This window comes from Microbacterium testaceum, from assembly GCF_006539145.1.
GTDB lineage: Bacteria > Actinomycetota > Actinomycetes > Actinomycetales > Microbacteriaceae > Microbacterium > Microbacterium testaceum.
The window spans coordinates 1-56208 of record NZ_BJML01000009.1 but is presented as its reverse complement, the minus strand read 5'-3'; the positions used below and the strand labels follow the sequence as shown (position 1 = coordinate 56208).

At 70.4% G+C, this 56208-nt stretch carries 55 protein-coding genes (1 of these 55 only partly in view); 30 read left to right on the top strand and 25 right to left on the bottom strand.

What is annotated here, in order from left to right:
- The 7 genes from MTE01_RS13175 to MTE01_RS13145 form a co-directional block, all read right to left on the bottom strand.
- Positions 1-166, bottom strand: the start of a protein-coding gene (locus MTE01_RS13175) for a metal ABC transporter permease (RefSeq protein ID WP_141378002.1). It extends 695 nt beyond the left edge of the window; 166 of the gene's 861 nt are visible here — the first part of the coding sequence; the start codon lies at positions 164-166; the stop codon falls past the left edge of the window.
- A complete protein-coding gene (locus tag MTE01_RS13170; protein WP_141378000.1) occupies positions 163-978 on the bottom strand; it encodes a metal ABC transporter ATP-binding protein in 816 nt (271 codons plus the stop codon). Before MTE01_RS13170 ends, MTE01_RS13175 begins: the two co-directional genes overlap by 4 nt.
- Positions 975-1973: a metal ABC transporter solute-binding protein, Zn/Mn family gene (locus MTE01_RS13165; protein WP_141377998.1), complete on the bottom strand. Its 999-nt coding sequence runs from the start codon at positions 1971-1973 to the stop codon at positions 975-977. Before MTE01_RS13165 ends, MTE01_RS13170 begins: the two co-directional genes overlap by 4 nt.
- Before the next feature lie 261 nt (positions 1974-2234).
- Positions 2235-5171 (bottom strand): putative Ig domain-containing protein, encoded by a 2937-nt coding sequence (locus MTE01_RS13160; RefSeq protein WP_170210702.1) that lies wholly within the window; start codon positions 5169-5171, stop codon positions 2235-2237.
- 277 nt (positions 5172-5448) lie between these two features.
- Positions 5449-6108, bottom strand: coding sequence for a methionine ABC transporter permease (locus tag MTE01_RS13155; RefSeq protein ID WP_103207710.1), 660 nt, complete (start codon positions 6106-6108; stop codon positions 5449-5451).
- Positions 6105-7130, bottom strand: a complete 1026-nt coding sequence (locus MTE01_RS13150) for a methionine ABC transporter ATP-binding protein (protein ID WP_103207708.1) — start codon at positions 7128-7130, stop codon at positions 6105-6107. Before MTE01_RS13150 ends, MTE01_RS13155 begins: the two co-directional genes overlap by 4 nt.
- The gene (locus tag MTE01_RS13145; RefSeq protein ID WP_141377994.1) at positions 7127-8026 is read right to left on the bottom strand and encodes a MetQ/NlpA family ABC transporter substrate-binding protein; all 900 of its coding nucleotides are present in this window, start codon (positions 8024-8026) and stop codon (positions 7127-7129) included. The genes MTE01_RS13150 and MTE01_RS13145 overlap by 4 nt, the downstream gene beginning before the upstream one ends.
- A 163-nt stretch (positions 8027-8189) precedes the next feature.
- Between MTE01_RS13145 and MTE01_RS13140 the strand changes: the two genes are divergently transcribed.
- Complete coding sequence (locus MTE01_RS13140) at positions 8190-9629, top strand: MFS transporter (RefSeq protein WP_141377992.1); 1440 nt, start codon at positions 8190-8192, stop codon at positions 9627-9629.
- Positions 9630-9696: 67 nt separating this feature from the next.
- The gene (locus tag MTE01_RS13135) at positions 9697-9873 is read left to right on the top strand and encodes a YegP family protein (protein WP_141377990.1); all 177 of its coding nucleotides are present in this window, start codon (positions 9697-9699) and stop codon (positions 9871-9873) included.
- A gap of 37 nt (positions 9874-9910) precedes the next feature.
- On the opposite strand, the gene MTE01_RS13130 is transcribed toward MTE01_RS13135, so the two are convergent.
- The 4 genes from MTE01_RS13130 to MTE01_RS13115 all read right to left on the bottom strand — a co-directional run bounded on the left by MTE01_RS13130 (position 9911) and on the right by MTE01_RS13115 (position 14615).
- Positions 9911-11239, bottom strand: coding sequence for a dihydrolipoamide acetyltransferase family protein (locus tag MTE01_RS13130; RefSeq protein WP_141377988.1), 1329 nt, complete (start codon positions 11237-11239; stop codon positions 9911-9913).
- A gap of 97 nt (positions 11240-11336) precedes the next feature.
- The gene (locus tag MTE01_RS13125) at positions 11337-12314 is read right to left on the bottom strand and encodes an alpha-ketoacid dehydrogenase subunit beta (RefSeq protein WP_116239587.1); all 978 of its coding nucleotides are present in this window, start codon (positions 12312-12314) and stop codon (positions 11337-11339) included.
- The gene (locus MTE01_RS13120; RefSeq protein ID WP_141377986.1) at positions 12311-13441 is read right to left on the bottom strand and encodes a thiamine pyrophosphate-dependent dehydrogenase E1 component subunit alpha; all 1131 of its coding nucleotides are present in this window, start codon (positions 13439-13441) and stop codon (positions 12311-12313) included. The genes MTE01_RS13125 and MTE01_RS13120 overlap by 4 nt, the downstream gene beginning before the upstream one ends.
- Before the next feature lie 97 nt (positions 13442-13538).
- The gene (locus MTE01_RS13115) at positions 13539-14615 is read right to left on the bottom strand and encodes a histidinol-phosphate transaminase (RefSeq protein WP_141377984.1); all 1077 of its coding nucleotides are present in this window, start codon (positions 14613-14615) and stop codon (positions 13539-13541) included.
- A gap of 133 nt (positions 14616-14748) precedes the next feature.
- Here MTE01_RS13115 and MTE01_RS13110 point away from each other — a divergent pair, with 133 nt between their 5' ends.
- The 5 genes from MTE01_RS13110 to MTE01_RS13090 all read left to right on the top strand — a co-directional run bounded on the left by MTE01_RS13110 (position 14749) and on the right by MTE01_RS13090 (position 22078).
- Positions 14749-15153, top strand: coding sequence for a phage holin family protein (locus MTE01_RS13110; RefSeq protein WP_141377982.1), 405 nt, complete (start codon positions 14749-14751; stop codon positions 15151-15153).
- Positions 15154-15187: 34 nt separating this feature from the next.
- Positions 15188-15694, top strand: coding sequence for a low molecular weight protein-tyrosine-phosphatase (locus MTE01_RS13105; RefSeq protein WP_103207694.1), 507 nt, complete (start codon positions 15188-15190; stop codon positions 15692-15694).
- 27 nt (positions 15695-15721) lie between these two features.
- Entirely contained in the window at positions 15722-17101 is a 1380-nt protein-coding gene (purB, locus tag MTE01_RS13100; protein WP_141377980.1) for an adenylosuccinate lyase, read from the top strand.
- Positions 17102-17460: 359 nt separating this feature from the next.
- Positions 17461-20847, top strand: coding sequence for an OmpL47-type beta-barrel domain-containing protein (locus tag MTE01_RS13095; RefSeq protein ID WP_246078311.1), 3387 nt, complete (start codon positions 17461-17463; stop codon positions 20845-20847).
- A gap of 193 nt (positions 20848-21040) precedes the next feature.
- Positions 21041-22078 carry a zinc-dependent alcohol dehydrogenase family protein gene (locus tag MTE01_RS13090; protein ID WP_103207689.1) on the top strand — a complete coding sequence of 346 codons (1038 nt, stop codon included), beginning with the start codon at positions 21041-21043 and terminating at the stop codon, positions 22076-22078.
- A gap of 11 nt (positions 22079-22089) precedes the next feature.
- Here the strand turns inward: MTE01_RS13090 and MTE01_RS13085 are convergent, their stop codons facing one another.
- From MTE01_RS13085 to MTE01_RS13075, 3 genes are all read right to left on the bottom strand, one after another.
- Positions 22090-22455: an amino acid transporter gene (locus tag MTE01_RS13085; RefSeq protein WP_141377979.1), complete on the bottom strand. Its 366-nt coding sequence runs from the start codon at positions 22453-22455 to the stop codon at positions 22090-22092.
- Positions 22452-23084: an acyl-CoA synthetase gene (locus MTE01_RS13080; RefSeq protein WP_116239593.1), complete on the bottom strand. Its 633-nt coding sequence runs from the start codon at positions 23082-23084 to the stop codon at positions 22452-22454. The genes MTE01_RS13085 and MTE01_RS13080 overlap by 4 nt, the downstream gene beginning before the upstream one ends.
- Before the next feature lie 100 nt (positions 23085-23184).
- On the bottom strand, positions 23185-23817 hold the full coding sequence (locus tag MTE01_RS13075; RefSeq protein ID WP_141377977.1) for a GNAT family N-acetyltransferase: 633 nt from the start codon (positions 23815-23817) through the stop codon (positions 23185-23187).
- Positions 23818-23891: 74 nt separating this feature from the next.
- Here MTE01_RS13075 and MTE01_RS13070 point away from each other — a divergent pair, with 74 nt between their 5' ends.
- Together MTE01_RS13070 and MTE01_RS13065 are read left to right on the top strand one after the other, a co-directional pair.
- Positions 23892-24542, top strand: coding sequence for a TetR/AcrR family transcriptional regulator (locus tag MTE01_RS13070; protein ID WP_170210701.1), 651 nt, complete (start codon positions 23892-23894; stop codon positions 24540-24542).
- 84 nt (positions 24543-24626) lie between these two features.
- Complete coding sequence (locus MTE01_RS13065; protein WP_103207677.1) at positions 24627-24938, top strand: hypothetical protein; 312 nt, start codon at positions 24627-24629, stop codon at positions 24936-24938.
- A 114-nt stretch (positions 24939-25052) separates the two neighbouring features.
- Here MTE01_RS13065 and MTE01_RS13060 read toward each other — a convergent pair whose 3' ends face one another.
- The 3 genes from MTE01_RS13060 to MTE01_RS13050 all read right to left on the bottom strand — a co-directional run bounded on the left by MTE01_RS13060 (position 25053) and on the right by MTE01_RS13050 (position 29518).
- Positions 25053-26114 carry a WxL protein peptidoglycan domain-containing protein gene (locus MTE01_RS13060; RefSeq protein ID WP_103207675.1) on the bottom strand — a complete coding sequence of 354 codons (1062 nt, stop codon included), beginning with the start codon at positions 26112-26114 and terminating at the stop codon, positions 25053-25055.
- 62 nt (positions 26115-26176) lie between these two features.
- Complete coding sequence (locus tag MTE01_RS13055) at positions 26177-28168, bottom strand: purple acid phosphatase family protein (protein ID WP_141377973.1); 1992 nt, start codon at positions 28166-28168, stop codon at positions 26177-26179.
- 132 nt (positions 28169-28300) lie between these two features.
- Positions 28301-29518: a HupE/UreJ family protein gene (locus tag MTE01_RS13050; protein WP_141377971.1), complete on the bottom strand. Its 1218-nt coding sequence runs from the start codon at positions 29516-29518 to the stop codon at positions 28301-28303.
- A 124-nt stretch (positions 29519-29642) separates the two neighbouring features.
- On the opposite strand from MTE01_RS13050, the gene MTE01_RS13045 reads away from it, so the two are divergent.
- A complete protein-coding gene (locus tag MTE01_RS13045) occupies positions 29643-30299 on the top strand; it encodes a type 1 periplasmic-binding domain-containing protein (RefSeq protein WP_170210700.1) in 657 nt (218 codons plus the stop codon).
- Here the strand turns inward: MTE01_RS13045 and MTE01_RS13040 are convergent.
- Positions 30296-30604: an LPXTG cell wall anchor domain-containing protein gene (locus tag MTE01_RS13040; protein ID WP_103207669.1), complete on the bottom strand. Its 309-nt coding sequence runs from the start codon at positions 30602-30604 to the stop codon at positions 30296-30298. The two genes, MTE01_RS13045 and MTE01_RS13040, sit on opposite strands and share 4 nt — an antisense overlap.
- Before the next feature lie 129 nt (positions 30605-30733).
- Here MTE01_RS13040 and MTE01_RS13035 point away from each other — a divergent pair, with 129 nt between their 5' ends.
- From MTE01_RS13035 to MTE01_RS13025, 3 genes are all read left to right on the top strand, one after another.
- A complete protein-coding gene (locus MTE01_RS13035; RefSeq protein WP_141377968.1) occupies positions 30734-31534 on the top strand; it encodes an ABC transporter ATP-binding protein in 801 nt (266 codons plus the stop codon).
- Complete coding sequence (locus MTE01_RS13030) at positions 31531-32859, top strand: FtsX-like permease family protein (RefSeq protein ID WP_141377966.1); 1329 nt, start codon at positions 31531-31533, stop codon at positions 32857-32859. The genes MTE01_RS13035 and MTE01_RS13030 overlap by 4 nt, the downstream gene beginning before the upstream one ends.
- A gap of 334 nt (positions 32860-33193) precedes the next feature.
- Complete coding sequence (locus MTE01_RS13025) at positions 33194-33601, top strand: NUDIX hydrolase (protein ID WP_103207663.1); 408 nt, start codon at positions 33194-33196, stop codon at positions 33599-33601.
- Positions 33602-33763: 162 nt separating this feature from the next.
- Here the strand turns inward: MTE01_RS13025 and MTE01_RS13020 are convergent, their stop codons facing one another.
- From MTE01_RS13020 to MTE01_RS13015, 3 genes are all read right to left on the bottom strand, one after another.
- Complete coding sequence (locus tag MTE01_RS13020; protein WP_174799696.1) at positions 33764-35251, bottom strand: SDR family NAD(P)-dependent oxidoreductase; 1488 nt, start codon at positions 35249-35251, stop codon at positions 33764-33766.
- A 178-nt stretch (positions 35252-35429) separates the two neighbouring features.
- Positions 35430-35576: a hypothetical protein gene (locus tag MTE01_RS17115; RefSeq protein ID WP_170210699.1), complete on the bottom strand. Its 147-nt coding sequence runs from the start codon at positions 35574-35576 to the stop codon at positions 35430-35432.
- A gap of 9 nt (positions 35577-35585) precedes the next feature.
- A complete protein-coding gene (locus tag MTE01_RS13015) occupies positions 35586-36785 on the bottom strand; it encodes an acyltransferase family protein (protein WP_141377963.1) in 1200 nt (399 codons plus the stop codon).
- 221 nt (positions 36786-37006) lie between these two features.
- Here MTE01_RS13015 and MTE01_RS13010 point away from each other — a divergent pair, with 221 nt between their 5' ends.
- The 3 genes from MTE01_RS13010 (at position 37007) to MTE01_RS13000 (ending at position 40252) form a co-directional block, all read left to right on the top strand.
- Complete coding sequence (locus MTE01_RS13010; protein WP_141377962.1) at positions 37007-37396, top strand: hypothetical protein; 390 nt, start codon at positions 37007-37009, stop codon at positions 37394-37396.
- 103 nt (positions 37397-37499) lie between these two features.
- Positions 37500-39335, top strand: coding sequence for an AMP-dependent synthetase/ligase (locus MTE01_RS13005; RefSeq protein ID WP_141377960.1), 1836 nt, complete (start codon positions 37500-37502; stop codon positions 39333-39335).
- Positions 39332-40252: a DUF1295 domain-containing protein gene (locus MTE01_RS13000; RefSeq protein ID WP_103207654.1), complete on the top strand. Its 921-nt coding sequence runs from the start codon at positions 39332-39334 to the stop codon at positions 40250-40252. The genes MTE01_RS13005 and MTE01_RS13000 overlap by 4 nt, the downstream gene beginning before the upstream one ends.
- 12 nt (positions 40253-40264) lie before the next feature.
- Here MTE01_RS13000 and MTE01_RS12995 read toward each other — a convergent pair whose 3' ends face one another.
- The gene (locus MTE01_RS12995) at positions 40265-40927 is read right to left on the bottom strand and encodes an arsenate reductase/protein-tyrosine-phosphatase family protein (protein ID WP_141377958.1); all 663 of its coding nucleotides are present in this window, start codon (positions 40925-40927) and stop codon (positions 40265-40267) included.
- Positions 40928-41065: 138 nt separating this feature from the next.
- Between MTE01_RS12995 and MTE01_RS12990 the strand changes: the two genes are divergently transcribed.
- Complete coding sequence (locus tag MTE01_RS12990) at positions 41066-41329, top strand: DUF6458 family protein (protein ID WP_141377955.1); 264 nt, start codon at positions 41066-41068, stop codon at positions 41327-41329.
- A 53-nt stretch (positions 41330-41382) separates the two neighbouring features.
- Positions 41383-42399 (top strand): serine/threonine-protein kinase, encoded by a 1017-nt coding sequence (locus MTE01_RS12985; RefSeq protein WP_141377953.1) that lies wholly within the window; start codon positions 41383-41385, stop codon positions 42397-42399.
- 7 nt (positions 42400-42406) lie between these two features.
- Here MTE01_RS12985 and MTE01_RS12980 read toward each other — a convergent pair whose 3' ends face one another.
- Positions 42407-43066 (bottom strand): HEAT repeat domain-containing protein, encoded by a 660-nt coding sequence (locus tag MTE01_RS12980; RefSeq protein ID WP_141377951.1) that lies wholly within the window; start codon positions 43064-43066, stop codon positions 42407-42409.
- 95 nt (positions 43067-43161) lie between these two features.
- Here MTE01_RS12980 and MTE01_RS12975 point away from each other — a divergent pair, with 95 nt between their 5' ends.
- Positions 43162-43950 carry a hypothetical protein gene (locus MTE01_RS12975; RefSeq protein ID WP_141377949.1) on the top strand — a complete coding sequence of 263 codons (789 nt, stop codon included), beginning with the start codon at positions 43162-43164 and terminating at the stop codon, positions 43948-43950.
- Between the two features lie 34 nt (positions 43951-43984).
- Here MTE01_RS12975 and MTE01_RS12970 read toward each other — a convergent pair whose 3' ends face one another.
- A complete protein-coding gene (locus MTE01_RS12970) occupies positions 43985-44512 on the bottom strand; it encodes a hypothetical protein (RefSeq protein ID WP_141377947.1) in 528 nt (175 codons plus the stop codon).
- A 48-nt stretch (positions 44513-44560) separates the two neighbouring features.
- Between MTE01_RS12970 and MTE01_RS12965 the strand changes: the two genes are divergently transcribed.
- Both MTE01_RS12965 and MTE01_RS12960 read left to right on the top strand, forming a co-directional pair.
- Positions 44561-44914, top strand: coding sequence for an SdpI family protein (locus tag MTE01_RS12965; protein ID WP_141377945.1), 354 nt, complete (start codon positions 44561-44563; stop codon positions 44912-44914).
- Between the two features lie 236 nt (positions 44915-45150).
- On the top strand, positions 45151-46086 hold the full coding sequence (locus MTE01_RS12960) for a nuclear transport factor 2 family protein (RefSeq protein WP_141377943.1): 936 nt from the start codon (positions 45151-45153) through the stop codon (positions 46084-46086).
- A gap of 67 nt (positions 46087-46153) precedes the next feature.
- Here MTE01_RS12960 and MTE01_RS12955 read toward each other — a convergent pair whose 3' ends face one another.
- Positions 46154-47344: an ROK family transcriptional regulator gene (locus MTE01_RS12955; protein WP_246078310.1), complete on the bottom strand. Its 1191-nt coding sequence runs from the start codon at positions 47342-47344 to the stop codon at positions 46154-46156.
- A 150-nt stretch (positions 47345-47494) separates the two neighbouring features.
- On the opposite strand from MTE01_RS12955, the gene MTE01_RS12950 reads away from it, so the two are divergent.
- From MTE01_RS12950 to MTE01_RS12910, 9 genes are all read left to right on the top strand, one after another.
- Complete coding sequence (locus MTE01_RS12950) at positions 47495-48265, top strand: amino acid ABC transporter ATP-binding protein (protein WP_103207626.1); 771 nt, start codon at positions 47495-47497, stop codon at positions 48263-48265.
- Positions 48266-48326: 61 nt separating this feature from the next.
- Positions 48327-49280 (top strand): glutamate ABC transporter substrate-binding protein, encoded by a 954-nt coding sequence (locus tag MTE01_RS12945; protein WP_235556917.1) that lies wholly within the window; start codon positions 48327-48329, stop codon positions 49278-49280.
- A 79-nt stretch (positions 49281-49359) separates the two neighbouring features.
- Positions 49360-50004 (top strand): amino acid ABC transporter permease, encoded by a 645-nt coding sequence (locus MTE01_RS12940; protein WP_056224894.1) that lies wholly within the window; start codon positions 49360-49362, stop codon positions 50002-50004.
- On the top strand, positions 50001-50867 hold the full coding sequence (locus MTE01_RS12935; RefSeq protein WP_141377941.1) for an amino acid ABC transporter permease: 867 nt from the start codon (positions 50001-50003) through the stop codon (positions 50865-50867). Before MTE01_RS12940 ends, MTE01_RS12935 begins: the two co-directional genes overlap by 4 nt.
- 33 nt (positions 50868-50900) lie before the next feature.
- Positions 50901-51908, top strand: a complete 1008-nt coding sequence (locus MTE01_RS12930; protein WP_103207623.1) for an asparaginase — start codon at positions 50901-50903, stop codon at positions 51906-51908.
- Complete coding sequence (locus MTE01_RS12925) at positions 51905-53665, top strand: copper homeostasis protein CutC (RefSeq protein ID WP_246078309.1); 1761 nt, start codon at positions 51905-51907, stop codon at positions 53663-53665. Before MTE01_RS12930 ends, MTE01_RS12925 begins: the two co-directional genes overlap by 4 nt.
- Positions 53662-54432, top strand: coding sequence for a glucosamine-6-phosphate deaminase (locus MTE01_RS12920; protein WP_103207619.1), 771 nt, complete (start codon positions 53662-53664; stop codon positions 54430-54432). The genes MTE01_RS12925 and MTE01_RS12920 overlap by 4 nt, the downstream gene beginning before the upstream one ends.
- A complete protein-coding gene (nagA, locus tag MTE01_RS12915; RefSeq protein ID WP_141377937.1) occupies positions 54429-55565 on the top strand; it encodes an N-acetylglucosamine-6-phosphate deacetylase in 1137 nt (378 codons plus the stop codon). The genes MTE01_RS12920 and nagA overlap by 4 nt, the downstream gene beginning before the upstream one ends.
- 246 nt (positions 55566-55811) lie before the next feature.
- The coding region (locus MTE01_RS12910; RefSeq protein WP_141377934.1) for a hypothetical protein at positions 55812-56208 on the top strand (397 nt) is incomplete at its 3' end.

Genomic DNA, 56208 nt, shown 5'->3' with positions numbered 1-56208 from the left:
CGTGCACGGCGAAGGCCATGTCGCGTTGCATGACGAAGACGCCGATGAGTCCGCCGACGAGGCCGAGCACGGCTCCCGCGTACACGGAGTTCTGCACGAGCTCGAGGATCGCGCCGTACTGGCTCACCCCGCCGAACAGGGCGTTGCCGACGTCGGACCAGTTCATGCGTCGTCCTCGTCGTGGTGATGGTGGTGGGCTTCGTCGGCATCCGGCGCCCCGACGACGATCAGTTGACCGCCCGCGCGCACGACGTAGACGGGGGCGCCGTAGAGGGCCGAGAGCGTCTCGGTCGTGAGCACCTCGTCGGGTGTGCCGAGGGTGAAGCGGCCGTTGGCGATGTAGAGGATGCGGTCCACGCGCGAGAGCACCGGGTTGATGTCATGCGTGACCAGCAGGACGGCCGCGTCCCGCTCGCGGCGGTGACGGTCGATGAGTCGGACGACGGCCTGCTGGTTGGCCAGGTCGAGACTCGTGAGCGGCTCGTCGCAGAGCAGTAGGGCGGGGTCGTCCGCGAGAGCCTGGCCCACGCGCAGGCGCTGCTGCTCTCCGCCCGAGAGCAGACCCACCGGCCGGTCACCGAAGGCGGTGGCCCCCACCGCCTCGAGCAACTCGTCGATGCGCGCGCGGTCCTTCTTTCGCGACAGCGGCAGGCCGAGCCGGTGCCCGTCCACCCCGAGACCGATGATGTCGCGGCCGCGCAGGGGCGTCTCGCGCGGGAGCGGACGCTGCTGCGGGATGTAGCCGATGCGGCGGTTGCCGGCGCGGCGCACGGGGGCTCCGAGCGCCTCGATCGAGCCGGAGCTCAACCGCTCGAGCCCCAGAATCGCGCGCAGCAGCGTCGTCTTGCCCGAGCCGCTCGGGCCGAGCACGGCGACGAGCTCGCCGGGCTCGACCTCGAGGTCGAGCCCGGCCCACAGCTCACGGCCACCCCTCTCGAGGGCGGCGCCGCGGACGCGCAGCGGTGCGGCCGCGCTCACGCCGCCAGCGCGTCGGACAGCGCCGTGATGTTGCTCTGCATCCACGAGATGTAAGTCTGACCCTCGGGGAGCGTTTCCGTGAACTCGATCACGGGGATGTTCTTGGCCTTCGCCTCGTTCTGCACCTGCGTCACCTCGGCGCCGCCGGTCTGCGGGTTGACGATCATGACGCCGATCTGGCCCGAGTCCAGCAGCTGCAGCGACTCGAGCAGGGTCGCCGGCGGGACGTCCTGGCCCTCTTCGACCGATTCGCTGAACTCGTTGGGCGTCGCGTTGTCGAGGCCCGCCGCCGTGGTCAGGTACACGGGCACCGGCTCGGTCACGAAGATCTTCTTGCCGGAATCCTTCGCCTTGATCGCGTCGAGGGAGTCCTCGAGGCCGGCGATCTGCTGGGTGAAGGCCTCGGCGTTCGCGTTGAAGTCGGCCACGTGCTCGGGGGCGAGCGTTCCGAGCTGCTCGGCGATGGCCTCGGTGAGGTCCTCGACCGTGTGCGGGTCGTACCAGACGTGCTCGTTGAAGCCCTCGATGTGGGCGTGGCCGTCTTCGTCCGAGTGGCCATGGTCGTCGGCACTCTCGCTGGGCGCCGGGCTCGCGTCGTCGGAGTGCTCTTTCGAGCCAGGGTAGTCGTGGTTGTACTCGACCGCGGTGAGCACCGGGGCCGTGGTGCCGCTGGCCTGGATGAGCGACTCCATGAAGGCGTCGTAGCCGGCGCCGTTCTCGATCACGAGGCCGGCGTTCTTGAGCGTCAGTTGGTCCTGCGCGCTCGCCTCGTACTCGTGCGGGTCCTGGCTGGGCGAGGTGATGATCGAGGCGACGTCGACGTAGTCTCCGCCGACCGCCTGAGCGATGGAGCCGTAGACGTCAGTGGATGCCACGACCTTGATCTTTGCGGACGAGTCCGACGACGCGGGGGAGGCGGTGCCTCCGGCGCAACCGGCGAGCGCGAGAACGGAGACGGTCCCGAGAAGGACGGGGGCGAGGAAGCGACGGTTCATACGGAAACCGTATCGCCGTTGATAATCGTTCTCAAAATCAGAGCGTAGCGCATACGAGGTTCTCAGCCTCGCGTCGCGTCGGGGATCGCATCGCGTGATTCTGGGAGCGGCCGCCGCAGACGCCGTCTCCCGCTACCCGTCAGTTCACATAGGTCGGTCGCTCCTCCGCCTCTGGACGCTGACGAGCTCGACATCAACGATGGAGGAGGGGCCAGCCCGCGGGCTGGCCCCTCCTGTCGGGGCCGGTTGCCACAGGGGCTTTTACGGCGTGGGGTCGTTGTTCTTGCGGCGACGTCGGCGGGTGAAAAGGACCACGATGCCCGCGGCGACGAGGATCACCGCGAGGGCGAAGGCGACCGATACTCCCGCCATGCCGGTGACCGCCAGTGCGGCAGCCGGCGAGACCGCGGAGCTGTCTGCTACCGCCGAGGGCGTGGGCGACGGAGAGGTGGCAGGAGCCGGCCTCACGACGAACGTGATCGGATCCGAGGTCACGGTCCCCACAGCGTTCGCCGCAACGATTCGGAACGTGCTCGAGCCCGCGGTCGTGGGCGTGCCGGACAATTCACCCGTCTTCGCGTTCAAGGTGAACCCCGCAGGAAGAGCGTCACCGGTCATCAGGCTGAACGTCGGAGCAGGAGTGCCCGTGGCAGTGAAGGTGTACGAGTACGCCGTCCCCACCGTCGCTGTCGGCGCCGCATCCGCGGTGAACACCGGCGACGCCTGCACGGTGAACGTGATCGGATCCGACGTGTCGGAACCCGCGGCGTTGGTTGCGACCACCCGGAACGTGCTCGTCCCTGCAGTGGTGGGTGTGCCCGAAAGCTCACCGGTCGTCGCGTTCAACGTCAAACCGGCCGGGAGAGCGTCCCCCGTCGCCAGGCTGAAGGTCGGTGCAGGGACACCGGACGCGGCGAACGTGTACGAATACGCCGACCCTTCGACCGCCGCAGGAGGAGTCGCCGCCGTGAACGCCGGGTCATCCTGCACGGTGAATGTGATCAGGTCCGACGTCACCTTGCCTGCAGCGTTCGTCGCGACAAGTTGGAACGTGCTCGTGCCCGCCGTCGTGGGGATACCCGCGAGCTCGCCGGTCGCGGGATGCAACGTGAGGCCCGCGGGGAGAGAATCTCCCGCCTCCAGGCTGTATGTCGGCTCGGGGTAACCCGATGCGCCGAAGAAGTACGAATACTCCGCGCCCGCCACCGCCGCCGGCGGCGTGGCGTCGATGAAGGTCGGCGCCTCTTGGACGATGAATGTGATCGGATCCGATGTCACCTCCCCGGCGGAATTCTCCGCGGTCACCCGGAACGTGGTCGTTCCGGCCGCAGCGGGTGTACCCGAGAGCTCGCCCGTGGTGGCGTCCAACGTCAGTCCAACGGGGAGAGTGTCACCCGCCTCGACGCGGTAGGTCGGTGTCGGGGTGCCGGACGCCGTGAAACTGTACGAGTACGCCTTCCGCACCGCCGCTACGGGCGGCTCAGCCGCGGTGAAGACCGGCGCCTCTTGAACGACAAGCGTGATCGGACCCGATGTCACCTCACCGGCAGAGTTCTCTGCGACCACCCGGAACGTGGTCGATCCGGCCGCAGCGGGTGTACCCGAGAGCTCACCCGTCGTGGCATCCAACGACAACCCGGCAGGGAGAGTGTCACCCGTCGCCACCGAGAACGACGGAGCAGGGAAACCCGACGCAGTGAACGTGTACGAGTACGCCGAGTTCACCTCCGCTGCGGGCGGTGCCGCCGCTGTGAACACCGGCTTTTCACGGACGGTGAAAGAGATCGGATCCGACGTGACCTCACCCACGGAGTTCTTCGCAACGACGCGAAACGTGCTGGTCCTGGCAGTGGTGGGAGTACCCGAGAGTTCACCAGTGGTGGCATCGAGGGTCAGCCCGGCGGGGAGAATGTCATCCGCCGCCACCGCGAAGGTCGGGGCGGGAGTCCCCGACGCGGTGAACGTGTACGAGTACGCCGATCCTGCCGTTGCTGCGGGCGGCGCGGCCGCCGTGAACGCTGGTGCGGCGGTCAACGAAACCCGCGACACCGCATTGTCCGAGTAATCCGCGGTGTAGAAAGCGGACCCGTCCGGGGACACCGCGACGGACTGGGGGTAGCGGCCGACGCCGATGCTGGTCACGGTGGGGGTCGCGCTGGTCGGGTTCGTGATTTGCGTCGACGTGTTGAGGAAGGGATTAGCGGTGTAGACCGTCGTTCCGTCGGGTGAGACCGCCAACGACGTCGCCTGGACGCCGATAGGGATGCTGCTCACGGTCGGGGTCACGGCAGTCAGGTTTGTCATCCGATGCAACGTCGCGGGACTGACGGCGTACAGAGTCGCCCCATCAGGGGATACCGCCACGGCGTCGACGCTCGAGCCGATCGGAATGTGAGCCACCGTCGGGTTCGCCGAAGTCAGGTTTGTTATTCGCGACACCGCGTTATCGCGGCCGTCGGCCGTATAGACAGTGGCTCCGTCGGGGGAAACCACCAGAGACATCACACCTCTACCCACTGCAATGCTGGTGACCGTGGGAGTCGCCGCAGTCAGATTCGTAATGCGCGACACAGTGCTGGTGCGCACGTTGGCGGTGTAGACGGTAGACCCATCGGGGGACACAGCCACCGAATAAGGACTCTCGCCGAGCGCGATGCTCGTCACGGTAGGCGTCGCCGCCGTCAGATTGGTGATCCGTGACACCGTGTTCGCATCGGGATTAGCCGTAAAAACCACATCCCCGCCCGGAGAGACCGCCACCGAGCGGGGCCCCACACCGAGGGGGATGCTCACGACACTCGGAGTCGCCGCCGTCAGGTTCGTAATCCGCGACACCGTCTGGTCATCGAAGTTGGCGGTGTATGCCGCAGCCCCATCTGTGGACACCGCCACCGACAACGGCCCTTTGCCGACCGGGACGCTGGTTACCTGCGCTGCGCTCGCCGTCGTCGGAACAGTCAACACCAGCACCCCCACGAGCACCCCGGCCGCCAACGACCGCCCCCACCTCAATTTCACAGACATCCCGTTCGACCTCTCATCTGAACCCATCGACTGCGGTGACTGAACACGAGTGCACCCACCCCTCACCGCTCCAGCGGAGGCTTCGGGAAACCGCGGAATGGCGTGAGGGTCATCAAACGGTACCAAACGGTGTTGAACGGATTGAAATGGTGTATCGACGTCGGCAAGCCACACGATGGCAGTCGACTTCCTCCCATCGCGCCGTTGCGACGGGAACGTCGTAGCCCCCGACGCGGCTCCCCCACCGCGCCGCACGAGACGATGGGTCTCACAGCGGAGGGCGGGAGAGCCACCGACCGTGACCTCGACCGCCGGACGACGAATACGCGCGCCGAGTCCCGGCATCCCGTGTCGTGTGTCCGCCACGCGCCGCCTCGCCGTGCGGCGACGCGGCGCGTGGTGGGCAATCGACGGGATGCCGCGGCGCGAGCGCCGCGCGAGCCGATCCGCGTCAGCGACGCAGGATGCGGTGCGCGAGCGCGTTGCCGATCAGCTGGCCCGCTTGCACGATGACGACGATGATCGCCACCGTCACCCACGTCGCCTGCTGATTGAACTGCTGGTAGCCGTAGATGATCGCGAAGTTTCCGAGGCCGCCGCCGCCGATGTATCCGGCCATGGCCGACATGTCGACGACCGCGATGAACATGAACGTGTAGCCGAGGATCAGCGGGGCCAGCGCCTCGGGGATGACGACGCCGAACAGCACGCCGATGCGGCGTGCGCCCACGGCCCGAGCGGCCTCGACGGTGCCCGGGTCGACGGCCACGAGGTTCTGTTCGACGACGCGGGCGATCACGACCGTGGCCATGATCGTGATCGGCACGATCGCGGCATCCGTGCCCAGGGTCGTCCCCGTCACCGCGCGCGTGACCGGAGCCACGGCGGTGAGGAAGATGATGAAGGGAATCGGGCGGATGAGGTTGATCACGAGGTTTGCGACGGCGAAGACCACGCGATTCTCGAACAGGTTGCCCGGCCGCGTGGCGTACAGCAGCGCGCCGATGACCAGGCCCGCGACGCCCGAGATGAGCAGCGAGACGGCGACCATGTAGACGGTCTCGCCGATCGACTGGATCAGCACCGGGGTGAGGGTGTCCCACTTGTTCACGAGCGCACCCCCTGCGCGGGGAGGACGACGTCGGTGTGGGCGCGCAGCTCAGTCACGACGGCGTCGAGATCATCCCCGTGCACGCGGTACGTCAGCGTGCCGAGCTGGCGCCCGAGCACGTCGGTCACCCCGCCGTAGACGACGGAATGTCGCACACCGTGGCGATGGAACACGTTCGAGACGTCTTCGCTCGAGAACTCGTTCACCTCGACGCTCACCAGCTCTCCCCCGCCCGCGGCGAGCGCCGCCAGCGCCTCACCCGAGGGCACGCCCTGCGTCACCGCCGCGACGAAGCGCTTGGTGAGCTCGGCGCGCGGGTGAGCGAACACGCGGTAGGTGTCGCCGCTGTCGACGACGCGGCCGCCGTCCATTACGATCACCTGGTCGCACAGCTCGTGCACGATCGAGATCTGGTGCGTGATGACGACGATCGTGATGCCCAGGCGCCGGTTGATCTCGCGCAGCAGGTCGAGCACCTCGGCCGTGGTCTGCGGGTCGAGGGCACTGGTGGCTTCGTCGGCGAGCAGGATGCGAGGGTCCGTGGCGATCGCACGGGCGATGCCGACGCGCTGCTTCTGCCCGCCCGACAGGCGCCGCGGGTACTGCTTCGCCTTATCGCCGATCCCGACGAAGTCGAGCAGCTCGGCGACGCGCTTGTCGCGGTCGGCCTTCTTCCATCCCGCCACCTTGAGCGGGTACGCGACGTTGGCCGCCACGGTCCGCGAGGTGAAGAGATTGAACTGCTGGAAGATCATGCCCACGCGGCGTCGGAGGTCGCGCAGCCTCGCCTCGGTGGCATCCCCCACATTCACTCCGAGCACCTCGACGGTGCCGGACGTGGGCTGCTCGAGACCGTTGAGCAGCCGCACGAGGGTCGACTTGCCGGCACCGGAGTAACCGATCACCCCGACGATCGACCCCTCCTCCACCGTGAGCGACACGTCGTCGACGGCGGTGGTGGAGGTGCGGCGATCGGTGCGGAAGCTCTTGGTGACGCCCCGCAGCTCGATGACCGCGGTCATCCCTTCTGAGCCTTGAGGGCGTCTTCGAGGCTCGTCAGCTCGTCCTGCAGCTGCGCGCCGGTCCACTCGGTCTTGAACTGCAGGTTGCCCTGGTTCAGCTCGGTGACCGCGGCCTCGACCTCGGTGGAGTGGTACGCGGCGACGACCTTGGCCCAGCGCGGGTCGTCCTTCTTGTCGTCGCGCGTGACGAAGGCGTTGATGTACGGGGCGAGCTGCGGGTTGTTCAGGTCTTCCTTGAAGATGATGAGCTCGTCGCCGAGCCCGCCCTTCTGCGCCTGCGTGTTGTTGACGATCGCCGCCTGGGCGCTGCCGTCCTTGAGCGCGGTGACGGTCTGGTTGGTGTCGACGGGCAGCAGCTCGACCTTGGTCGTGACGATGTCGGCCGGCGTCGAGAAGGCGTTGCCGCCGTCCTTGAGCGTGAGCAGACCCGCCGTCTGCAGGTTGAGCAGGCCGCGGGCGAGGTTCGTCGGGTTGTTGGGGATCGCGACCTTCGCCCCCTCGGGCAGGTCTTTCACGTCGGTGTACTTCTCGGAGTACAGCGCGAGCGGGTACACGGCGGTCGCGCCGACCGGCACGAGCGAGCCGTTGTTCTCGACGTTGAACTGCGACAGGTAGATGAGGTGCTGGAAGAGGTTGCCGTCGAGCTCGCCGTCCTGCACGCCCTGGTTGAGCTGAACGCCGTCGTTGATGGTGCGCACCTCGAGGTCGATGCCCTCGTCGGCGAGCTTCTGCTTCAGCACGCTCCAGTGCGTCTCGTTGCCGTCGTCGGCTCCGAGCACGAGGCGGGACTCGTCACCGCCCTGGGCACCGCCGGCGCAGCCGGTGAGCGTCAGCATCAGGGCAGTGGCGGAAGCACTGAGGATCGTGGCCAGGCGTGCGGTGCGTCGAGAGGTCATGAGACCACGTCAGCACGCGGCATCCGGGATCGGAATTCGAGGCGTTACGGCCGGTAACGGGCTGTCACGCGGAGTAATGGATTGGGTGGATGCCGAGGCATCGGCGATGATCGCGCGCCTCATCGACCCGCGGGCTCACAGCGGAGGCGTAGCCTCGACAGTGATGTCACGGGATGAGAACGCGCGTAAAAGATTGTCCCGGAACAGCCCGCAGGGTCTGGTCGTCGCGATCCTGGCCCTCGCGGGCCTGTGCTCGTCGTTCATGTTCACCCTCGTGGTGCCCATCCAGTCGCAGTTGCCGCAGCTGCTGAACGCCTCGCGCGACGACACCGCCTGGGTCGTGACCTCGACGTTGCTGGCCGCGGCCGTCATCACCCCGATCGCCGGCCGCCTGGGCGATATGTACGGAAAGCGCCGCATCGTGCTGGTGCTGCTGGTCGTGATGATGCTCGGTTCGGTGGTCGCCGCACTGTCGACCGGGATCATCGGCATGATCGTCGGTCGCGCCCTGCAGGGGGCGGTCGTCGGCGTGGTGCCGTTGGGCATCTCGATCATGCGCGACGTTCTGCACGAGAACCGCGTCGACAGCGCGATCGCCCTCATGAGCGCGACGCTCGGCGTCGGTGGCGCCCTGGGTCTGCCGATCAGTGCCGTCGTGGCCGAGAACACCGACTGGCACTGGTTGTTCTGGATCGCCGGTGCCCTCGGCGCGCTCGTCTTCGTCCTGATCCTCTGGATCGTCCCCGTCAGCGTGCTCCGCACCGCGGGGCGCTTCGACTACCTCGGCGCCGTCGGCCTCGCGATCGGCCTGATCGGCGTGCTGCTGGCCGTCTCGCGCGGCAACTCGTGGGGCTGGACGTCGCCGCTGACGCTGAGCCTCGCCATCGGCGGTGTCGCCGTGCTGCTGCTGTGGGGCTGGTACGAGTTGCGCGTCGAGAACCCGTTGCTCGACCTTCGGGTCGCGGCCCGCCGCCCTGTGCTGCTCACCAATCTGGCATCCGTCGCGATGGGCTTCGCCCTGTTCACCTCGAACGTCGCGTACCCGCAGATGCTCGAGCTGCCGGTGGCGACCGGCGTCGGCCTCGGCCTGTCGCTGCTCGCCGCGAGCCTCGTCGTCATGCCGTCGGGCCTGGTGATGATGGTGCTCTCGCCGATCTCGGGCACCCTCGCCCGCACGATCGGGCCCCGGGTGCTGCTGGTCGCGGGGTCGATCTCGCTGATCCTCGCCTACGGCTTCAGTCTGATGTTCTCGACCGAGGTGTGGCACTTCGTCGTGGCGAACATCCTCATCGGCTTCGGGATCGGCTTTGGCTACGCGGCCATGCCCATGCTCATCATGCGCGCGGTGCCGCCGAGCGAGACCGGCGCCTCGAACGGCCTGAACGCCCTCGCGCGCTCGCTCGGGACGAGCACGGCGGCCGCGATCGTCGGCGTCGTGCTCGCGACCCTGTCGACCGGCAGCGGCGACACCCGCGTGCCGACCTCGCAGGCGTTCCAGGTGTCGTTCCTGATGGGCATCGGGGCGGCCGCGATCGCCCTGGTGCTGGCGCTGCTGATTCCCACGCGATCGACGCCGATCGAGAAGCGGCCTTCCCTGCCCTGAGCCCTCCGCCCTCTTGTCAGGGAATGCACGCGGGACGATGATGGTCCCGTAGAGCAAAGGAGCTGACATGGCGGGCAAATTCGAGCTGTACAAATCCCCCAACGGCCAATTCCGCTTTCGCCTGAAAGCCGGGAATGGCGAGATCATCGCCGTTTCCGAGGCCTACACGAACAAAGCTGCGGCGACGAACGGCATTCAATCCGTGAAGAACAATGCGGATTCGCCGGTCGTCGATCTGACCTGACGGGGCGTCGCCGGCGGGCCGACAGGACGGTCCCCGCTCAGTCCAGCAGCAGCGCCGGCTCCTCGAGCACGGATGCCACGTCCGCGATGAACCGCGAGATCCCGTCGCCGTCGACCACGCGGTGATCGAACGAGCCCGACACCGTGGTCACCCAGCGGGGGCGCACCTCGCCGTCGACGACCCACGGCTTCTGGCGGATCGCGCCGAGCGCGATGATGCCCGCCTCACCGGGGTTGATGATCGGGGTCCCGGCATCCACTCCGAAGACGCCGATGTTCGTGATCGTGAACGTGCCGCCGGTCTGGTCTGCGGGGCTCGTCTTGCCCTCGCGCGCGGTGAGGGTGAGGGTCTCGAGCGCCTTGGCCAGCTCGCGCGTGTTCATCGACTGCGCGTCCTTGATGTTCGGCACGAGTAGTCCGCGGGGGGTCGCCGCGGCGATGCCGAGGTTCACGTAGTGGCGCACCGAGATCTGCGCGCCGTCCTCGGTGTCGACCCACGCGGCGTTGATCATCGGCGTGCGGCGCAGGGCCCAGATCACGGCGCGCGCCATGATCAGCAGCGGCGAGATCTTCACGTCGGCGAAGTCGGGTGAGGCCTTGAGGCGCTTGACGAGCTCCATCGTGCGCGAGGCGTCGACGTCGACCCAGACCGACACGTGCGGCGCCGAGTACGCGCTCGAGGTCATCGCGTTGGCGGTCGCTTTGCGCACGCCGCGGACGGGGATCGACTCCTCGCGGGCGTCGGAGGCGGGGGCGGATGCCGTGGGCGCGGGCGCCGCGGGAGCGGCCACCGGGATCGTCTCCTCGCGCACCGCGCCCCACGCGGGCGTCTCGATGTTGCGGAAGACGCTCGCCTGCTCGGCGTGCTTCACCACGTCGTCGCGGGTCACCTCACCCGCGGGACCGCTCGGCGTCACGGCCGAGAGATCGACGCCCAGGTCGCGCGCGAGCTTGCGGATCGGGGGCTTCGCGACCACGCCGACAGAGGCCTTCACGGGGCGCTCGGCGGGCTTGCGACGCCGCGACGACACCGCCCCACCCGTGCCGTAACCGACGAGCACCGCTCCGCCGGGGTCGCTGGGCTCGGGGACACTGACCGGGGCCGCGGGCGCTGAGGCGGCGGCATCCGTCGATCCGATCGTGATGATCGGGGCGCCGACCTCCACGGTCGACCCCTCGGATGCCAGCAGCTCGCCGACCGTACCGGAGTAGGGCGACGGCAGCTCGACGAGCGACTTGGCCGTCTCGATCTCGACGATCACGTCGTTGACGGCGACCGTGTCACCGGGCGCGACGCGCCATTGCACGATCTCGGCCTCGGTGAGGCCTTCTCCGACGTCGGGGAGAACGAAGGTCTGCTCGGTCACGGTGTGTCCTTTGCTCGAAAGCCAGCTTGTCACCGGCGGCGCCGCAACGGAATGCAGACGCGGTCGGCGGGTGTCGGCGGGCGCGGGGCGGAAAGGGTCAGTAGGCCAGAGACCGGTCGACGGCCTCGAGGATGCGGTCGGCGTCGGGCAAATACGTGCCCTCGAGCTTCGCGGGCGGGAACGGCACGTCGAAGCCCGACACGCGCAGCACCGGGGCCTCGAGCGCGAAGAACGCCTTCTCCATCACGGTCGCGGCGATCTCGGAGCCGAGCGAGGTGAAGCCCGGAGCCTCCTGCGCGTAGACCATGCGGCCGGTGCGACGCACCGAGTCGAGCAGCGGGCCGTAGTCGACGGGCGACAGGGAGCGCAGGTCGATGACCTCGCAGCTCGTGCCCTCGCTCTCGGCGAGTGCGGCCGCCTGCAGCAGGGTCGTGACCATCGCGCCGTGACCGACGAGCGTCACGTCGGTGCCGCGGCGCACGATGCGGCTCGCGTGCAGCGGCAGAGCGGGCGCATCGAGGTCGACCTCGCCCTTCTGCCAGTACTTCGCCTTCGGCTCGAGGAACACGACCGGGTCGGGCGAGTCGATCGCCTGCTGGATCATCCAGTACGCGTCGTTCGCGTTCGAGGGGCTGACCACGCGCAGACCCGCCGTGTGCGTGAAGTACGCCTCGGGGCTCTCCTGGTGGTGCTCGACGGCGCCGATGTGCCCGCCGTAGGGGATGCGGATGACGACGGGCATGCGCACCGCACCCTCGTGGCGGTTCGTGATCTTCGCCAGCTGCGAGGTGATCTGGTCGAAGGCGGGGAAGACGAATCCGTCGAACTGGATCTCGAGGACGGGCTTGAACCCGCCCATCGCGAGACCGATCGCGGTGCCGACGATGCCCGACTCGGCCAGCGGGGAGTCGATGACGCGACGCGGACCGAAGTCCTTCTGCAGGCCCTCGGTCACGCGGAAGACGCCGCCGAGCGGGCCGATGTCCTCGCCCATGAGCAGGACGCGGTCGTCCGTCTCGAGCGCGCGACGGAGGCCCGCGTTGAGCGCGCGGCTGATCGGAAGGTTCTCGGTCACTTCGCGCCCCCGTCCATCGACGCCTCGTAGTCGTCGAGCCAGCGCTGCTCCTCCTGGATGAGCGCGTGCGCCTCGGAGTAGACGCTCTCGAACATGTGCGCGCGCGGGATCGAACCGAGTTCGTTCGTGCGCACGCGCACGTCGTCGGCGAGGGCGGCACCCTCGGCATCCGCGTCGTCGAAGAACTGCTGCGAGGCGCCGCGCCCCTCGAGGAACGCGCGCATGCGGGCGATCGGGTCGCGCCCGGCCCACGACTTCTCTTCGTCGGAGGTGCGGTACTTCGTGGGGTCGTCGCTCGTGGTGTGCGCGCCCATGCGGTACGTCATCGCCTCGATCGCGCGGGGGCCACCGCCGGCGCGGGCTTCGTCGAGGGCGACCTTCGACACGGCGTAGCTGGCGAGCACGTCGTTTCCGTCGACCTGGAGGCTCGGGATGCCGTACCCCTCACCGCGCTTGTACAGCGGCGAGCGCGACTGCGTCGCGACGGGGACCGAGATGGCCCACTGGTTGTTCTGCAGGAAGAAGACCTCGGGGGTCTGGAAGCTCGCGGCGAAGACCATCGCCTCGTGCACGTCGCCCTGGCTCGAGGCGCCGTCGCCGTAGTAGACGATGACGGCCTCGTCGCGCTCGGGGTCGCCGCTGCCGCTCTTGCCGTCGAACACCAGGCCCATCGCCAGGCCCGTGGCGTGCAGAGTCTGCGCACCGAGCACGAGCGTGTAGATGTGCGTGTTGCCGTTCTTCGGGTCGGTCGGGTCCCACCCGCCGTGGGTGAGTCCGCGCATGAGGCGGATGATGTCGAGCGGGTCGACGCCGCGGATGCGCGTGACCACGTGCTCGCGGTACGAGGGGAAGATGTGGTCCTGCGCGCGGGCCGCGCGGGCCGAGCCGACCTGGGCCGCCTCCTGCCCGAAAGACGGCGGCCACAGAGCCAGTTGTCCCTGACGCTGCAGGTTGGTGGCCTGCACGTCGAAGGCGCGGATCGACACCATGTCGCGGTAGAAGGTCTCGAGGTCGGCGTCGCTGAGGGCGTCGATGAGCGGCAGGTAGCGCTCGGCCGCGGGCGTGGGCGCCAGGGTGCCGTCGGCTGCCAGAACGCGCACGAGAGCGGGATCGTCGAGCGGGGTCATGGTCCCACGCTAACGCGCGACCCATGCGTGAGACCGCATGAGGTGCACAACGGATGCCGCGATCCGACGTGCCTGATCGACAAAGACGCCGCGCGGGTCAGCGCACGGCGGTGGCCGCGGCGACCTCGACCACGCGGTCGAGCGATTCTTCTTCGCCGATCGAGATGCGGATGCCGTCGCCCGGGAACGGGCGCACGATGAGCCCCGCCTCCTCGAAGGCGGCGGCGACCTCGACCGTCCGGTCTCCGGCGGCGAGCCACACGAAGTTGCCCTGCGCGTCGGGGACGTCCCACCCGGCCTCGCGGAGGCGGTGGACCAGGCGGTCGCGACGCTCGGCGATGACCTTCACACGGTGAAGCAGCTCGCTCTCGGCATCCAGGCTCGCGATCGCTGCGGCCTCCCCGGCCGCGGTGACCGAGAGCGGAATCGCGGTGCTGCGCGCGGCGTCCAGCACGCCGGTGTGGCCGATCGCGTAGCCGATCCGCAGACCCGCGAGCCCGTAGGCCTTCGAGAAGGTGCGGAGCACGACCACGTTCGGCCGGTTGAGCACGGCGCGCACGCGACTGCCCTCGACCGAGTCGAGATCGGTGACGAACTCGGCGTAGGCCTCGTCGAGCACGACGAGCACGTCGCGCGGCACGGCGTCGACGAACGCGGCGAACTCGTCGTAGCCGACGGTGGGCCCGGTGGGGTTGTTGGGGCTGCACACGATCACGAGGCGCGTGCGCTCGGTGACGGCGGCGGCCATCGCGGGAAGGTCGTGACGGGAGTCGGCCGTGAGCGGCACCTGCACACTCTTGGCCCCCGCGACCGCGACGAGCGAGGGGTACGCCTCGAACGAGCGCCACGCGTAGACGACCTCGTCGCCGGGGCCCGAGGTCGCGAGCAGCAGCTGCGCGAGCACCGAGACGCTGCCGGCGCCGACGTGCACCTCGTCGGGCGAGACGCCGTACCGCGCGGCGAGACGCTCGCGCAGGCGCGCGGCCGTGGCATCCGGGTATCTATTGAACGCTCCCGCGGCCACGACCGCCTCGAGGACGCCGGGGAGGGGCTCGAAGGGGTTCTCGTTGCTCGAGAGCTTGAAGGCGTCGGGGCTGGCCTGCCGACCCTGGCGGTACGCGGGCAGGGCGGCGATCTCGGGGCGGATACGGGGCAGGACCGGCTCTTCACTCACCCCGCGAGCCTAACCGGGGGCTCGCCGCGCGCGTCAGCCCCTCTTTCCGAATCCCCTCCTTCCCACGGTGGAGAGGACCGCGAGCTCTCCACAAGCCCGTGGTGCTGCACCGACTGCGTGCCACGATGGGGGCATGCGCTTCGTCGTCCGCGTCGCCGTCAACGCCTTCGCCATCTGGATCGTCACCCTGCTGCCCGCCCTGCAGGTGCGGCTCATCCCGTTCGCACCGGGCGAGTGGTTCCAGGTGCTGCTCACGCTCGTGGTGGTGGGGCTGATCTTCGCCCTGGTGAACACGATCATCGGCACCGTGGTGAAGGTCGTCGCGATCCCGCTCTACATCCTCACGCTCGGGCTCATCTCGCTCATCATCAACGGCTTCCTGCTGTGGCTGACGGCGATCATCACCGAGAACTGGGACTGGGGACTGCGCACGGGCGAGTTCTGGCTCACGGTCGTCGCGGCGCTGCTGATCGGCATCATCAACGCCGTGCTCGGCGGCGTGTTCCGGCCGCGCCGCGAAGAACGCGAACGACGCTGATGCGCTGGGGGTGCATCACCGCCATGATGGAGGGATGACGACGACCCCCGACGCGCCGTTCCGCGTCGTGTTCGTATGCAGCGGCAACATCTGCCGCTCACCCATGGCCGACGTGGTGTTCCGCCGCATGATCCACACGTCCGGCCTCGGAGCGCACGTCGCATCGAGTTCGGCCGGCACCGGCGACTGGCACGTCGGTGAACGCGCCGACCACCGCACCCTCGCCGCCCTCGACCGACTGGGCTACGACGGCTCGTCGCACCGTGCCCGGCAGTTCCAGTACACCGACTTCGAACGCAACGACCTCGTGGTCGCCCTCGACCGCAGCCACGAGCGTGTGCTCCGCGGCTGGGCTCGACACGACGACGACGCCGACAAGATCGCGTTGCTGCAGTCCTTCCTTCCGGATGCCGAGACCCTCGACGTCCCCGACCCGTACTACGCCGGGCCCCCGATGTTCGACGAGGTGCTCGGTATGATCGAACGCGCCAGCAGGGCCCTGTTCCGACAGCTCGAGCCCGCCATCCGTTCCGCGGGCTGACCCGTTCGCGCGATCCCCGGGAGACCCGTGTCCTCTCTGCCCCCGCAGCCCCTCAGCCCGCTCGACGGCCGCTACTTCGCCACCGTCGCAGAACTCGGCGACTACCTGTCGGAGGCCGGGCTCAACCGTGCCCGCGTCGAGGTAGAGGTCGAATGGCTGCTCGCCCTGACCGATCGCTCGCTGTTCGGCACCGCACCCGTCTCCGACGATGACCGGGCCCGCCTGCGCGCGCTGTACGAGGAGTTCGGCGCCGACGAAATCGCCTGGCTCAAAGAGAAAGAGGCGGTCACCCGCCACGATGTGAAGGCCGTCGAGTACCTCGTGCGCGACCGCCTCGACGCCCTCGGTCTCACCGCCCTCGCCGAGCTCACGCACTTCGCCTGCACGAGCGAGGACATCAACTCCACCGCCTACGCCCTCACCGTGCAGCGCGCGGTCGAGCGCGTGTGGCTGCCCAAGCTCCGCTCGGTCACGGCCGCCCTCGCCGAGCTCGCGACGCAGCACCGCGACGCAGCCATGCTCTCTCGCACGCACGGCCAGCCCGCCACGCCCACCACCATGGGCAAAGAGATCGGGGTGTTCGCGTGGCGCCTCGAGCGCGTCATCCGCCAGCTGGATGCCGGAGAGTACCTCGCGAAATTCTCGGGAGCCACCGGAACCTGGTCGGCGCACGTCGCCGCCGAGCCCGATGTCGACTGGCCGGCGCTGACGCGCGCGTTCATCGAGTCGCTGGGCCTGGGCTTCAACCCGGTCACCACCCAGATCGAGTCGCACGACTGGCAGGTCGAGCTCTACGACCGGGCGCGCCACGCCGGCGGCATCCTGCACAACCTCGCCACAGACATCTGGACGTACATCTCGCTCGGATACTTCACCCAGATTCCCGTCGCGGGGGCCACCGGGTCGTCGACCATGCCGCACAAGATCAACCCGATCCGGTTCGAGAACGCCGAAGCGAACCTCGAGATCGCGGGCGGGTTGTTCGGCACTCTGGCGTCCACTCTCGTGACGAGCCGCATGCAGCGCGACCTCACCGACTCCACGACGCAGCGCAACATCGGTGTCGCCTTCGGCCACTCGCTGCTCGCGCTCGACAACCTGCAGCGCGGCCTCACCGAGATCTCGCTCGCCGAGGACGTTCTGCTGGCCGACCTCGACACGAACTGGGAGGTTCTCGCCGAGGCGATCCAGACGGTCGTTCGCGCCGAGATCGCCGCCGGCCGTTCGCAGATCACCGACCCCTACGCCCTGCTCAAGGACCTCACGCGCGGACGCCGCGTCGGCGCGCCCGAGCTGGCCGAGTTCGTGCGCGGCCTCGACATCGGCGATGCCGCGAAGGAGCGCCTGCTCGCGCTCACGCCCGCTGCCTACGCCGGGCTGGCGTCGCAGGTGGTCGACGCGCTGTAACGCGTTGCGGGGTCGCGCCCTGCCCTCCCGCCGCGTGTCCAGAGCACCCCGCACCGTCCCCCGCGCCGACGGCGCGTCTGGGACACTCACGCCGTGAGGTGGGCGGGGCGCGCGTTCGCGTGCTCCGCGCCATGCCGCGCTCGTCGCGTCGCGTTGCGTCACCCCCGGCCTGTTGAGTGTCCAAGACACCCGGACGAAATTAGAAAACGTCCGGGTGTTCTGGACACTCGACGGGGTTGCGCGGGCGGCGGACGACCACCCATCCCCGGCCCGTGTCAGAGAAAACTCCCCCTGGACGCCGCGCACCGCCGACCCATAGTGTTGACGTCAACATCCCCCACCGCGACCCTTGGGTCGCCATGCGCCGCACCGTCGCGGCGCAGAACGGAACAGACGCGATGACGCCTCGACGCCCGCTCATCCCCCGCTTGCTGGCCACCGCCATGGCCGCCCTGCTCGCCGGAGCTCTGGCATTCCCCCTCACGGCGAACGCCGCCACCGGCGTTCCGACCGACCCGAACGACGGCGTTCCGCGGGTCGACCCGCCCGTCACGTACACGAACTTCCAGCCGCTCGCCGATCCCGGTCTCGGAGCCGCCGACTACTTCCAGCCGAAGTGGTTCGACACCGACGGCCGGCACATCCAGGCGCACGGCGGCCAGATCGTCACCACCACCGAGAACGGCCAGACCGTCTACTACTGGTACGGCGAAGACCGCACGAACGGCTACTGGAACAGCCCCGGTGTCGCGGTCTACCGATCGACGGATGCCAAGAACTGGACGAACCTCGGAGACGCGCTGCGCAGCATCTCGACGCGCGACGACCTGCTCACGCCCTACTTCGAGGACCTCTACGACACCGTCGACGAGAACGGCCAGCCGCGCACCGAGAAGATCGATGCCCTGGCCTACCACCTCAACTCGACGCAGAACTCGGACTACACCGCGATCTTCGAGCGCCCCAAGGTGCTGCACAACGCCAAGACCGGAAAGTGGGTCATGTGGTGGCACGCCGACGGGCGCACCGAACCCGGCGGCAGCACCTACGCCCGGTCGATGGCCGCGGTGGCCGTGTCGGACTCCCCCGCGGGGCCGTTCCGCATGACGGGCGCCTTCCGCATGCCCAACCGCACGGACTATCAGGCCTGCACTCAGTACGCCGTTCCCGGCCAGGCACGCGACATGACGGTGTTCCAGGACGACGACGGCACGGCCTACATCTCGTACTCGTCGGAGGAGAACTACAGCCTCTACGTCGCGGAGCTCGACGACAGCTACACGAACGTCACCCACACCACCGACCGCGACACCTTGAACGTCCGCCAGTACTCGGAGGACGGACGGTTCCCGTACATCTTCGACGACGGCTCCTCGGCCGCACCCGAGCGCGGCAAGGACTTCCAGATCGTCAAGGAGTGCGGCCATCTCGAGGCCCCTGCGATCTTCGAGCGCGACGGCACGTACAGCGTCGTCACTTCCGGGGCGACCGGCTGGGCGCCCAACCCGCAGACGTACTACACCGCGGGCGACCTCATGGGCACGTGGATCCGTGGCGTCGACAAGGACGACGCGAACGAGACCGTGTCGTACAACGCCATCCCCGATGGGGGCGACGGCCTGCTCTCGATCGGCGACGTGCGCCGCTCGACGTTCGGCTCGCAGACCACCAACGTCTTCGAGCTCGAACCCGGGAAGTTCGTCTACATGGGCGACCGTTGGAACGAGGGCAAGTCCGACTCGACCTACGTGTGGCTCCCGCTCACGGTGGGCGAGAACGGGCGCCTCGAGATGCACAACCCCGCCGCCGAAGACCCCGCCCGCTACGGCACGGGGTGGGACGCCTCGTACTGGGACGACAAGGGCTTCGGCCACGGCACGTGGAAGGCCGTGACCACCGGTCTCCCCGAAACCGTCCGCCGCGGCGCCGCACCGCAGCTGCCGACGAGCGTCCCCGTCGACACGTCCGCCGGCACCGCCCCGGTCGCCGTCACCTGGTCGTCGATCGACACGAGCGTGCTCGGCCCGCAGACGATCACCGGCACCCTCGCCGCCGACGCCGACTTCACCGCCGGCCGCTCGTTCCAGCGCACGATCACCGTGGCCGAACCCGGCATCGCCGACATCGCCCCCGAGGCGACCGTCACCGCGTCGAGCCGCAACGACCTCGTCGCCACCCTCACCGACGGCAATGCCACGGCCAAGGGCTGGGACGACTGGACCGGCAACGGCTATCCGCGCGACAGCTGGCTGCAGTTCGACTGGGGCACCGACCGCACCTTCGACTCCATCGTCGTGCACACCTACAAGGACGGGGCGACCGCGACCTGGCCCTCCCGCATCCAGGTGCAGTACCGCGACGCGACCGGCGCATGGAGAGACACCGCGGTCGAGGCGACCCTCGCTCAGGATGCCAGCACCCCGGCCCCCGTGGCCGTGATCGACGCCAAGACGCTCCCGGCCACCAGCGCTCTGCGCCTGCGGTTGACGAGCCAGGCGAACACCTGGCAGTCGATCGCCGAGGTCGACGTGTGGGGCAACGCCTCGGCGGCGAACGTGTGTCGCGGCGGTGACGCCTCGGTGTCGGCATCCTTCCACCAGACGAAGTGGGCCACGATGCCCGCCTCCAACGCATGCGACGGCCGGGTCGGCACGGCGTGGTCGACCTGGACCGACACCGGCTACCAGGACTCCGCGACCTTCACGATCGAGACCTCCGAGATCCACCGCCTGAACGAGGTGCGCTTCACGAACACCGAAGGCACCATCGCGGGCGTCTCTCTCGAGTACAGGGACGACCACGGGAACGAGTGGAAGCCCCTGCCGCTGACGGGGGACACCCCGACCGTGACGAACGGCAGCGAGACGACGTTGTCGTTCCCGAAGCTCCTCGCCACCGGGCTGCGGCTGACCTTCTCGACGCCCGGGTCGTACCTGAAGATCCCCGAGATCTTCGTGCCCGAGGCGGGCGGCATCGCGCACATCGAGCCGCTCCTGCCGACACAGCCGAATGCCGACGGCTGGTACACCGCCGCTCCCGGACCGATCTCGCTCTCGCACGACAGCAACACCGACGTCGAGGTGCAGTACCGCATCGACGGCGGGGCGTGGCAGACGGGAACGACCTTCGACATCACCGCCGACGGAGACCACCGCGTCGACTACCGCGCGCTGTGGAACGGCGCCGAAGTGCCCGAGGTCGCGGGGTCGCTGCCCGTCCGCATCGACACCGCCGCCCCGACCACCGAGGCCAGGGTTGCGAAACCTTCGACCCTGCTGCGCATGATGCGGCCGGCAGCGGTGTTCCAGGCGCTGGCCCCCGCCGAAGCCACGGTGGTGTTCACGGCGACGGATGCCACCTCCGGCGTCGCCCTGACCGAGTACTCGCTCGACGGAACGACGTGGACCGCCGGTTCGAGCGTCGCGCTGACCGGCGCCGGCGATCACGTCGTGCGGTTCCGCTCCACCGACGTCGCGGGCAACGTCGAGCATGCGCAGTCGGCCACCGTCACCGTCGTTGCGGGCACCGCCCCGGGCGACGGCGACGGTCCCGGGACGGGCTCCGGCACGCCCGGTGCTCCCGGCGCTCCCGCCGGAATGGTCGGCGGATCGGGGAGCTCGAGCGGCGGCACCGCCGGTGGTCTCGCCATCACCGGCTCGGAGACGCCCGTGGTTCTCGGCATCCTGGCCCTGGTCCTCGCGGGTCTCGGCGCCGCGCTGCTCGGGGCACGCCGCCGCCGCGCCTGACCGCGTGCGCGCGTTCCCGCGCCGCGCACCTCGCGAGTGTCCAAAACACCCGGACGAAATTTCGGAACGTCCGGGTGTTCTGGACACTCAACGGGCGAACGCGGCGTCACCGCCCGCCGCGCGACGACTCACCCCGAGATAAGCGACCGCGCGGAGCGCGGGAGCGCCGAGCGCACGCGGGAGAATGGATGCCATGCGCGCGATGATCATGGATGCCCTGGCCGAAGCCCTCGAGGTGCGCGAGGTCGAGGCGCCGTCCGCTCCCGCGGGCGGGGTCGTGGTCGAGGTGCACGCGACAGGCCTGTGCAAGAGCGACTGGCACGCGTGGGTCGGGCACGATGACGTCGCGCTCCCCCATGTTCCGGGCCACGAGCTGGCCGGCGTGATCGTCGAGGTCGGGGCGGGTGTTCAGCGCTGGAGCGTGGGCGACCGCGTCACCGTGCCCTTCGTCATGGGGTGCGGGGCGTGCGAGTGGTGCCTCGGCGGTAACGCCCAGGTGTGCCCCGACCAGCAGCAGCCGGGCTTCACCCAGTGGGGCAGCTTCGCCGAACACGTGGTGCTGCGCGCGGCCGACACCAACGTCGTGCGCATCCCCGATGACGTGTCGTTCGAGGCGGCCGCGGCCCTGGGCTGCCGCTTCGCCACCGCCTACCGCGCCCTGACGAGTCGTGCGGGGGTGAAGGCCGGTGAGTGGATCACCGTGGTCGGCGCGGGCGGGGTGGGCCTCAGCGCCGTGATGATCGGGGCCGCCCTCGGCGCTCGCGTCATCGCGGTCGATCGCACCCCCGCGGCCCTCGACGCCGCTCGCCGCCTCGGCGCCGAGCACACGCTGGTCGCCGACGGTTCCGACATCGCCGCCGCCGTGCACGAGCTCACCGGCGGCGGCAGCCACGTCTCGGTCGACGCCGTCGGCAGCTCGCAGACGGCGCGCGACGCCGTGCTGAGCCTGCGCCGTCGCGGTCGGCACGTGCAGATCGGCCTGCTGCCCACCGCCGACGGTGAGACCCCGATGCCCATGGCGCGCGTGATCGCATGGGAGCTTGACCTGCTGGGCAGCCACGGCATGGCCGCGGTCGACTACCCCGAGATGCTGTCGCTCATCGAGAGCGGCGCCCTCCGTCCGCAGGAGCTGATCGAGCGGATCGTCGGACTCGACGAAGCCGCGGAGCTGCTGCCCAGGATGGACTCGGCCTCGCCCGCGGGCATGACGATGATCGACCCGCGTCGGTAGGAACCGAGGCCTCACGCCCGGGGAGCGGCGGGGCCGTCGTCGGTGCGCGGAGCGTCGGACGCGGTCGCGGCGCCGGGGGTCGTGGCATCCGTTGCGTCCTTCGGCAGGAGCAGCGGGCGATCCACCGTCGCGGTGACCTTGGTGGGGTCGACGACCAGCAGCAAGAGCGCGAGCGAGACGAGAGTGACGATGAACGTCGCCCCGGCCGCGACCAGCCCCACGATCAACGCACGCTGGATCTCGTCGGCCGGACGCGTCTGGAAGAAGCCCATCGACATGAGCGTGACGAAACCGGCGAACAGCGCGGCGATGAAGGCCAGCCCGAGGAGCTGGACGGGCTTCATGAGGTCGCGGCGGGTGGTGGGCTTGTCGGTCATGACGCGGCCTCCTCGGAGGGTACGGCCGGAACGGGCTCGGGGCGGCGCGGAGAGAAGCCCGCGATCGCGAGGAACACGGCGACGACCGCCGCGTACCCGCCGAAAAGTCCCACGGCGATGGTGATACCGGTCAGCGTGAACGAACCCGCCCCGGCGATGCTGTAGTCGAGCGCGTACTGCTGGATCGGGAGCATCAGCACGACTCCGAGCACGAGACTCAGGATGCCGATGAGCACGCCGTCGCGCGCGCCCGCGGCCCCGACCGTCTTTCGTTGGCGCAGGGCGCCGACCAGCTCGACGGCGCCCGAGAGCAGCGCCCAGGCGATGACGACCCCGAAGAACACGCCCGTCGTGCGCCAGCTGCCGACGCTGCCGACCATGCCCGCGACGAGAGAGACGACCGCGAGCAGGGCGGGCGTCAGGCGCTCACCCCGCGGGTGGACGAGCCACACCGACAGTGCGAAGACGAGTCCGGTCGCAAGGGCGAATCCGCTGAACACGCCGAGCCCGAGGGGCGCGGAATGGTCGGACGAGAACGTGACCATCACGGCGGCGAGCGCCGCGAAAAGGGCGCGCGCAAGCTGCACGTGGCGAACGTCGAAGGCTCGCTCGGAAGAAGGAGTGGTCACGGAGGGTCCCGGAGAGACGGTGTCGATGTCGCCCAGTCTATTCCTCGGCGCCTGAGCGGACTTTGTGGACGCTCGATGTCGAGACGCTTCCGGCCGACCGTCATACCCCTCGCGCGGGCACCGCGTGCCGGGCGGGAGCGGGCGGTCGCAGCATGGCCGTCGGAGTGGCCCCGCGGATGCCGCGGATCGGGGCGATCTCTTCGAAACCGAGACGGCTGTACAGGCGACGGTTGTCGGGAGTCGACGATTCGAGGTAGGCGGTCGCGCGCGTGACGTCGAGAGTGTCGAGCCGGGAGCGCAGCAGCGCACCGCCGACACCGAGCCCGCGTGCGGCGGGCGAGACGCCGATCTGCGCGAGGTACCAGTGCGGCGATCGGGGGCGGTGGCGCGCCAGGCGCGACGACAGGACGGCAGCGCGGACGAGGCCCGGGAGGCCGAGCGCTGCCAGATACTCGGGGAGCCGCCGCCACGGGAGGGATGCCGCGCCGGGGCCCTCCCACGCGGCGACACCCAGGATCTCGTCGCGGTCGGCGCGGCGCGCGAGGTCGACGCTGCCGGTTTCGAAGGCGGCACCGCGGAGCATGGCGGTGAACAGGGTCGTGAGCCGCTCGAGGCGGCGGCTTCCGGGCAGGATCGCGGCCATCACGGGGTCGTCGCGGAAGGCGCGCGCGAGCACAGCCGCGGCGGCGGGGAGGTCGGCCTCGCGGGCGGGGGTGATGTGCAGTTCGGTCATCGCATCCTCCAATTGGTCCAAGTGGATATATTTAGTATGCGAGACTCGACCGGCCCGATCACTTGGAGAACGCCGTGAACCCCGAGGCTCCCACCCGTGACTACCTCCCTCTCGAGGAGCGCCGAGAGCGCCTGCTCGACGCCGCGCTCTCGGTCGTCGCCGAATCAGGGGTGGCTGCCCTCAGCCTGCGGCGTGTGGCCGAGCGCGCCGACGTCGCGCACCGCGTGGTCACCTACGCCTTCGGATCCAAAACCGCCCTCGTCGAGGCCGTGCTCCACCGGGCCTCGCAGCGCGCGCTCGACGCGGTCTGGGCCGGCGACCTCCCCCTCGACGACTTCGCCGAGTCGGTGCGTCTCTCGCTGCACGGCCTGGCTCGCGATCTTCGCCGCCACGAGAGCGAGTACCGCGTGGTGAGCGAGCTCACGGCATCCGCCCGCGCTCATCCCCAGCTCCGCGCGGCGGCGCAGAGCGAGATCGCCGCGAGCACCCGGGCCATCGCCGAGAGCATCGAGCGGTGGTCGCGCATGACGGGGCGCGCTCTGACCACCCCCACGCCGGTCGTCGCGGCGGCCCTGCGCGCGAGTGTCGACGGGTTGGTCGAGTGGTGGTTGAGCAGCCACGACGAGCGAGTCCTCGACGACGTCGTGGAGGTGCTGGCATCCGCGTTCATCGGTCGGGAGGCCGATCACGAGCGACCGCACACGGCCGAGGAGCAAGGGCGATAGCCTCTCGACGATCCCTCGCGCGGCCCGGGTCCTGCCGACGGCCGCGATCCGAGGGCATCGTTTCCGACACCAGAGGAGAACATCGTGACCACGCAGCCCGCACCCGCCGGAACGACCTACCCGGGCAAGACGCTCGGAATCATCGGCCTGATCGTCGCCTTCCCGTTCAACCTGATCGGCCTGATCATCTCGATCGTCGCTCTCGTCCAGTCGAAGAAGGCCGGGTACAAGAACACCCCCGCGCTGATCGGCATCATCGTCGGTGCTGTTCTCGTCGTCGTGGGCATCGTTGTCGCCATCATCCTCGTCAGCGTCTTCGCGGGGATCTTCGCCGCGTGCGGCGACCTGGGTCCGGGGCAGCACTACGTCGACGGGGTGACGTACACCTGCTCCTGAATCACGCTCGAATGTGCAGAGGGACCGGGCCGCACGGCTCGGTCCCTCTGCACGTTCTGCGGACCGCCTCCGCTCGCCGATCTCGATGATCGGCGACACCGGCAGCCACGCCGCTCACTCGACGAGCTGACGATCCTTCTCGGCCAGCGTGCGCTCGACGGCCTCGGCCACGCGCGCGTCCTCCGCCTGCTGCGCGCGACGACGTCGCTCGCGCAGCAGGCGCGGCCCGAACACCGCCCCCGCGACGACCAGCACGACCAGGAGCAGCAGCGGCCAGGGAACAGCCCAGCCGAAGGTCGAGACCTCGATCGGATCGAGCGTCGAGATGGAGCCGGCGGCATCCGTCACGATCGGGGTCGCCGACACCGACGCGATGAGCACGCCCATCGCAGCCACCGCCGGAACACGCACGTCGCGCTCCCAGCTCTCCCCGGGCAGCAGCGTGGGGGCGGCGGCGTCGGGCGCGGACTCGAGGCGCGCGAGGCCGAAGGGACCGGTGACGGCGTCGGTCTCGTCGGCGCTGAGCGAGACGTTGCCGACGTTGTGCAGGCGGTAGTGAACGGTGGCGTCGCCGAACAGGAACGGCACGAAACCGCCGTCCCACCCGACACGCAGATCGTCGACGGCGAGGGCCGGGGAGAGGTCTCCCCCGACGCGGATGCCGGTGCGGATGCCGAGGCGACGGTCGACGTTGACGTTCGCGGAGGCGTCGGCCACCGTGAGGGAGGTGACGACCCCGCCCGCGTAGTCGCCGGGGGTGGCGTTCGAGGGGACGTCGACGACGAACGGCACCTCGACGGTCTGGCCCGCGGGAACGGAGACATGACGCTGCGGCACGGTGACCCAGGCGCCGACGCCGACCGGCTGCTCGTTCGCGACGCGCAGATCGAGGGCGCCCGTCGAGGTCGTGTAGCCGTCGGCCGCGTAGACGTCGAGTTCGACCGTCTCGGCACCGCGGTTTGCGATGACCAGGGCATCGTCGAGGTGGGCACCGGGGTTCAGCGCGTAGCTGTAGTTCGTGCGGTCGGCGCCGAGGGCGTTCGAGGCGGTGCGCACGGTCCAGGTCACGTCGTCGGTCGCGGCCAGGGCGGGTGACGCGCTGGAGGCGCCCCCGGCGATCAGCGCCGCGGCGAGAGCGAGGGCGGCGACCCGCGAGGGGGAGGGCAGTCGAGTCATGGGAGGTCCTTCGGGAGGGGCACCGGCGGGGAGGAGAGCTCCCCGCCGGTGCTGTTCGCTGGTCAGCCGGCCAGCGCGGTGAGGGTCAGGGTCGCGCGGTAGCTTCCCTTTTCGACGGTGTTGGGGATCTTCAGGTCGAGATCGGCACCGACGACTCCGGCGCTGCGGTCGTGGCCCACGGGGGCTGCACCGAGCAGACGCGAGACCGACAGACCGTCGCCGCCGTCGTAGCCCGACTTCACCGCGGCACCGGCGACGGCCCCGGCCCCCGCGGTGACGACCTTCGGCGACCACCCGAGGAACGAGCCCTTGAAGGTCTTGCCGTCGTCGGCGAAGTCGCCCACCGACGCCGACACCGACCACGGCGACGTGTTCGCGCGGGTGTCGGTCACGGTGATCGGGTTGATCTGACCGGTCGCCTCGAAGTACTGCAGGTTCTTCTCCTGCGCGGTCCCCATGTCGACCAGGCCGTTGTGGCCGTTGATCGTCCAGCCGAACTCACCGGGCGCGCTGGTGGGGACATCCACCTGGATGTCCTGGCCGTCGCCGTGGTTCGGGTGGATGGTCACCTCGTCCTGAATGGTGCCCACGGCCTCGGCCGGCTTCGAGCCGTTCTCGGGGCCGCACCACAGCACCTTCTTGAGCTCGACCGCAGCGTTGGGTGCGTCGCAGGTTCCGGAGCGGATGTTCTGGACGATCAGCTGGTCCTTCTTGACCTGCACCTTGACGTACGAGCGCACGTGCTCCTGGTTCTGCACGGAGTTGTACCAGTAGTTCGCCGGGTTCAGCGGGTCGGCGCCGTTACCGGCACCGCTCGTGCCGCTGTTGTCGGGCGAGGTGATGTCGTAGTACTTCGAGCCGGATGCCGAGTTGGCGGTGACGTAGACGACGCCACCGGGTCCCTCGAAGACTTCGTCCTGACCGGGCTTCTCATCGGCGTTCGCCTTGGAGCCGTTCTTGATCTCGTACGAGCGCGAGTAGCTGTGGTCGTGACCCTGGAGCACCAGGTCGACGCCGAGCTTCGAGAACGCCGTCGGGAAGTCGGTGCGACGGATCTTGTTGTCGGCGTCCTTGGCGTGATCGGCCGGCGAGTAGATCGCGTGGTGGTACACGAGCACCGTGTACTTGGCATCCGCTCCGTGCTTGTTGACGACGTCGGTGACGTACGAGATGTGCGCGTCGTCGCCGCCGCCGCCCTGCGAGGTGGCGTAGCTGTTGCTGTTCAGGTCGATGTAGAGCACGTCCTTGTACATGAACCAGTAGTCGCCGCCCGACTCGGTGCCGATGCTGCCCGAGCCCTTGCGGTAGTAGGCGCCGGAGCGGTCGGTGTTGGGCGTGTACAGGTGCTGCTCGTACGCCTTGCCACCCACGTCGTGGTTACCGATCGTGGCGACCCACGGGTACTGGCGCAGCTGGTCGGGAGCGAGGAACGAGTCCCAGTGCGACTCCGTGTTCGCAGTCTCGACCTGGTCGCCGCCCGAGACGAGAAGCTCGGCGTTGGGGTTGGCGCCCACCGCGACGTTCATCGTGTCCTGCCAGCCGGCCTGGTCCTTCGCGAGGTTGCCGGACGAGCCGATCTGCGGGTCTCCGAAGAAGAGGAAGTCGTAGTCGCCCTCGAACGACTGCGTCTTGAAGGAGTAGGTGTTCGACCAGTTGCCGTCGGAGCCGACGCGGTACGAGTACGCCGTGTTCTCGGCGAGGCCCGTGATCGTCGCGTGACGGTTGAAGCCTCCGCTCGAGGCGATGTTGGCGGTCCCGGATGCCGAGAACGTCGTGGCCGACGCCGGGAACTGGCCGCCCGTCACCGCCGAGGTGGGCGCGAGCTGCACCGTCTGGGCGGTGTCGGCCGAGGAGTACCAGGTCACGATGCGCTGCGACTGGTCGGCACCGACGCCGAGGATGATGCCGGTGAGGGTGGCCGGGGTGTCGGCCACCGCCGCCGGGACGCTCGCCACGCCCGTGAGGACGAGTGACGCGCCGACCGCGGCGGTTGCGATCCACGAGACACGGCGACGCGTGCGCGTCCCGTGCGACGTCGATGCGGTGAGGAACATGGCTGTCCGTTTCTTTCGGTGGGGGTCTCTGGTGCGCGCCCGCCGATGGCGAGCTCGCTCCACGCTCCGTCCGCCAGGTGACGCCGGGGTGAATTGTTGACCCAGCACACGCATCGGCTGCGACAACTCCCGTCATTCGATGCCGAGAATGCGCTGCACGAACCAGACGAGACCGGCCACGGTGACCACGACCGCGATCGCGGCGCTCACCCACATCCCCACGCGCGGAGCCCGGCGGCGCAGCAGCACGAGCAGCGGGAAGACGATCACGATGATGCCGATCTGCACGGCCTCGATGCCCACGTTGAACACCAGCAGCGACCAGAGCAGGGTCCACGACCAGGGCTCGTCGATGCCGAGCGCCGAGGCGAAGCCGAGACCGTGCACGAGGCCGAACACGAACACCACGGCGACGCGGAGCCAGCCGGCGCGGTCGAGGCGGAGGAAGCCGTGCGCGTGCGACAGGTCTTGGTCGGCCTGATCGCGGCGGAGCAGGCGCCAGAGGTACCAGGCCGCGACGACCGCGATCGAGAGGGCGATGGTCGGCTCCACCACCTCGGGAGGCGCGGCGATCACCCCGGTCGCGGCCAGGATGAACGTCACCGAGTGCGCGAGCGTGAACGTCGTCGCCGCGATCACGATCTCGCGCAGTCGCCGCGACCCGACGATGAGCGCGAGCAGGAAGAGGATGTGGTCGATCCCGGTGAGCAGGTGCTCGGCGCCGAGACGGAAGAACTCCCAGAAGCGCTCGAGGGTCGACTGCGCGGTCGTGAACGACGGGTGCTCGGCATCGAGGACCGTGCTTCCCTCGTGCAGGTCGAGGTCGTAGGTGAGGATCGTCTTGGTGTCGGTGACGAAGCCCTCCGCGTCGGGGAAGAGCGACGCCGTGATCTCGTGGCCGTTCTCCGAGGGCGGGCAGGTGTCGTCGAGGGTGACGACGGCGTAGGGGACGCCGTCCTGTTGGGTCATCGAGATGTCGTCATCCATGCGCGGGGTGCACGCCTCTCCGGCGGCCGTGATCTGGAAGCGCTCGGTGACGTAGCGGGCGATCGTGTCGCGGTGCGCGGTCAGGACGGCGGCCTGCTCGGAGGCGTTGCCGCCCTGAAACGCCGCCATCCCCGTGCGGTAGAGCGGGTCGTCCTTCTCGGCGTCGGCGGCCGACACCACCAGCAGGTCGTACTCGAGCTGCAGCTCGGCGCGGACGACGCCCGTCCCGCCGCTCTCGAGATGCGCGTAGACGACCGACAGGATGCCGTGGGCCGAGGCCGACGCAGCCATCGAGAGCAGAGCCGCAATCCCCGCGGCGACGAACAGGACGCGCGAGAGGACGCGTCGAACAGAGACAGACATGTGCACCTTTCCGTCGGGAATGGTGCGCGCTCGTCGTGAACGGTTGCCCGCGGTGCGGAGAACGGAAACGAAACGTGCGGACGTCGTTCTCTCGCGCGCCACCTGCGCCGTCCAGGGTGAGGGGGTGAAGCGAAAGGTCCTGGCCGCGATGGCGGCGGCGGCGATGGCGGCTGTGCTGTCGGGCTGCGCGAGCGACGAGGGATGGTCGGCGATGCGCCCCGCTCCCGCGGCGGTGGGGTCCCCCGCCCCGGGGTTCGCGCCGGCCACGGCCCCGGCGCCCGAGTCGACGCACACCCCCGCCCCCGGCTCGTGGAGCGGCGTGAGCGCCCCCGCCGGCTACCGCGTGGTGCTGCTGACCGTGGGCGACGACGCCCCCACCGCGACGCTCGTCGCCGCGGTGCGGGACTGGGCCGCCGAGACGCGCGCCGACCTGCGTGTCGTGCACGCCGACGACGACATGATCGACGGGGCCGTGCGCGCGATGGACCTCAATCCCGACCTCATCATCAGTGCGGGCGACGCGCTCGTCGACCCGCTCGCCACCGTGACGGCGAACCACCTCGACCGGCAGTTCCTCATCGTGGGTGCCGAGCTCGCCGAGCCGACCGAGAACGTCACGGCCGCCGACTGGACCGGTGCCGCCTACCGCGGAGAGGGCCTCGGCACCGCTGCCGCATACGACCCGGCGACGTTCACGCCCGAGCGCGCGGGGGCCGCGGTGCGCGCGGGGGTCGCGGCCGTGCTCACGGGGCTGCGGGGCGTCGTGCTCTGGATCGACTAGGCGCGACGACGACGTCGAGCGACACGCACGACCGCGCCGGTCGCCACGGCCGCGGCAGCCAGGGCGGCGCCCCACAGGGCCACCTCGACCCCCGTGGCGGGGAGCGTTCCGGCGCGCGGGGTGCCGGCATCCGGGACCGCGGCCGAGGTGGGCGTCGGCGAGGGAGAGGCCGGGGCGTCCGTTCGTGCGGGCACCTGCACCTGGATGACCATCGAGTCGTCGGTCGAATCGGCGCTGCCGGCAGCAAGGGGCACCCACAGGACGGATGCCACGAGCACGGCCGCCGTCACCTTCACGGAGATCACGACGCCGAGTCTGTCGGGTAAAGGTGAAAACGCGGCCACCGGAGAGTGAATGACAGATCGATCCCGAGGAGGACCCGGATACGCCCCACGGCGGACGATCACGCGGCGCTCGGTCGCTGAGATGGAATCATGACCTCCTCACCTGTGCTCACCGCCTCCGGCCTCGTCAAGCAGTACGGCGAGCTGCGCGCCCTCGACGGCGTCTCGCTCACGATCCGCGCCGGGGAGTCCGTCGCCGTGATGGGCGCCTCGGGCTCGGGCAAGACCACGTTGCTGCACTGCCTCGCGGCCGTCATCGCCCCCGACGCGGGCTCGATCGTCCTGAGCGCTCCCGGCGCCGCTCCGCGCGAGCTCGTCGGCCTGAGCGAGAGCGAACGCTCCCGCGTACGTCGCGAGGCGCTCGGATTCGTCTTCCAGGAGCACCTGCTGCTGCCCGAACTCACCGCCGTCGAGAACGCGGCGCTGCCCCTGCTGCTCACGGGCATGCGCCGACAGGATGCCGAGCGGCACGCCGCCGTCTGGCTCGCCGCCCTCGGTCTCGCGGGGATGGAGGGTCGTCGCATCGGTCAGCTCTCGGGCGGTCAGGCGCAGCGCGTCGCCATCGCCCGGGCACAGGTGACGGGGGCTCCCGTCGTGTTCGCCGACGAGCCCACCGGCGCCCTCGACTCGGCGACCTCGTCCGACGTGCTCGACGCCCTGCTTCTCGCCACGACCGGTCAGGGCCGCACTCTCGTCATGGTCACGCACGATGCCGACGTCGCCCGCCGGTGCTCGCGGATCGTGCGGGTGCGCGACGGTCGGATCGTCGGGGATTCGGTGATGGATGCCGCGGCATCGGTGTCACCGGCGAGCTCGGCACCGCGGTCCGCTGCGGTGCAGCCGGCCCCCGCGTCCGTACCGACCTCGACCTCGACGGAGGTGAACCGATGAGCACCGTCCTCCCCCTCGCGCGTCTGCTCTCGCGCCCCGCGCGCCAGGGCCGGGCGGCGATCGCCCTCCCCGTCGTCGCGTTCGCCGTCACCACCGCGCTGCTGCTCGTCGTCGCGGGCGGTGCGCGCATGTTCCTGGTGGATCCGCGAGCCGGGGCCGAGGGCGGGCTCTACGGCATCCTGGCCGTGCTCGCTCTGGTGCTGCTCGCCGTGCCCCTCGTCACCCTCGGCGCGGCGGCCGCGCGGCTGACGAGCCGGCGCCGCAACGATCGCCTCGCGACCCTCCGCCTGCTCGGCGCGAGCACGCGAGAGCTGTGGTCGCTGACCGTGTTCGAGGCGACCGCCATCGCCGCTGCGGGAGCAGCGACCGGAGTGCTGCTGTACGCCGTGCTCCTCCCGGCGGTCGGATTACTGCCGTTCTTCGGCGGACCGGTCGGCGTCGGTGCGGTGATCGTCGATCCGCTGCTGGGCGCGGGGGTGCTGGCATCCGTGGTGCTCATCGGCGCGGTGAGCGCCGCCGCGAGCCTGCGCAAGGTCGCCGTCACCCCGCTCGGCGTACGCACACGCAGCGAGGCCCCCGCGAAGAAGACGACGGCGTTCGTCGTCGGCGCGGTGCTCATCGCCGGGGTCGTGGCCCTCGTGGCGAACTTCGGCTCCCTGGCCCCGATGCTGGGGCCGGCCGTGACGACCGCCGTGCTGCTCGGCCTGTTCGCCGGAGCCCTCGCCCTGCTCAATCTCATCGGCGCGCCGATCGTGGCGGCCCGCGGGCGCACCATGGCCCGCCGCGCGCGATCGGCAGCCGCCCTCGTCGCGGGCCGAGAGCTCGCCGCCCACGCCGGACCCGCGTGGCGCCGGGTCTCGGGCATGGCGCTCGTGTCGTTCATCGCGGTCGTCGCCGGGTGCGGTCTCGCGATCGCCGACATCGCCGGTGAGGCCGGACCGCTCATGGCCGACATCCGCACGGGAGTGCTCGTGACCCTCGGCATCGCCTTTGTGCTGCTCGCGTGCGCGGTGGGGGTGACGCAGGCGGCGTCGGTGCTCGAGGAGCGCGAGCTGATCGTGGGCCTGGACCGCCTCGGCATCCCGGATGCCGAACTCCGCCGCGCCCGCCGCATCACCGTCATGGTGCCGCTGCGGTGGGCCGCCGTGGGAGGCGCAGCGCTCGGCCTGATGCTCGCGTTCCCGATCGTCGGGATCAGCCTGATCGTCGCCCCGCTGTCGGTGCTGACGATCGCGCTGACCTTCGCCGCGGGCTTCGCCCTGGTCGCCGCGGCCCTGGCCTCGACGCGGCCGATCGTGACCGGCATCCGTCGCGGCGCTCTCTGAGGCGCGGGCCCGTCGCCCGGCGCACGGCGCCGGGCGCACGGCGCCCGTCGAGTGTCGCCCGTCGAGTGTTGAGTGTCCAAAACACCCGGACGATTCCGCAAAACGTCCGGCTGTCTTGGACACTCAACGCCCACGCTCCCACGCCCACTCAACGTCCACGCCCCCAACGCCCACTCCCCCTCTCGAGTGTCCAAAACACCCGGACCATTCCGCAGAACGTCCGGGTTTCTTGGACACTCACGCCCACGCCCACGCCGACGCCGACTCAACGCCCACGCCCCCACGCCGCCTCCCCGCGCCGGGGAGGGCGGCTCCCGGGTGCTACCGTGCCGAGGTGATCCCGGATGCCACTCCCCCGCGCCGTATCCACGTCTCGGCCGCGGTCATCACCGACGCCGACGGACGCCTGCTGCTCGTGCGCAAGGCCGGCACGACGGCGTTCATGCAGCCCGGCGGCAAGCCCGAGGCCGGCGAGACGCCCGCCGAGACGCTCGCGCGGGAGCTGGCCGAAGAGGTCGGCCTGCGCGTCGACCCCGCGCTGCTCGAACCCCTCGGCTCGTACGCGGCGAGCGCGGCGAACGAACCGGGCTTCGAGGTCGTAGCCGAGGTCTTCCGCGTCGACATCGGCGACCAGAAGCCGGCCCCGGATGCCGAGATCGCCGAGCTCCGCTGGGTCACCGCCGCCACGGCATCCGGTCTCGAGATCGCGCCTCTCGCCCGCGAGTACTTCCTACCCGCCTGAGGCCCCTGCGCTTCGCGCCCCGAAACGCGCGTTGAGTGTCCACAACACCCGGACGGATCCGAAAATCGTCCGGGTGTTGTGGACACTCAACGGGCAGGGCGGGGCAGGGCCGGGCACGGCAGGCGCCAGGGCGGGACGAGCCGCGGCGACCCCCGCGGCGGCCTACCAGCTGCCCTTGCTGTAGTCCTTCAAGAAGATCCCGAACAGGTCTTCGCCGGCCTCGCCGCGCACGATCGGGTCGTACACGCGGGCGGCGCCGTCGACGAGGTCGAGCGGGGCGTGGAAGCCCTCCTCGGCCAGGCGCACCTTGGTGAAGTGGGGGCGCTCGTCGGTGATCCAGCCGGTGTCGACCGCGGTCATGAGGATGCCGTCCGACTCGAACATCTCGCGCGCGCTCGTGCGCGTCAGCATGTTCAGCGCGGCCTTGGCCATGTTGGTGTGCGGATGGCCGGGGCCCTTGTAGCCGCGGCCGAACACGCCCTCCATCGCCGACACGTTGACGATGTACTTGCGACGCGCGGTCGATGCGGCCATCGCGGGGCGCAGTCGGCTGACGAGCAGGAACGGCGCGGTCATGTTGGCGAGCTGCACCTCGAGCATCTCGAGGGGCTCGACCTGGTCGACGTGCTGCGTCCAGCTGTTGATGCGGTCCTCGTCGGGAACGAGTCCGCCCGCGTCGATCGCCGTGCCGGCGGCCAGACGCTCGAGCGACGACGAGCCCGCGGCCATCGCCTCGGCGGTCAATTCGTCGGCGGTGCGCGCGGCCGACGCGAGGATGGGGTGCGCCGACACCGACTGCGCGAGGGCGAGCGGGTGGGCGTCGTTCGTGTGGCCGAAGGTGACCAGTTCGGGCAGCGGTCCGTCGGGGAGCGGTGCGAGCTCGGCATCCACCAGGGGTTTGTACGCCCCCGGAGACCGCCGCACCGTTTGAGCTGCGTTGTTGATGAGGATGTCGAGAGGGCCTTCGGATGCCACCGACTCCGCCAACCCGATCACCTGGGCAGGGTCGCGCAGGTCGATGCCGACGACCTTGAGGCGGTGGATCCATTCGGCGCTGTCGGGCAGCGACGAGAAGCGACGCACGGCATCGCGCGGGAAGCGCGTGGTGATGGTGGTGTGAGCGCCGTCGCGCAGCAGCCGCAGCGCGATGTACATGCCGATCTTCGCGCGGCCGCCGGTGAGCAGGGCCCGCTTGCCGGTGAGGTCGGTGCGGGCGTCGCGCTTGGCGTGGCTCATGGCCGCGCAGTCGGGGCAGAGCTGGTGGTAGAACGCGTCGACCAGCGTGTAGTCCTGCTTGCAGATGTAGCAGGCGCGCGCCTTGATCAGCTCGCCCGCGAACGGCATCTCGGTGCGGGCCTGCAGCGGGATGCCGCGCGTCTCGTCGTCGATGCGGTCGGCGGCGCCCGTGGCGGTCGCGGCCACGACCGCGCGATCGGCCTCGGCGATGCGCTGACGCTTCTCTTTGCGCGACTGGCGCTTGACGTCTTTATAGAGCTTTCCGGTCTGGCGGCGCAGGGCGATGTACGCGGGATCTTCCGGGTCGAGCGACGAGGCGGCGTCGATGACGCGCAGCGCGATCTCGAGCTCGGTCGGATCGATGGATACCGCCCGCGCGGCATCGCGGTCGGGGTTCAGCTGTGTTTCGGGCACAGGGAAGTGTACCGAAGCGAATCTGGACGATCGGTGGGCCGGGCGTGTCGCGGCCCAGACCGCCGCGTCACGAGAACAGGCAATGCCACCAGAACCAGGACGACTCCCCGCGAAACGGCCTGTTCTCAGCGAATCGCCTGTTCTCGACGCAGGCCCTCGGGAGCGGTCGGGCGCCGCGTCAGCGCTGCCCGGACTCGACCCAGCGGGTGTGCGCCTTCAGCGCGTGCAGCACGGCCAGACGCACCGCGAAGTACAGCACCGCGCCGATCGCGACCAGGGCCACGCCCCAGGTGAGCAGAAGGATGAAGATATGCGCCCCGAACATCCCGCGAGCCTAACGGGCGGCGGGGGAACCGGCCGCCGAGGCGTGCGTCTCTCCCCCGACCGCAGCGCCCGTGCCCTCGGACACGTGCCGCGACCGGTCGTACCGCAGCAGCCACTTCTGCGCCGGGATCTCGACGGCCCGGTGCAGCACCCACGCGATCGCGAGCGCGATGGAGAAGGCGGCGAGCGCGAGCAGCAGCGCGTGCCGCCACGGCAGTTGCGGGTGGCCGTCGGGCCACGACGACGACACCGACGCGATCACGAGCAGGTGCACGAGGTAGAAGGCGAACGACACGCGTCCGAGCTCCTGCCAGAGCGGACGGGCGAGGAACGTCGACCCGCCGTGCGCGTCGGCCGCGGCGAGCGAGGCGACGAGCAGCGCGAACGACCCCACGGTCGCGGCGAGCCCCGGGTGGATGTCGGTGCCGGGGATCGGTGGCGCCTCCGACAGGGCGTAGCCCACGACGGCGAGGGGGAGCGTGTAGCGCAGCTTCCACGGCATCCAGGCTCCGCCCTTCAGGAGCAGCGCGAGGGTGACGCCCAGCACGAACTCGGGCAGGCGGAGCAGCGGAGTGGATGCCGCCGACATCGGCAACGGCGAGATCGCAGCGATCTGCGGGGCCAGGGCGACGAGCACGAGGGATGCCACGACCACGCCGCCCCGCGCGCGGTTCGAGAGGCGCACGAGCGGACGGATGAGGAACGGGAAGCTCAGGTAGAAGAACGCCTCGCACACGAGCGACCAGCTGGCGGGGTTTCCGGCCTGCCACCAGTCGGGCACCCAGCCGTTGACGAGGAGGACGTTCGCGACCAGGGGCGCCCGTCCCGCGGTCCGGATCTCGGGGACGAGGGTCGCCGCGGCGACCAGAGCCAGTCCCACGCCGACGAGATGCAGGGGGTAGATGCGGGCGAAGCGGTGCCAGTAGAACGACCCGGCGCTCTGCTGCGGCTTGTGGCCCCAGGCGAGCACGAAGCCCGAGAGGATGAAGAAGAGCGTCACGCCGGTCTTGCCGGCTTCGAAGACGAAGGCCCAGACGGTTCCGGCGGTGCCGCCGAAGTACTCGACCGCCATGAGGTGGTGACCGAAGATCAGCATTGCCGTCGCCCAGCGGAGCCCTGTCAGAGAGGGCAGGTGGCGCGCGGGGTTCGCGGGGTTCGCGGGGCGGGATGCCGTCGCCGGAGCCGTCACGCGAGGAGCGGGTGCCGTCAAGGTACTGATCGTCGTCGCCTCCGCGTCGTCTCGCTGGCCGGCGATCAGCGACCCGTGCGGGGCGCACGAGTCCACACCGACGCGAGAGAAAATACCGGTCGAGTGCCAAGAAAAGCCTGAAAGGCCCGGGGGTTGACGGCGACAGCCTCCCTTCTCCTGGACGAGGAGCGGACCCGGTGGATAGCCTGGCGACTCCGCGCCACGCAGGGGGAAGAGGGCAGATGGCCTCGCGTTCGATCGACCCGGTTCCGCCCGAGAAGCTCGCCCGCCGCGCGCAGGTTCTTGCGTTCGTGCTGGCGCCGATCTTCGCCGTCGTCGCGGTCATGTACCTGTGGATCGGTCTGGACGAGCCCACCCTCCTGGCGGGCGGGGTGACAGTCGGGCTGCTCAGCGTGCTGTGGCTGCTGGCCGCCGTTCGCCCGTCGCCGAACGTGCACCTCGCGGCCCTGGCGGTGGCAGGAGGCGGGGGCGTCATCGCCGCCGTGGTGGCGTTCGCTTCGATCTCGGCGACGAACGGCCTCTCGGTCACGTATCTGATCGGGGTGGTCATCAACATCGCCATCGGCTACTTCTTCGTGCGCCTGACCGTGCGGGCCCTCAGCGCCCCCTGAGCCCGCGCGCGGGAAGCCCCGACCGGCAATCCGAACCGAGCACGCCTCCGAAATGATCTCGGCGGTCCCCCACCCGAGGACCGCGCACTCGCCCGGAGGAATGATGTTCGAGACGCACACGCCCGCTTTGGCGCGCCTGGACGCGTTCACCAACGTGACCGATCTGCTCGTCCGCCGTGCGGAGGAAGCCCCCGATCACATCGCCTTCGAGGTGCCGACCGACAGCGGGTGGAAGCCGGTGACCACCGCGGCCTTCCTCGATGCCGTCCGCGCGCTCGCGAAGGGAATGGTCGGCGTCGGCCTGCAGCCCGGCGACACCGTGGCCATCATGGCGCCGACGCGCTACGAGTGGGCCGTCGCCGATCTCGCCACCTGGTTCGCCGGGGGCGTGGTCGTTCCCGTGTACGACTCGTCGTCGGCCTCGCAGGTCGATGCGATCGTGAGCGACGCCGGCGTGCGCCTCGCGGTCGCCGGAACCCGCGCGCACGCCGACCTCCTCAACGACGCACTCGCGCAGGCCGGGGACGAGACGCTCGGCACCTGGGCGATGGCGGGCGTCGAGAACGTCCCCTCGCTCGACGAGCTCAGCGCGCGGGGTGCCGATGTCTCCGAGGCCGAGCTCGAGAGCCGCCGCATCCGCGCCGGCCACGACGATCCGGCGACCATCGTCTACACCTCGGGAACGACCGGCGAGCCCAAGGGCGCCGTGCTCACGCACGCGAACTTCCTCGGTCAAGTGCTCAACATCGCCGCCGCGTACCGCGAAGTGGTGAACCCGCAGGGCAACACGATCATCTTCCTCCCGCTCGCCCATGTGCTCGCGCGCGGCCTGCAGCTCATCTGCATCGCGAGCGGCATGCGCATCGCGCACCTCTCCGAGCCGGCGCAGGTCGTGCCCGCCCTCGCCGTGCTGCACCCGACCTTCCTCGTGGCGGTTCCTCGCGTCCTGCAGAAGATCCAGTCGGCCGCGGGCGAGAAAGCCGCCGAGAAGCACCTCGGCCGGTTGTGGGCTCGCGCCGTCGCCACCGCGATCCTCGGCGGGCGGTTCGAAGAGTTCCGGGATGCCGGCCACCCGCGCCGCGCTCCCCTCGGCTTCCGGGTGCGAAAGGCCGTCTTCGACGCGCTTTTCTACGCGCGGCTCCGTTCCGTGATGGGTGGGCGGGTCGGGTACATCCTGTCGGGAGGGGCGACCCTCGATCGCGACCTGTCGCTGTTCTTCCGGGGCATCGGGGTCCCGGTCATCGAGGGCTACGGCCTCACCGAGACGACCGCGCCGCTGACCGGCAACCTGCCGGGGCGCATCGCCTCGGGCACAGTGGGACTCCCCCTTCCCGGATCGACCGTGCGCATCAGCCCGCAGGGAGAGGTGCTCGCCCGCGGTGTGGGCGTGTTCTCGGGGTACCGCGACCCCCGTCACGATGCCGATGCATTCGTGGACGGTTTCTTCCGCACGGGCGACCTCGGTCGCATCGACGACTCGGGGCGGGTCATCCTCGAGGGCCGCCTGAAAGACGTCATCGTCACCTCGAACGGCAAGACGGTGGTGCCCGCCCGCTGGGAGGGCGCGGTCGAGGCGAGTCCGCTCGTGCAGCACGCCGTCATGGTCGGCGAGGGCAAGCCTTACCTCTCGGCCCTGTTGATCCTCGATCCCGAGCAGTCGGCCGCCTGGGTGGCCGCGAACGGTTCTACGCTCGAGCCCGGCATTCCGGGCGCCGTGCGCGCGATCGACGACCCCCGCCTCACCGCCCACCTGCAGACCGCCGTCGACGCGGCGAATGCCCTCGTGTCGCGCAGTGAGCAGGTGCGCCGTTTCACCGTCGTGCTCGCCGACCTCGACGATCGCGAGCTCGTCACCCCGACTCTCAAGATCAAGCGCCGCGAGGTCCTGCACCGCGCCGCCGACACGATCGACACCCTGTACAGAGGAGCCGCATCATGACCGCACCCGTTCCCCCCACCTCGGAACGGTCCCCCGCGACCCGGAACCTCACGGCGCTCGTCGCCGTGGTAGTGGCCCTCGTCATCGGCGCGGGGCTCGCCGTCGCCGGAAGCTTCCGCGGTGCGCAGGTCGGTGGCATCCCGGTGTTCGCGATCGCTGTGACGGCGGCCTTCGTCATCCAGTTCGTCGTCTTCCTCCCCTCGGCCCTGCGCCGCACCGAGCGGTTCTTCGACCTGACCGGCAGCCTCACCTTCATCGCCGTCTCGATCGCCCTCGCCCTGCTCGCCCCCGCGCAGGACGCCCGCGGGTGGATCCTCGCCGCGATGGTCGTCGTGTGGGCCGCGCGCCTCGGTTCGTTCCTCTTCGCGCGTGTGCACCGGGCGGGTACCGACGGACGCTTCGACGAGATCAAGACGAACCCGCTGCGCTTCTTCCAGGTCTGGTGCATCCAGGGGCTCTGGGTGGCTCTCACCGCGTCGGCCGCCTGGATCGCCATGAGCGCGGATGCCGCCGACCGGGCGCCCCTCGACGGGTTCGCGGTTGCGGGGATCGTCGTGTGGCTCACCGGGATGGTGTTCGAGGTCGTCGCCGACCTCCAGAAGCAGGCTTTCCGCGCCGACCCCGCGAACAGGGGGGAGTTCATCCGCACGGGCCTGTGGTCGCGGTCCCGGCATCCCAACTACTTCGGCGAGATCCTCGTGTGGGTCGGTGTCTTCCTCGTCGCCGTGCCCGTGCTGCAGGGCTGGCAGTGGGTCGCCGTCCTGTCGCCGCTGTTCGTGGTGCTGTTGCTGACGCGGGTCAGCGGCATCCCTCTGCTCGAGAAGCGCGCCGACGAGCGCTGGGGCGACCGGTCCGACTACCTCGCCTACCGTGACCGCACTCCGGTGCTGATCCCGGCGCTGACCGCGCGGTCGTGAGGTGCCCGACGCTCACGCCGCGACGAGCTGCGCCGCAACCCGCGCGATCCGCGCACGCAGCTCCGAGACGGTGCGGTCGAACGCCTCCACGCTGCCGCTGTTCGCGGGGTCGCGGATCGACCAGTGCACGTCGTCGCGGCCCTTCATCTGCTCGTGCGCCTGGTCGCACACGCTGATCAAGAAGTCGCCGGGGCGCGCCACCTGGTCGAGCGCTCGGGGCCTGGCATCCGGGTCCAGAGAAATGCCGTGGCGGGTCGCTGCGTCGATCGTTCCGGGATTCACGCGATCGGCCGGGTGCATTCCCGCGGAGGCGGCGGGAATGCCGCTGTGGTCCGCCCAGATCGCCTGGGCGAGCTGAGATCGGGCGGAATTGGCGGTGCAGACGAAGACGACGCGACCGCCCACCGACGTGGGGTCGGCGGCGAGCGCCGAGAATGCGTCGGGGATCAGTTGCAGGTAGGTGCGGCGGCCGTCGAATTCGGAGCGCACCCGCCGCACGATTCCCCGTTCCTGCAGCACATTGGTGTGGAAGGCCACGAGGTTCGACTTCATTCCGAGGGCGGCCGCGATCTCGCTCGACGACATGTCTCCGACCGCCAGAAGGTCGACGATCCGCAGACGACCGCGGTCTCCGAGCGCCGCGAAAGCGTTCGCCCTGCGCTGAAGGTCGTCCATTATGCACCCCAAGAATGCGCCGCGCCATCGGTCGCAGCAAAGTCTTTTCACTCAGTAGCGTTTGAGCGATCGCGACCGGCACAGGTCCATGTCACCGGTCGCGATCACTAGACAATCACAGCAACGAGGGAGTTTCCCATGGGTATCGGCAGCGGCATCGCACTCTTCGTGATCGGTGCCATCCTGGCCTTCGCGGTCAACCTCGACCTCGGTGGCGTCGCGAATCTTCAGACCATCGGGTACATCCTGATGGCCGCGGGCGTCGTCGTCTTCGTGATCAGCCTGGTCTTCATGTTCCGTCGTCGCTCGGTCGAGTCCACGACCCGTTCCACGGTCGACCCGGCCAGCGGCCAGAGCGTCACCACCCGTCGCACCAGCGACAACGGCGACCCCCTCGTGTGACGACCCCGTCCGAGCTCCACCCGCACGGCGACCGGCCTCTCGACAAGGATCCGATGGGCACCCCCGACGCGACGCTCCCGTCGTTCGAGGGCGCCTTCGCGGGGCGTTACCGGCTGATCGAGCCCCTCGGCTCCGACCGCGAGGGCACCGTGTACCGGGCGCGCGACGACGTGCTCGCGCGCGATGTGGCGGTGAAGGTCTTTCCTCTCGACCCCGACGAGGTCACCCACCCCCGGCGGCGACTGGCGGCCGCGCGCATCCTCACCGCCCTCGATCACCCGTCGCTCGTGACGCTGTACGACGCGCACCTCACGCGCGAGGGGCATGGCTACCTGGTCATGGAGCTCATCCCGGGTCCGACCCTGCGCCAGCATCTCGACGACCACGGCGCGCTGGCTCCCGACGTCGCCGCGGGACTGCTCCAAGATGTGGCCGAGGGCCTCGCCGCGATCCACGAGGTCGGTATCGTCCACCAGCACCTCGAGTCCTCGAACGTGCTGTTGCGCCCCGAGCGCGCCGCGCCCCGCCCCTTCACCGCCGTCCTCGCGGACTTCGGCGTGACCCAGGTGCTCGGCGCCCGGCCCGCCACCGCGCAGACGCATCCGGATGCCGAATACCTCCCGCCCGAGCGACTGCACGGAGAGCCCGCGACCCCGGCATCCGACATCTACGCCCTGGGCTTGTTGGCGCAGGAGATGCTCACGGCCGAGGGTCCGTTGAGCGGCGGTGCGATGCAGGAGCTCGTGCTCGGCCCCCTGGACTACGACCCCGAGGTGCCGCAGGGCTTCGGCTACGGCTGGGAGGTGCTGCTCACGGCCATGACCGACCCGAATCCCGCGGGCCGTCCGACCGCCGGCGAGGTGGCCGATCTCGCGCGCGAGCTGCGGAGCGGGCCCGTGCCAGAGGATTCACCGGCCGTCGCCGCGGTCTCGGCGGACTCCACCGCCGTGGCCGCCGTCACCGCCGATGCCGAGCCGGTCACCGCGCTCCGCGCCGTGAAACAGGCGCGGGAGACGTCGGCGCGACGCCGTCGACCCCCGCTGTGGGCCTGGGTCACGCACTACCACTGAGCCGAGTTCAGTCCTCCGCGGGCAGCGCGCGCTGGGCCACGAGGCGCCGCGCCTCGACCGCGGCGGCGGCGAAGTCGGCATCCGGGTCGTCCATGATGATCGCGGTGGCCCGCGCGTGCGCGCTGACGACGTCGTACGGCGAGGCCGCGGCGCGTTCGACGGTGGGCTCGGCGCGCCAGCCGATCGCGGCGAACGCCCGGCTGAGGCTGCGCTGCGTGTCGTGGTCGCCCCGGCCGAACTGCGTCGACAGCTCGTCGGCGAGGCTTTCGCGCTGATCGTCGGGAACGAGACCGGATGCCGTCCGCCAGGCCGCCCGGGCCACCTCGGGGTGTCTGTCGCGCAGCACCGCCCGCGTGATCGCCGTGTAGGCGATCGGGTCGCCGATCTTCGACAGGGTGTGCAGGGCCTGGCTCCGCGCCTGGGGGATCTCGGACCCCACCTCGGGGAGCAGGGCGGGCACGGTGCGCGCGGGGTCGTGGCGCGTGAGCGCCCACGTCAGCATGTCGCGCACGAAGAAGTCGGATTCGACCGCGCACCGCGCCACGAGCACGTCGACGTAGCGATCATCGGGTCGCGTTCCCGCGGCGAGCGCGGCCTGCAGCCGGGCCGAGGCGTCGGAGTGCTCGAGGGCCGCGCGCAGCCGGTCGGCGGGTGTGGGGTCGGTCATGGTCGATCCCTCCTTCGGATCCAGCGTTTCACGGCCCGGGGCGGGGTGGGCCGTGCGGTGGTCCGCCCGGCCGCTGTCTTCCTAAAGTGGATGCCATGAGACGAACGTCGACGACGGCCCTCGGGCTCACTCTCGCCTCGGTCGGCCTTCTGCTGCTCGCTGCCTGCGCGCCGACCGGCGAACCCGGAACCGCTGACTCCCCCACCCCCACCGCGATCGCATCGCAGACACCGGCCGGCGTTCCCGCGGTCTCGTCTCCGCGCGAGTGCGACGACGTCGATCTCATCGCCGACGCGACGGTCACCGGCGATGCTCTCTCGGCGTGCGTGATCGCATACTCGCGCGCCGCGGGCAGCGGCCACCTGCACCTGCAGTCGGCCGATCTGACGGGCGAAGCCGACTTCGTCTTCGGCGACGCACCCGCGACCTCGGGATCGGTCACCGGCTCCGACGGCACGCACGACTTGGTGCTCACCTCCGACGAGGCGTGGGTGAGCTTCGACGGCGCGTGGGTGCGCGCCGACGCCACCAGCAGCGACTACCGCGCGGTCATCGCCGCCACGATCGGTGAGACGTACCGGGCGTTCGCCGATCCCTCGGCCGCCGCAGCGCTGCTCGCGGCCGCTCCCGGCTGGACGGTGCAACCCGATCAGGACACCGTCTCACTGCCCGACGGCACCGAGGTGCGCGCGTGGCGGGTGCACGCGAACGGCTCCTTCTCGGCATCCGGGGTCGACGTGAAAGACATGACCGTGTGGCTCGGCGAGGGGCACCGCGTCGTCGCCATCCAAGAGACGGGATCGTTCGGCGGTGTCGAGACCACCACGATGCAGCAGTTCACGGGGTGGGGCGAGCCCGTGAAGATCGAGGTCCCGAAGGGCTGACCGCGCTCGGCTTCCTCGGCACGGCCCGCCGTGCTCAGTCGACGCGCGTGAACCGCCAGCTCTTGCCGTTCTCACCGCACTCGAGCATGCGCGGGCTGTTCCAGTCGGGGTCGCGCAGCACGGAGCCGCCCTTGCCCGCGCGCAGGATGAGCGACGAATCGTCGAACTGCACCCGGATCCCCCACTCGCCGACGACCTCCCAGGTGGCGGGACCGGTGTCGACGCCCGTCCCCGCGGGCGCGAAGCAGAGGTGCCGGCGGCCGTTGCGGTTCTGCCGCGCCTCGTCGCGGTCCTGACGCGTCACGTCTCCGCGCGGGGCGTCGACGACCTCCGCCGTACCGTCTCGCTGCAGCCGGATGCGCATCTCGCTCCCGGGCGCGGCTCCGTCCAAGGCCCCGCGCCACTCGACGGGAGCGACGGAATCGCGCACCGCGTGATCTTTGGCGCTGGTGAGACTCGCCCCCGCGACGACCGCGATGACGAGCACCACGATCGCCACCAGCAGGCCCCGGCGTTCCCGGAACACACGTGGAAGCCGCGGGGCGCGATCTGACGAGGACATCACGTGGAGCGTACGACGGCGAGCGTATGTCGGGCGTATCCTGCCGCCATGAGCACAGGGGCGATCATCCTCGCCGTCGTCGGTCTCGCTTTCATCCCCATCCTCGCCCTGTGCGGGCGCGGGGTCATCCCGAGGGGCTGGGGAGTCGGCATCCGGCTTCCCGCCATCCAGCAGAGCGACGCGGCGTGGCGGGCCGGGCACCGCGCCGCGGTGCCCCCCTATGCCGTGTTTGCTCTCGTGGCGGTCGGCGTCGCAGTCCTGCCGCTGGCGGTTCCGGCTCTGTCGGACGCCGATCCCGCCCTGACCGCGGTGGTCATCATCGCCGGACTCGTCGTGGGCGGCATCGTCGGCAGCCGCGCGGCCGAACGGGTGGCGTCGGACCGCGATCTGCGCGACGCCTGAGCGGCCGGCGGGCTTATGAATCCGCCCAGCGTCGACCGCCGTCGCCACGAATCCGACCTCGGGGTCAGTACCTAACGGTCAGGTGCGTACGTGTGCGCGCGACGGGATCTTGCGATCCTGCCGGTACTCCACGAGCCGCCGATCGCGTGCTCGTGTCTCCACCGGTCACCGTCGCCGAGAGGACCACGAGTCGACGGAACGGTGACTCGAAGATCCGCACTGCGTAGGAGAACACCATGCCCCCCTTCACCCCCCGAATCACCCGCGCGGCCACCCTGGTCGCCGGGGCGGCCATCGTCGCCGGACTCGTCGTCGCCGCACCCGCCGACGCCGCACCCACGACCGGATCGGCCGCGTCCACGGCCCCCTCCGGCGACCGGCAGAACGTCGGCGCCGAGGAGTTCAACGCCTGCCTCGTCCGCACGCTCTTCGCCACCACGTTCACCGATCCCGACAGCCCGTTCGCGCAGGCGATCGCGGGTCAGATCGTGGCTCCGGATGCCATCGCCCACGGCAGCGGAACGGCATCCGGACCTCAGGGGCTTCTCGCCCAGTTCGCGGCCGATCGGGAGCGCATTCCCGGGGCTCAGGCCGTGATCAAGCACCTCGCATCAGACGGAGACCTGGTCGCGGTGCACTGGCAGATCGCCCCCGACCCGAGTGATGAGCGCCGCGGCGACGCCGCCGTCGATCTGTTCCGCCTCCAGGACGGCAAGATCGTCGAACACTGGTCCCTCGACCAGGCGATTCCGACCGGCACCCCCGCCAGCGGCAACACGAACACGATGTTCAGCGACCTGTACCGCCCGTCGGAGCCCGCCCCGCCCCCGACCGAGCAGCAGGAGGAGGAGAACCGCGTCTTCGCCGTCTCGGCGTACGACACGCTGTTCCGCGACAAGGACGTGTCGATCCTCGACCGCGCGTTCGACCCCGCCTACCTGCAGCACAACTCGGTCGCCCCGAACGGCACCGCCGCGCTGAAGCAGTTCTTCTCGAGCGGCGTGCAGTTCCCGGCGCAGCAGTCGGTCATCTCGCTGTCCGACGGTGACATCGTCTGGACGTTCTCGCAGGCCGTCGGCGCCAAGCCCGACGACCCGCTGCTGGCGGCCGACCTGTTCCGCGTCGACGGCGGGTTGATCCGCGAGCACTGGGACGTGGTTCCGACCCGCTGAGGATCAGCAGGGGCGGTGGGCCCGCTGCGGGACGGGCCCACCGCCGCGCCCGAGCGGGCCCCGCGGGCTAGGCGCGAGCCGAGACCCGCAGGACCGAACGAGCGGATTCCGGCCCGAAGGCCGCGTCGAGGAACAGGCGCGCAGCCCCGAGGATGCCGCCCGTGCGCGGGTGGTGCGGCACGGCGACCTCGAGCTTCTCCGTCGCCATGGGCAGGCAGTCGGCCCACAGCTTCGACTTGATCGCGGCGATGAAGACGTCGGACGCGCTCAGTGAGCCGCCGACGACGAGACGGTCGGGGGTGAAGAAGTTGACGATCGTGGCGAGAACACCGCCGGTCATGCTCCCCGCTTCACGGAGCAGGCCGGTGGCGAGCGCGTCCCCGTTTCGGGCGAGATCGATCACCGTCTCGACGTCGGAGACGTCGCGTCCGGCCTCCTGGGCCGCGCGGGTGAGGGCCGACCCGCTCGCCACGGCGTCGAGGCAGCCGACGCGCCCGCACGAGCAGGGCACCGGCGCCGCACCGGGCACGGTGACGTGGCTGATGTCACCAGCGGCCCCGCTCCGGCCCGTGTAGAGCCGTCCGCCCGCGACGACCCCCGACCCGATCCCGGATCCGGCCTTGATGAACACCTGGTTGAGGGCCTCGGGATCGCCCCCGACGAGCTCGCCGACCGCCATGCAATTGGCGTCGTTGCTGGCGAGGGCCGGCACCCCGAGGACGTCGGACAGAAGGGCCGCGACGTCGACGTCGTGCCAGCCGGGCATGCGCGACGGCGCGACGAGCCGACCCGTCTCGGCCGACACCGGCCCGGGCAGCGCGATCGCCGCCCCCGTCACCGTGGGCGCGCCGTTCGCCGCCGCCAGCGCAGCGAGTTCTTCTGCGACGCGGCGGAGAACGGCATCCGGGCCCTCCGCCAGATCCAGCACGAGGTGCCGGTGGGCGAGGGAGGAGCCGGCGTAGTCGACCAGCCCGATCGTGCTGCGCTCGACCCCGAGGTCGACGCTGGCCACCGTGCCGAGGTCGCCGCGGACCGCGAGGCGCCGGGGTCGGCGACCGCCGCGTGAATCGTCGGTGCCGTCCTCGACGATCACGCCCGCCGCGATCAGCGGATCGACGCGCGCGGTCACGGTCGACGGCGACAGACCGGTGTAGGCGGCGAGCTCGGCTCGAGATCGCGCAGCGCCCGTGCGCAGCGGGGTCAGCACGGCGAGCGTCTGCGGGCTGTAGGTCGGCAGGGCCGCGTGGAGAGGCTTCACACCCATATCTTATTCCAAACTTGGAGTTTCTGTCTCGAATTATCTCTGTAACATGGCCTCGTTAGTTTGATTTCACCAAGGACGCGGAAATCACCTCCCGCGTCGGCTGTACCCGATATCGCGGCGAGTCCGCGGGAAGGATCCACCCCCGTGTCGACGCCCGCCTCCCCCGCAGCCCCCGCCTCCGCGCCCCTCGTCGCGGTCCGCGAGGTGCAGAAGCACTTCGGCGACCACCACGTGCTCAAGGACGTCGATCTCGACGTGGCTCGCGGCGAGGTCGTCGTCATCGTCGGCCCCTCGGGCTCGGGCAAGTCGACGCTGTGCCGCTGCCTCAACCGTCTCGAGACCATCACCTCGGGCACCATCACCATCGACGGCGTCCCGCTGCCGAGCGAGGGGCGCGGACTCGCCGACCTGCGCGCCGAAGTGGGCATGGTCTTCCAGTCCTTCAACCTCTTCGCACACCGCACGGTTCTCGACAACGTCGCCCTCGCCCCGCACATCGTCTCGAAGGTGCCGCTGAAGAAGGCGCGGGAAGAGGGCCTGGCCCTGCTCGACCGCGTCGGGATCGCCGACAAGGCCGACCGCTTCCCCGGCGAGCTCAGCGGCGGTCAGCAGCAGCGCGCCGCCATCGCCCGCGCGCTGGCGATGAAGCCCAAGCTCATGCTCTTCGACGAGCCGACCTCGGCCCTCGACCCCGAGATGGTCAGCGAGGTGCTCGACGTGATCACCTCGCTCGCCGAAGAGGGCATGACGATGGTCGTCGTCACGCACGAGATGGGCTTCGCCCGCCGCGCCGCCGACCGCGTGATCTTCATGGACGACGGACGCATCGTCGAAGACACCACCCCCGAGCGCTTCTTCACCCACGCCGAGAGCGACCGCGCCCGGGCGTTCCTGTCGAAGATCCTCGCCCACTGACATCCTCCCCGCCCCCGACGCGGCTCGTTCCGCACGCACCCGCAACCGAAAGGCAGTACCCGTGATCTCCTCTCGCTCGATCCTTCGCCGAGGCCTCGTCCTCTTGGCGTCCGCGGCCACGGTCGCGTCTCTCGCCGCGTGCTCGTCCGGCACCGCGGCCGTCCCGGGGTCCGACCCCAGCGCGTCGGCCAAGGCCAGCAGCCTCGAAGAGGTCTACGCGAACGCGCCCGTCGCCGACGCCGCGGCCCTCATCTCCGACTCGACGATGGCCAAGATCAAGGCGCGCGGCAAGCTCATCGTCGCCGAGGCCCTCGACGCCCCCCTGCTGTCGCAGCAGGACCCCACGAACCCCGAAGACGTGCAGGGCTTCGACGCCGACCTCGCCAAGATGCTCGCCATCTACATCCTCGGCGAGCCCAACGTCGAGATCGTCCCGCCGGCGTCCGAGACCCGCGAGGCCCTGCTCGCCAATGGCACCGTCGACGTCGTCTTCAACACGTACACGATCACCGAGAAGCGCGCCGAGCAGGTCGACTTCGCCGGCCCCTACCTCGAGTCGGGTCTGGCCGTCGCCGTCCGCAGTGACAACACCGACATCAACGGCATCGACGACCTGGGCGGCAAGACGGTCATCGTCGGCGCGAACACCCCCGCTGTCACGGCCGTGCCCGAGAAGCAGCCCACCGCGAACATCGTCAGCTTCGCCACCGACCCGCAGGCCCTCCAGGCCCTGACCCAGGGCCGCGGCGACGCGTACGTGCAGGACTTCACCTTGCTCGCGAGCCACGCCATCGACGACAAGAGCATCAAGGTCGTCGGGCAGCCCTTCACCAGTGAGGCGTACGGCATCGGTCTGAAGAAGGACGACGCGCAGTTCAAGTCGTTCATCAACGACTGGCTGAAGAAGATCCAGGACGACGGCTCGTGGGCCAAGATCTGGGACGCCACCCTGGGCTCGGCGGTCGAGTCGAGCGCTCCGACTCCCCCCGCGATCGGCAGCGTCCCCGGCTCCTGATCCCCTGACCGACCGGCGTCCGTTCCGCACATGACGGGCGCCGGTCTCCCCTCCCCTCTCACGCTCCTCTGAGGACCCCATGGACTTCTTCGCCTCGAGCGCCGGGCCGATCGCGCAAGCGCTCGGTACGACGATCCTGCTCGCCGTCTCGGCGGGCATCGGATCGATCGTGCTGGGCACGCTCGTCACCGCCGCGCGCATCAGCCCGGTGCCGGTGCTGCGCTGGGCCGCCTTCGCCTACGTGCAGTTCTTCGTCAACGTCCCGCTTCTGGTTCTCCTCGTGCTGGCGGTGTTCGCCCTGCCGGATGCCGGATTCCTGCTGCCCCTGACGCCGACGGCGATCATCGTGCTCACCCTCTACGAAGCGGCGTACGTCGCCGAGGCCGTCCGCAGCGGCGTGAACACCGTGAGCCGCGGCGAGATCGAGGCCAGCCGCGCGCTGGGGTTCTCGCTCGGCCAGACCCTGCGCGTGCTCGTCATCCCCCAGTCGCTGCGGGCCGCGATCCAGCCCATCGGCAACGTCATGATCGCCCTCACCATGAACACCGCCCTGGCCGCTGCGGTGGGCGTCGTCGAGCTGACGAGCGCCGCCAACAAGCTCAACCTCGTCGAGGCTCAGCCCATCCTGATCTTCACCGCGGCGGGGCTCATCTACATGGTGCTCGCGCTGGCGATCGGCCTCACCGCCGGCCGCCTCGAGAAGAAGTTGAGGATCCGCCGATGACCTCCCCCCTTTCGCTCTACGACGAGCCCGGGCCCCGTACTCGCCGCCGCATCCTCATCTGGTCGATCGTCAGCGCGGTCGTCATCCTGGGCCTCATCACCCTCGCCCTCGTGCAGTTCGCGTCGAAGGGCCAGCTCGACAGCGACCGGTGGTTGCCGTTCCTCGACATCGCGATCTGGGAGTACCTCGGCGTCGGCCTGCTCGGCACACTGCAGGCCGCGGCCCTGACCGCCGTGTTCGGATTCGTGCTCGGCCTGCTGCTCGCCCTCGGGCGTCTCAGCCGCGTCCGCTGGATCAGCTGGATCTGCACCGCCTACATCGAGATCGCCCGCACGGTCCCCGTGCTGCTGCTCATCTACCTGATGCTCTTCGGCCTCCCCCAGCTCGGCCTGAACTTCCCGGTGCTGTGGAAGCTCGTCATCCCGCTCACGATCGCCAACGCGGCCGCCTTCGCCGAGATCATCCGCGCGGGTGTCCTCGCCCTGCCCCGCGGGCAGACCGAAGCCGGTCTCAGCCTCGGTATGACCCGCTGGCAGGTCGACCGCAAGGTGGTCCTGCCCCAGGCGCTGCGCTTCGTCGCGCCCTCGCTCGTGGTCCAGCTGGTGAGCCTGCTCAAGGACACGTCGCTGGGCTACATCGTGGCGTTCACCGAGCTGCTGTACCGCGGGCAGGTGCTGTCGAGCTTCAACGGCCTGCTCATCCAGACCTTCGTGGTGGTGACCGTGATCTTCCTCGCGCTCAACGGCGGCCTCTCGGGCCTGGCCGCTCGCCTGCAGAAGCGACCGGGCCGCCGCCGCCTCGCGACCCCCGCCAAGGTCGCCCCGGCCGGCCTCACCACCCCGAACGCCCCTGTCGACCGCTGATCCGCCTTCGCCCCGGCATCGAAAGAACCACCCATGACGTCCCTTCCCCCTGTTCCCTCCCCCCTGGCCGACCTCGCCGTCGTCATCCGCTCGGGTGTCGTCGAGAGCCGCCACCTCGGCTCGATCGCCGCCCTGTCCGCCGACGGATCGGTGGCCTGGCAGACCGGGAGCGGCGAACAGATCCTGCCCCGTTCCACCGTTAAGCCCGTGCAGGCCCTCGCGTGCCTGCTCGCCGGGGCCGACATCGACGGAGCCGACCTCGCCATCGCCGCGGGCAGCCACACCGGCGAAGACGTGCACGTCGACGTCGTGCGCGATCTGCTCACCCGCGCGGGCCTCGACGAGAGCGCCCTCGGGTGCCCGGTCGACTGGCCCGAGGACGAGCCCACGCGCGAACGTCTCATCCGCGACGGCGAGCAGCGCTCGCGCGTGCGCATGAACTGCTCGGGCAAGCACGCCGCAATGCTGCTCGCCTGCGCGGTCAACGGGTGGGACACCGCGAGCTACCTCGACCCGTCGCACCCGCTGCAGCAGCTCGTGCGCTCGACGCTCGAACGCCTGTCGGGCGAGACGGTGGCGCACGAAGCCGTCGACGGGTGCGGGGCGCCCCTGTTCAGCGTCTCGCCCCTCGGCATCGCCCGCATCTTCCGCGCCCTCGTGACGGGCGCCCCCGGCACGCCGGAGCGGAGAGTGGCGGATGCCATGCGGTCGTACCCCCGCTTCGTCGGCGGCGACCACCACGCCAACACCGACGCCATGCTGCGCGTACCGGGGCTGCTGTCGAAGGGCGGCGCCGAGGGGGTGATCGGCATGGCGACGGCCGACGGGGCTGCGGTGTCGATGAAGATCCTCGACGGCAACCCCCGTGCGACGACGCTCGTCGCCCTCACCGTCCTCGAAGCCCTGGGCGCCGACATCTCGGGCGCGGGCGACCTCGTCGAGCTGCCGATCCTCGGCGGCGGGGTCCCGGTCGGCTCGGTCGAGGTGGGTCGCGACGTGCGGGAGTGGCTCGACGCCTCGGCAGCGAGCGCCGCACCGTGACGACCGCCGCAGACCCGGCATCCCTCACCGAGAAGTCCTCCACGCCCGCCCGCGCCCTCGTGGAGATCTGCGTCGACGACCTCGCAGGGGTGCTCGCCGCCGAGCGGGCGGGCGCCGATCGCGTCGAGCTGTGCGCAGACCTTCTCGAGGGGGGCACGACGCCCAGCCTCGGAATGATCGAGTCCGTCCTCGCGGCGGTGCGGAGCGTGGGTGTGCAGATCATGGTCCGCTCGCGCGGCGGCGACTTCGTCTACTCCGACGACGAGCTGCGCGTGATGCGGGCCGACGCCCGCGCCATCGCCGCCCTGGCGCGCACCAGTCGGGTGCCGGTGGGCATCGTCTTCGGCGCACTCACCGTCGACGGGCACGTCGACGAACAGGCACTCGAGGCGATCCGGACCGCCGCGGGAGGGGTGCCGATCACTTTCCATAAGGCTTTCGACGACACCGTCGACCTCTTCGACGCCTACGACACGCTCGCCCACCACGGCATCGCCCGCGTACTCACCTCCGGGGGAAAGGCCACGGCCGGCGAGGGGACCGATGTGCTCGCCGCGCTGCGCGCCCGGTCGGAGGGCACCCGGATGCCGACGGTCCTCGTCGGCGGCTCGGTCCGGGCCCACAACGTGACGGCGCTTCTCGACAGGACGGGGGCCCGCGAGGTGCACCTGCGCGCGCAGGTCGCCTCCGGTCGCGGGCACCTCGTCACCGACGAGTCGGTCATCCGCGACACGGTGCTCGCGGTGAGCGAGAGCGACCGCGCGTCGCACCCGGCCGTGATCGCCGTCGACATCGGCGGCACCTCGGCGAAGGGGGCGCTCGTCGACATCGACGGTCACGTGCTGAAGAGCTCGCGCATCGCAACCGGCGGTTCCGGTGCCGAGACGGTCACGCGCATCGCGGACCTGCTCACCGACCTCGTCGCGGGGGCTGAGGACCTCGGCCGCTCGGTCGTCGGTGCGGGCGTCGTGAGCCCCGGCCTGATCGACAGCGCCACCGGCACCGTCCGTTACGCCTCGACGCTCGGGTGGACCGACGTCCCTCTCGCCCGTCTCCTCTCCGAAGCCACCGGACTCCCCGTCGCGGTCGACCACGACGTGCGCGCCGCGGGTGCGGCCGAGGGGGCCTACGGCGCCGCCGCCGGTTCGCGCAACGTCGTCTTCGCGGCGATCGGCACCGGGGTCGCGGCATCCCTCACCTCCGACGGACGGGCCGTCGAGGGGGCCATCTCGGGGGCCGGCGAGCTCGGTCACATCCCGGTGGTGCCCGGCGGCGAGCTCTGCGCGTGCGGTCAGCGCGGCTGCCTCGAGGTGTACTTCTCGGGCGCGGGCCTGGCTCGGCGGTACGCGGCGAGCGCCCCGCTGATCGACGGAGAGACTCCGGATGCCGCGTCGATCATCGCCCGCGTCGACACGGATCCCGTCGCCGCCCGCGTCTGGTCGGAGGGGCTCGACGCCCTGGCCACGGGGCTCGCGACCCTGACCCTGCTCGTCGACCCCGAGGTGATCGTGCTCGGCGGTGGCGTCGCGCAGGCCGGAGACGCGTTCATCGAGCCCCTGCGCGAACGGCTGACCGCGGCGCTCGCGTGGCGAGAAGCCCCCCGGTTGACGACCGCGGCCCTGGGCACGCACGCCGGCCGCATCGGCGCCGCGATGCTGGCCTTCGAGGCCGCGCAGCGACCCGAGGTCACCCGCTCGTGGACCGCACCTGTCATCCTGGCTGAGCCGACCACCCCCCGAACGGAGGCCCGCTCGTGACCGAGATCGCGATCGTGCAGGAACAGGCGGATGCCGGCCGCATCGCCGCCGACCTCATCGTCGCCGCGCTGAGTCGCCGCAGCGACCCGACGCTGGGACTCGCGACCGGCTCGACACCCCTGCCGGTGTGGGCGGCCCTGGCGGAGCGTTCCCTCGACCTCTCGGCCGTGCGGGGTTTCGCCCTCGACGAGTACGTGGGCCTGCCCGCCGGACACCCCGAGAGCTACCGCGCCGTGGTCGATCGCGACATCGTCGGCCCCCTCGGACTTGACCCGTCGCTCGTGCGCGTTCCGGGCGACGACGGGGGTCCGCTGGCCGAGGCCGGCGAGCGGTACGAGGCCGCGATCGCCGCGGCCGGCGGCATCGACCTGCAGATCCTGGGCATCGGCCGCACCGGGCACATCGGGTTCAACGAGCCGGGCTCGTCGCTCGCCTCGCGTACGCGCCTGAAGGCGCTGACGCCCGCGACCCGCGCCGACAACGCACGGTTCTTCGACAACATCGACGACGTCCCCACGCACTGCCTCACTCAGGGCATCGGTACGATCCTCGACGCGGGCGTGCTCGTGCTGCTCGCCTTCGGCGCGGCGAAGGCCCCCGCCGTCGCCGCGGCCGTCGAAGGGCCGCTGACCTCGTCGTGCCCGGCATCCGCGATCCAGCTGCACCGGCGGGCCGTGGTCATCGTCGATGAGGCGGCCGCCGCCCAGCTCGAGCACCGCGACTACTACCGCTTCGCCTGGGACCACCGCGAGATCGCCTCGGCATGACCGCCGACCTGCTGCTCACCGGCGCCCGGGTGGTCGACGCGCGGCGCGACCTGCCCGACGCGTGGGTGCGGGTGCACAACGGTCTGATCGCCGAGGTGGGCACCGGGCTCGCTCCGAGGGCGTCCGAGCGCATCGACCTGGGCGGGGCGACCCTGACCCCCGGCCTGATCGACTTGCACGTGCACGGGGGCGGCGGGCACGCTTTCGAAGACGGTACGGATGCCATTACCGCCGGGGTCGCCGCGCACCGCCGCCACGGTACGACGGCGACCCTCGTGAGCCTGGTCTCGTCTCCGCTCGATGTCCTGCGTCGGCAGCTCACTCGCGTCGCCGTCGCACGACGGTCCGATTCCGCGATTCTGGGCGTGCATCTCGAGGGCCCCTGCCTCTCGCCCGCCCGGCGCGGGGCGCACGACCCCGGCGCGCTCGCTCTCCCCGACGGACCCGTCCTCGACCTCGTGCGCGATGCCGAGCCCGGCCTCATCCGGCAGGTCACCCTTGCGCCCGAACTCCCCGGAGCTCTCGACGCGATCACGGAGCTCACCGCCCTCGGCATCCGCGTCGCGATCGGCCACACCGAGGCCGATTACGCCCTCACGCGCGAGGCGATCGCGCGTGGCGCCACCCTGCTCACCCACGCGCTCAATGCGATGCCCGCGATCGGCCACCGGCTGCCGGGTCCGGTGCCGGCCGCTCTCGAGGACGACCGCGTTACCCTCGAGCTCATCCTCGACGGCGTGCACGTTCACCCCGCGGTCGCCCGCATGCTGCTGTCCTCGGCGCCGCGCCGGGTGGCCCTGATCACGGATGCCATGGCCGCCGCCGCCCACGCCGATGGCGCGTACCGCCTGGGCGAGCTCGACGTTCACGTCGCGGACGGCCGCGCGTTGCTCGACGACGGCGTCACGATCGCGGGGTCGACGCTGACGCTGGATCGCGCGGTGCGCGCGGCCATCGTCGACCTGGGTCTTGCCGCGTCGGATGCCGTGGGAGCGGCGACGGCCGTTCCCGCGGCGGCGCTGGGCGACCCCGCGCGCGGGCTCCTCGAGCCGGGAATGCGCGCCGACCTCGTCGCGTGGGACGCGGACTGGCGCGTGCGGCGAGTCTGGGGTGGCGGGATCCGCGTCGAGTAGATGCGGCCCGCAAGACCTTTCCTGCGCACTTTTTCGCAAAGCGTCCAGCCGCGTGGAAACGGCGAGAAAAACGAAGATGTATCACAGAATTTGACTCTTCATCAGGCTTCTTTTCCCTTGTTAGCGTGACCGTGGAACGTCGCCTGCTCGCGGAGGAGCGTGCGTCGGTTCTCACGTCGAGTGCACCATTGCAACCACGTCGTTGCTCGCCCTTTGGCCCACTCTCTCAATGGAGAAGGTCAATACATGTCACGTCGCCCGTTCTGGCGGAAAGCACTGACCGTGCCCGCCGCCATCGCCCTTGCCCTCGGGGGTGTCGCGCTCACCGCCGCGCCCGCATCCGCCGCAGAGGCAGGCCTCACCGTCACCAGCCCGATCGACGGCTCGACCGTCGATTCGCGCACGGTGACCGTCCAAGGATCCGTCTTCGGCGGGTCCACCGTCATCGTGTACGACCAGAGCGGGAACAACGTTCTGGCGCGCTCCAACGTCGGCGGCTCCTTCGGTCAGCCCACGCCGTATTCGCTGACCCTGCCCGCTTACGCGGACGACGCCCCGGTCGCGCAGACCATCGTCGTCGGCGGCCTTTACGGGGGCAGCGGCATTCCGCAGCAGTCCGTGTCGTTCGCCCTGCCCGCGGCCG

Bases quoted from the DNA above. Each gene is read 5' to 3' on its own strand.
- MTE01_RS13165 (WP_141377998.1), bottom strand. From the start codon at position 1,973: ATGAACCGTCGCTTCCTCGCCCCCGTCCTTCTCGGGACCGTCTCCGTT.
- MTE01_RS13150 (WP_103207708.1), bottom strand. From the start codon at position 7,130: ATGACCGCGGTCATCGAGCTGCGGGGCGTCACCAAGAGCTTCCGCACC.
- MTE01_RS13145 (WP_141377994.1), bottom strand. From the start codon at position 8,026: ATGACCTCTCGACGCACCGCACGCCTGGCCACGATCCTCAGTGCTTCC.
- MTE01_RS13140 (WP_141377992.1), top strand. From the start codon at position 8,190: ATGTCACGGGATGAGAACGCGCGTAAAAGATTGTCCCGGAACAGCCCG.
- MTE01_RS13135 (WP_141377990.1), top strand. From the start codon at position 9,697: ATGGCGGGCAAATTCGAGCTGTACAAATCCCCCAACGGCCAATTCCGC.
- MTE01_RS13120 (WP_141377986.1), bottom strand. From the start codon at position 13,441: ATGACCCCGCTCGACGATCCCGCTCTCGTGCGCGTTCTGGCAGCCGAC.
- MTE01_RS13110 (WP_141377982.1), top strand. From the start codon at position 14,749: ATGCGCTTCGTCGTCCGCGTCGCCGTCAACGCCTTCGCCATCTGGATC.
- MTE01_RS13105 (WP_103207694.1), top strand. From the start codon at position 15,188: ATGACGACGACCCCCGACGCGCCGTTCCGCGTCGTGTTCGTATGCAGC.
- MTE01_RS13095 (WP_246078311.1), top strand. From the start codon at position 17,461: ATGCGCCGCACCGTCGCGGCGCAGAACGGAACAGACGCGATGACGCCT.
- MTE01_RS13090 (WP_103207689.1), top strand. From the start codon at position 21,041: ATGCGCGCGATGATCATGGATGCCCTGGCCGAAGCCCTCGAGGTGCGC.
- MTE01_RS13085 (WP_141377979.1), bottom strand. From the start codon at position 22,455: ATGACCGACAAGCCCACCACCCGCCGCGACCTCATGAAGCCCGTCCAG.
- MTE01_RS13075 (WP_141377977.1), bottom strand. From the start codon at position 23,817: ATGACCGAACTGCACATCACCCCCGCCCGCGAGGCCGACCTCCCCGCC.
- MTE01_RS13060 (WP_103207675.1), bottom strand. From the start codon at position 26,114: ATGACTCGACTGCCCTCCCCCTCGCGGGTCGCCGCCCTCGCTCTCGCC.
- MTE01_RS13055 (WP_141377973.1), bottom strand. From the start codon at position 28,168: ATGTTCCTCACCGCATCGACGTCGCACGGGACGCGCACGCGTCGCCGT.
- MTE01_RS13050 (WP_141377971.1), bottom strand. From the start codon at position 29,518: ATGTCTGTCTCTGTTCGACGCGTCCTCTCGCGCGTCCTGTTCGTCGCC.
- MTE01_RS13035 (WP_141377968.1), top strand. From the start codon at position 30,734: ATGACCTCCTCACCTGTGCTCACCGCCTCCGGCCTCGTCAAGCAGTAC.
- MTE01_RS13030 (WP_141377966.1), top strand. From the start codon at position 31,531: ATGAGCACCGTCCTCCCCCTCGCGCGTCTGCTCTCGCGCCCCGCGCGC.
- MTE01_RS17115 (WP_170210699.1), bottom strand. From the start codon at position 35,576: ATGTTCGGGGCGCATATCTTCATCCTTCTGCTCACCTGGGGCGTGGCC.
- MTE01_RS13010 (WP_141377962.1), top strand. From the start codon at position 37,007: ATGGCCTCGCGTTCGATCGACCCGGTTCCGCCCGAGAAGCTCGCCCGC.
- MTE01_RS13005 (WP_141377960.1), top strand. From the start codon at position 37,500: ATGTTCGAGACGCACACGCCCGCTTTGGCGCGCCTGGACGCGTTCACC.
- MTE01_RS13000 (WP_103207654.1), top strand. From the start codon at position 39,332: ATGACCGCACCCGTTCCCCCCACCTCGGAACGGTCCCCCGCGACCCGG.
- MTE01_RS12995 (WP_141377958.1), bottom strand. From the start codon at position 40,927: ATGGACGACCTTCAGCGCAGGGCGAACGCTTTCGCGGCGCTCGGAGAC.
- MTE01_RS12990 (WP_141377955.1), top strand. From the start codon at position 41,066: ATGGGTATCGGCAGCGGCATCGCACTCTTCGTGATCGGTGCCATCCTG.
- MTE01_RS12985 (WP_141377953.1), top strand. From the start codon at position 41,383: ATGGGCACCCCCGACGCGACGCTCCCGTCGTTCGAGGGCGCCTTCGCG.
- MTE01_RS12980 (WP_141377951.1), bottom strand. From the start codon at position 43,066: ATGACCGACCCCACACCCGCCGACCGGCTGCGCGCGGCCCTCGAGCAC.
- MTE01_RS12975 (WP_141377949.1), top strand. From the start codon at position 43,162: ATGAGACGAACGTCGACGACGGCCCTCGGGCTCACTCTCGCCTCGGTC.
- MTE01_RS12970 (WP_141377947.1), bottom strand. From the start codon at position 44,512: ATGTCCTCGTCAGATCGCGCCCCGCGGCTTCCACGTGTGTTCCGGGAA.
- MTE01_RS12965 (WP_141377945.1), top strand. From the start codon at position 44,561: ATGAGCACAGGGGCGATCATCCTCGCCGTCGTCGGTCTCGCTTTCATC.
- MTE01_RS12960 (WP_141377943.1), top strand. From the start codon at position 45,151: ATGCCCCCCTTCACCCCCCGAATCACCCGCGCGGCCACCCTGGTCGCC.
- MTE01_RS12940 (WP_056224894.1), top strand. From the start codon at position 49,360: ATGGACTTCTTCGCCTCGAGCGCCGGGCCGATCGCGCAAGCGCTCGGT.
- MTE01_RS12935 (WP_141377941.1), top strand. From the start codon at position 50,001: ATGACCTCCCCCCTTTCGCTCTACGACGAGCCCGGGCCCCGTACTCGC.
- MTE01_RS12930 (WP_103207623.1), top strand. From the start codon at position 50,901: ATGACGTCCCTTCCCCCTGTTCCCTCCCCCCTGGCCGACCTCGCCGTC.
- nagA (WP_141377937.1), top strand. From the start codon at position 54,429: ATGACCGCCGACCTGCTGCTCACCGGCGCCCGGGTGGTCGACGCGCGG.